This is a genomic window from Streptomyces sp. V3I8 (genome assembly GCF_030817535.1).
GTDB lineage: Bacteria > Actinomycetota > Actinomycetes > Streptomycetales > Streptomycetaceae > Streptomyces.
The window spans coordinates 4,278,159-4,335,829 of the sequence record NZ_JAUSZL010000002.1 but is presented as its reverse complement, the minus strand read 5'-3'; the positions used below and the strand labels follow the sequence as shown (position 1 = coordinate 4,335,829).

Below are 57,671 nucleotides of genomic sequence, written 5' to 3'. Positions count from 1 at the left end.
ACATCGACGTGAAGGAGGCGATCCGCCCCTTCGTGCGGCCGACCGTGGTGAACTCCCAGGCCTGCACCGAACCCCAGTCGTGACCCACCAGGTGCACCGGCCGGTCCGGGCTGACCGCGTCCACGACCGCCAGGAAGTCGTCCGTCAGCTTCTCCAGGGTGAACCCGCCGCGCAGGGGGCGGGGTGCGGTGGACCCGCCGTGGCCGCGCACGTCGTACAGCACGACGTGGAAGCGTTCCGCCAGGCGTCCGGCGACCTCGGACCACACCTCCTTGGAGTCCGGATAGCCGTGCACGAGCACCACCGTGGGCCGCGCGGGATCGCCCAGCTCGGCGACACACAGCTCGACCCCGCCCGTACGCACCCGGCGCTCGCGCGCTCCCTGAAGGGTCACTTCCGAAGTCATGCCACCGTCCGTCCCAAGCCGACCGCCGTACGTGCCCGTAACGTGCCACTGATGAATGTGACAATGACCGGCGGCTGCGTCAAGGGCGGGCCTGCGGCCTGTGGAGAACCGGGCCGCTGTGGACAACCCCGGCCGGTCCGGTCAGCCCGGCCCGCCCGGCCGATGCGGAGCGGCAGCCGCCGGTTGTTCGACCTGAGGGGGACCCCTACGGGCCCGTACGACTGGAGAGTGACGGCGATACAGCTCCCAGGTCTGACGACTGATGTGGCCTGCGCCACTACCTTCGAATCGTGACTGTGATCGCGACCGAAAGCCTGAGCAAGCGGTTCCCGAGGGTGACCGCTCTTGACCGGCTCTCCGTGGACGTCGGACCCGGTGTGACCGGACTCGTCGGAGCCAACGGAGCCGGCAAGTCCACACTGATCAAGATCCTGCTGGGTCTGTCCCCCGCCACCGAGGGCCGCGCCGCCGTGCTCGGACTCGACGTCGCCACCAGGGGCGGCGACATCCGTGAGCGCGTCGGATACATGCCCGAGCACGACTGCCTGCCGCCCGACGTCTCGGCCACCGAGTTCGTCGTCCACATGGCGCGCATGTCCGGCCTGCCCCCGACGGCGGCCCGTGAACGCACCGCGGACACGCTGCGCCACGTCGGCCTCTACGAGGAGCGGTACCGCCCCATCGGCGGTTACTCCACGGGCATGAAGCAGCGCGTCAAGCTGGCCCAGGCGCTGGTCCACGACCCGCAACTGGTCTTCCTCGACGAGCCGACGAACGGCCTCGACCCGGTCGGCCGCGACGAGATGCTCGGCCTGATCCGGCGCATCCACACCGACTTCGGCATCTCCGTCCTGGTCACCTCGCACCTGCTGGGCGAGCTGGAGCGCACCTGCGACCATGTCGTCGTCATCGACGGCGGCAAGCTCCTGAGGTCCAGCTCCACCACGGACTTCACCCAGCGCACCGCGATCCTCGCGGTCGAGGTCACCGACACGGACGAGCACCCGGACGGCACCGGCGCCCTGCGCGACGTGCTGCACGCGCGCGGGATCGACACCCACGACGGCAGCGGACTCCCGGGCGCGGGCCACATCCTGCTGCTCACCGCACAGGGCGAGGAGACGTACGACCTCGTACGGGACGTCGTCGCCGACCTGGGCCTCGGCCTGGTGCGCATGGAACAGCGCAGGCACCACATCGCGGAGGTCTTCACCGACAGCGACGAACAGGCGGCCCGGGAGGCCCAGGCGCAACGGGCCCCGGAGAACGGCGACGAACAGCGGAAGGAGGCGGTCGGCCATGGCGGTTGAGCAGCCCCAGGCACAGACGGCCTCGGCCCAGGCCCAGGTCCCGGCTCGCGCGGGCGAGCAGACCCGGATCCACAACATCGGCTACCGCAACTACGACGGCCAGCGCCTGGGACGCGCGTACGCCCGCCGCTCGCTCTACTCGCAGTCCCTGCGCGGCGCGTACGGCCTCGGCCGCTCGGTGAAGTCGAAGGTGCTGCCGATGCTGCTCTTCGTGGTGATGTGCGTTCCCGCGCTGATCATGGTCGCGGTCGCCGTCGCCACCAAGGCGAAGGACCTGCCCGTCGACTACACGCGCTACGCGATCATCATGCAGGCCGTCATCGGCCTGTACGTCGCCTCCCAGGGACCGCAGTCCGTCTCCCGCGACCTGCGCTTCAAGACCGTTCCCCTGTACTTCTCGCGCCCCATCGAGACCGGCGACTACGTACGTGCCAAGTACGCCGCCCTGGCCTCGGCGCTGTTCATGCTCACCGCCGCGCCGCTCCTCGTGCTGTACGTGGGCGCGCTGCTGGCCAAACTCGACTTCACCGACCAGACCAAGGGCTTCGCGCAAGGGCTCGTCTCCGTGGCACTCCTCTCGCTGCTCTTCGCCGGCATCGGCCTGGTCATCTCGGCGGTCACCCCGCGCCGCGGCTTCGGCATCGCCGCCGTCATCGCCGTGCTGACCATCTCCTACGGGGCGGTGTCCACCGTCCAGGCCATCGCCTACGAGCAGTCCAGCACCGACGCGATCGCCTGGCTCGGGCTCTTCTCGCCCATCACGCTCATCGACGGGGTCCAGACCGCGTTCCTGGGCGCCACGTCCGCCTTTCCCGGCGCCGAAGGCCCCTCCGGAGGGCAGGGCGTCGTCTATCTGCTCGTCGTCCTGGGGCTCGTCGCGGGCTGCTACGGACTCCTGATCCGCCGCTACCGGAAGGCCGGACTGTGACCGCCCGCCCGTCGTCCGCCACCACCCTCCCGAGGAACGGGCCGCGCCCATGAGCACACTCACCATCGACCACGTCTCGCGCTGGTTCGGCAACGTGGTGGCCGTCAACGACATCACCATGACCATCGGCCCCGGTGTCACCGGCCTGCTCGGCCCGAACGGCGCCGGGAAGTCCACCCTCATCAACATGATGGGCGGCTTCCTGGCCCCCTCCACCGGCTCCGTCACCCTCGACTCCAGGCCGACCTGGCGCAACGAGGAGATCTACCGGCAGATCGGCATCGTCCCCGAGCGCGAGGCGATGTACGACTTCCTCACGGGCCGCGAGTTCGTCGTCGCCAACGCCGAACTGCACGGGCTCGGCGACAAGGCCGCCCATCGCGCGCTCGCCACCGTGGAGATGGAGTACGCGCAGGACCGCAAGATCTCGACGTACTCCAAGGGCATGCGCCAGCGCGTGAAGATGGCCTCCGCGCTCGTCCACGACCCGTCGCTGCTCCTGCTCGACGAGCCCTTCAACGGCATGGACCCGCGCCAGCGCATGCAGCTGATGGACCTGCTGCGGCGCATGGGCGACGAGGGCCGCACGGTCCTCTTCTCGTCGCACATCCTCGAGGAGGTCGAGCAGCTCGCCTCGCACATCGAGGTGATCGTCGCCGGACGGCACGCGGCGAGCGGCGACTTCCGCCGCATCCGCCGCCTGATGATCGACCGCCCGCACCGCTACCTGGTCCGCTCCAGCGACGACCGCGTGCTCGCGGCCGCGCTCATCGCCGACCCGTCGACGTCCGGCATCGAAGTGGACCTCCAGGAGGGCGCGCTGCGCATCCAGGCCGTCGACTTCCCCCGTTTCACGGCGCTGCTGCCGCGGGTGGCACGCGACCACGGCATCCGGCTGCTCACGGTCTCACCGTCGGACGAGTCCCTCGAGTCCGTCTTCTCGTATCTCGTCGCGGCGTAGGAGGCCGAAAGATGTACGACCCCACAGTCGCCCGGCTCACCTACCGCGGCCTCCTCGGCCGCCGCCGGGCCCTCATCCTGGGCGCCCTGCCCGTCCTGCTGATCGTCATCTCCGTGGCCGTACGCGGTTTCACGGGCGCCGACGACCAGGTGGCCGCGGACGTCCTCGGCGGATTCGCGCTCGCCACGATGGTGCCGATCATCGGTGTCATCGCCGGCACCGGCGCGATCGGTCCCGAGATCGACGACGGCTCGGTCGTCTACCTGCTCGCCAAGCCGCTCAAGCGCCCCACGATCATCTTCACCAAGCTGATCGTCGCCGTCGCCGTCACCATGGCGTTCTCGGCGGTCCCGACGTTCCTCGCCGGGATGATCCTGAACGGCAACGGCCAGCAGATCGCCGTCGCCTACACCGTGGCGGCGCTGGTCGCCTCCATCGCGTACGCCGCGCTCTTCCTGCTGCTCGGCACGATCACGCGGCACGCGGTGGTCTTCGGGCTCGTCTACGCGCTCGTGTGGGAGGCGCTCTTCGGGACGCTGGTCTCGGGGGCGAGGACGCTCAGTGTCCAGCAGTGGGCGCTCGCCGTGGGCCACAAGGTCTCCGGGGACCTCGTCACCTCGGACGTGAGCCTCGCCACCGGCACGGTGCTGCTGGTCGTGGTGACCGTCGCCGCCACCTGGTTCGCGGGTCAGAAACTGCGGACGCTGACGCTGGCCGGCGAGGAGTAGTCCCCCCCCCCCGAACCGGGAGGCCTCGTGACCTCCGTGGTCGGGGAAGTGTCGCGGCTCCACGCGTGCGTGTGCGGGGAGCCGCGACGACTTGGTCTTGAAGTCCGCCTTACGCGGGCGACGGCACACTTGCCCGAGGGGATGCGACGAGGAGGAACGGGGATGACTGCGCAGGCACCACGCGGTGACGGACGCGGTCCCGGCGACGCCGGGGACCAGGGGGAGGGCGCCGGGGAGACCTGGGACGAGCTCGTCCTCGACGACGACTTCATACGGTCCGCCGATACGGCCGAGCCGTCGGCGCGTGCCCGTATGCTCGCCGCCCGCTGGCGTGACGGCGGGCCCGATCCACAGCCCTGGCGCTCCGACGAGCCGCCCGCGGGCTGGTTCTTCAGCAAGGCCCGGCGACGCAGATGGCGGCGCCGCTGACCTTTGGCGGGGGATGCCGGACCGGGTGCCGTTTTATTCGGTGGCGTCCGGCCCGCCCCACGGGCACAGTGGTCGTGTCCAGACCGCCGCGATTCCTCCGGCGCCGCAGTCCGGGAGAGGAGCGCGACGATGCCTGTCAGTAGCAGTTCGTCGAGTTCCCGGCAGGGCAGCGCACGGGCTCCGGAGTAGTCAGCTCCGTCGAGTCCGGCCCCGTGAGGGAGCTGCCCGGGGCGGCCGCTTCGAGCGCGCACGTTGGCGCGGGCCGCCCACCCGGAGGATTGGCCGAGCGGTAAGGCACCGGCTTGCTAAGCCGTGGTCGGGTTTTCAGCCCGCGCGCGTTCGATCCGCGCATCCTCCGCGTGACGCTGTCGCTTTGACCGGGCGGGCGGGATCGCACGTGCCGCTTCGCGGCGGTGACTTTCCCGCTCGTCCGCCTTTTTGCGCCAGCCGCCAGCCGCCAGCCGCCAGCCGCCAGCCGCCAGCCGCCAGCCGCCAGCCGCCAGCCGCCAGCCGCCAGCCGCCCAGCAGGAGACCGGACCGGCAGCCGTTCCCGGCACGGGGGCGGCTAGCTCAGCAGTCGTTCCAGTACCACCGCGATGCCGTCCTCGTCGTTCGACGTGGTCAGCTCGTCGGCCACGGCCTTGAGTTCGGTGTGGGCGTTGGCCATCGCCACGCCGTGGGACGACCAGGCGAACATCGGGATGTCGTTCGGCATGTCGCCGAAGGCGATCGTGTCGGCGGCCTTCACGCCCAGGCGGCGGGCCGCCAGCGAGAGCCCCGTGGCCTTCGACAGGCCCAGGGGCAGGATCTCCACGATGCCCTCGCCCGCCATCACGACGCTCACCATGGAACCGGCCGCCGCCCGCGCCGCGGAGGCCAGTTCGTCGTCGGTGAGGCGGGGATGCTGGATGTACATCTTGGTCAGGGGTTCGGCCCACAGCTCGGCCACGTCGGTGAACGGAACGGCCTTCAGCAGCCCCTGCACCCGGTAGCCGGGGCCGATCAGGACGTCACCGTCGAGGCCGTCGCGGCTCGCGGCGAGGGCCAGCGGACCGACCTCCGCCTCGATCTTGGCGAGCGCCAGACCCGCCACCTGCCGGTCGAGGGTCACTGACGTGAGCAGCCGGTGCGCCCCGGCGTCGTACAGCTGTGCGCCCTGGCCGCACACCGCGAGCCCCTCGTACCCGAGGTCGTCGAGGATGTGCCGGGTCCAGGGGACCGCCCGGCCGGTGACGACGAGGTGCGCGGCACCCGCCACGGTGGCCGCGGCGAGTGCCGTACGTGTGCGCTCCGAGACCGTGTCGTCGGAGCGCAGCAACGTTCCGTCGAGGTCGGTCGCCACGAGCTTGTAGGGGAACGCCCCGGTGGAACCGCTCACTTGGCGATCGGCTCCAGTACCTCGCGGCCGCCCAGGTACGGACGGAGCACCTCGGGCACCTGCACGGAACCGTCGGCCAGCTGGTGGTTCTCCAGGATCGCCACGATCGTGCGCGGGACCGCGCACAGCGTGCCGTTCAGTGTCGCGAGCGGCTGCACCTTCTTGCCGTCCCGCATGCGCACCGACAGGCGGCGCGCCTGGAAGCCGTCGCAGTTCGAGGCGGAGGTCAGCTCGCGGTACTTGCCCTGGGTCGGGATCCACGCCTCGCAGTCGAACTTGCGCGAGGCGGACGCGCCCAGGTCGCCCGAGGCCACGTCGATGACCTGGAAGGGCAGCCCGAGGCCGGTCAGCCACTGCTTCTCCCACTCCAGGAGCCGCTGGTGCTCGCTCTCCGCGTCCTCGGGGGCGACGTACGAGAACATCTCGACCTTGTCGAACTGGTGCACGCGGAAGATGCCCCGGGTGTCCTTGCCGTACGTGCCGGCCTCGCGGCGGAAGCACGGGGAGAAGCCCGCGTAGCGCAGCGGCAGCTTGTCGGCGTCCAGGATCTCGTCCATGTGGTACGCCGCGAGCGGGACCTCGGAGGTGCCGACCAGGTAGAAGTCGTCCTTCTCCAGGTGGTACACGTTCTCCGCGGCCTGGCCGAGGAAGCCGGTGCCCTCCATGGCGCGCGGGCGGACCAGCGCCGGGGTCAGCATCGGGATGAAGCCGGCCTCCGTGGCCTGCGCGATCGCCGCGTTGACGAGGGCGAGCTCCAGGAGCGCGCCGACCCCCGTCAGGTAGTAGAAGCGCGAGCCGGACACCTTGGCACCGCGCTCGACGTCGATGGCGCCCAAGGCCTCGCCGAGCTCCAGGTGGTCCTTGGGCTCGAAGCCCTCGGCGCCGAAGTCGCGGATCGTGCCGTGCGTCTCCAGGACGACGAAGTCCTCCTCGCCGCCGACCGGGACGTCCGGGTGCACGAGGTTGCCGAGCTGCTGCAGGAGGCGCTTGGTCTCCTCGTCCGCCTCGTGCTGCTCGGCGTCGGCCGCCTTGACGTCGGCTGCGAGCAGTCCGGTCTTCTTGAGCAGCTCGGCCTTCTCGTCGCCCGAGGCCTTGGGAATGAGCTTGCCGAGCGCTTTCTGCTCGGAGCGCAGCTCGTCGAAGCGAACGCCGGACGACCTGCGCCGCTCGTCGGCGGAGAGGAGGGCGTCGACGAGCGCGACGTCCTCTCCACGGGCGCGCTGGGAGGCGCGGACACGGTCGGGGTCCTCACGGAGCAGGCGAAGGTCAATCACCCCACAAGGCTACCGGTGCGGGGTTACACGGCACGACCCGGTATTCCGATCTGCCTCTTCTGTCATGGTTTGGGAGAATTTTCGATGCGACGAATTGCGTCCGCGTCGCGTCCGAATTGCGTCAACACGGAGGGCGTCCGCTCCCCGGACGGGGGTGGGTGGCGTGCGGCGAGTTGACCCGAGTCCCTTGTGGGACGCGGGACTTGGGAGCGGGTTGTCCACAGGAATCCACAGTTCGGGAAAGTTATCCACAGGCTGTGCGAAAGATCTGTGGACACCGGAAGCGATCATCCCGAAAGCCGCATTCGGGGCGAGGGATTCGCAAATCAAACCCTCTCTACACCCACATTCGAGTGGAAATGGCTCGCTCTAAGGGATTGGGCAGGGAAAACGGGTGGACGAAGGGTGATCTGTCGAGCTGTGGACGCAATTGGGGCCTGTAGGCCGATTTGTCGACCGGGCGCCACTTCGTTGTCGACTTGTCCCCAGGTCGAGAAGCGCGCCTGTGGATAACTTTGTGGACGGAGAAAATCTGCAGGTAGGACGGACCCGGCAGGACCGATTCGGCAGGACCGGCGCAGCGCGGTGTGGACGGACCGGCGGAGCGGAGTGGCAGGGCCGACGGAGCGGAGTGGCAGGGCCGGCTAGAAGCGGCCGTCCTGGCAGCGCGCCAGCCAGTCCGAGGCCGCCGCGAACTCGCTGTCCGACGTACCGGCCCGCGGCGGGCGCACGTCCTTGAGATCGACGTCGGCCTGCGGATAGGACCCGAGGAACCGCACCTGCGGACAGATCCGCTTCAGCCCCATCAGCGCCTCCGCCACCCGGCGGTCCGCGACGTGCCCCTCCGCGTCGATCGCGAAGCAGTAGTTGCCGATGCCCTCACCGGTCGGCCGGGACTGCAGCAGCATCAGGTTGATCCCGCGGACGGCGAACTCCTGGAGCAGTTCCAGCAGGGCGCCGGGGTGGTCGTCGCGCTGCCAGATGACCACGGACGTCTTGTCCGCGCCGGTCGGCGCCGCGGGCCGGGCGGGCCTGCCCACCAGGACGAACCGGGTCTGCGCGTTCTCCGCGTCGTGGATATTGGTCTCCAGCGCCTCCAAGCCGTACCGCTCCGCCGCGAACTCGCCCGCGAAGGCCGCGTCGTAGCGTCCCTCCTGCACCAGGCGGGCGCCGTCCGCGTTGGAGGCAGCCGACTCCCAGGTGACGTCCGGGAGGTTGTTCCGCATCCAGTTGCGCACCTGCGGCTGGGCGGCCGGGTGCGCGCTGACCGTCTTGATGTCGGAGAGCTTCGTACCGGGACGGACCAGCAGCGCGAAGGTGATCGACAGGAGCACCTCGCGGTAGATCATCAGCGGTTCGCCGACGGCCAGTGCGTCGACCGTGGTGGTGATGCCGCCCTCCACCGAGTTCTCGATCGGCACGAACGCGGCCTCGACCTCGCGCGTCCGGACGGCGTCGAGCGCCGCGGGGACGGACACCATCGGGACGAGCTGCCGGGTGGCCGACTCCGGGAGGGTCCGCAGGGCTACTTCGGTGAAGGTGCCCTCGGGGCCGAGATACGCGTAGCTGGCTGGCATGGCCTCACCCTAATGGGCCTTGCGGGACCCGGCTCACGCTTCCGCGACACGCCCCGGCGGTCTCCGTGGCCCCGGTGAGCGACCGTCACCCCTCCAGCAGCTCCTGCCCCACGTACTCCCCCTCCGTCGCCCCGCCGGGCACCGCGAACAGTCCGCTCGACTCATGCCGGATGAAGGCGGACAGCGCGTCCCCGCGGTCGAGCTTGCGCTGCACCGGGACGAAGCCGCGCAACGGGTCGGCCTGCCAGCACACGAAGAGCAGGCCCGCGTCCGGCACCCCGTCCGCGTCGATGCCGTCGTGGAAGGAGAAGGGCCGGCGGAGCATCGCCGCGCCGCCGTTCTCGTCGGGCCGGGTGATCCGGGCGTGCGCGTTGACGGGCACCACGAGTCTGCCGTCGCCGCCGGTCTTCTCCAGGTCCATCGCGGTCGCCTCGGTGCCGCCGGACAGTGCCGCGCCGTCGGACTTCCGGCGTCCGATCACGTCCTCCTGATCCTTGACCGAGAGCTTCTCCCAGTCGTCGAGGAGCATCCGGATCCGGCGTACGACGGCGTACGAGCCGCCCGCCATCCAGGACGGGTCGCCCGCGTCGGGCACGAAGATCCGCCGGTCGAAGTCGGGCTCCGACGGCTTGGGGTTGCGCGTGCCGTCGATCTGCCCCATCAGGTTGCGGGTCGTCATCGGACGGGTGGTGGCGCCGGGCGAGCGGTTGAAGCCGTTCATCTGCCAGCGCACCCGGGCCGCGTCGCCCGCGTCCTGCTGGATCGCGCGCAGGGCGTGGAAGGCGACGAGGGAGTCGTTCGCACCGATCTGCACCCACAGGTCGCCGTTGCTGCGGGCCTTGTCGAGGTGGTCCGAGGAGAAGTCGGGCAGCGGGTCGAGCGCGACCGGGCGCCGCTTCTCCAGCCCCGTACGGGCGAAGAAGCTGTGGCCGAAGCCGAAGGTGACCGTGAGGGACGACGGCCCGGCGTCACGCGCCACGCCGGTGTCCCCGCTCGCGGACGCCTCGCCCGCCATCAGCCGCCGCGCCGTCGTGGACCAGCGCCGCAGCAGGGCCGCCGCCTCCCTGCGGCCGGCGCCCGCGCGCAGGTCGAAGGCGACGAGGTGGCCGCGGGCCTGGAGGGCGGTCGTGATGCCCGGCTGATGTTTCCCGTGAAACATCACCTCGTCCGCGCCCACCGAACTGAGGAGCGCGGTCCGGTCGGCGGCGGGCACGGCGGGTGCGGCGGCGTACCCGGCGGCGCCCCCCGCGGCGCCCAGCGCGAGGCCTGTCGCGCCAGCGGTGCCGAGCAGGCGCCGCCGCGAGACGACGCTCTTGGAGGAGGGCTCGGGAGTGGGTTGTTCAGCCTGTTCAGCCATGGTGTCGTTCAGCCGATCTGCGCGTTCTTGTCCACGGTCACCTGGTCGATGTCGGAGGTGCGCACGGTCACCGCGATCTGCCAGCTGCCCGCCATCGGGATCTGCACCCCGCTCGCCGTCCAGTGTCCGGTGGCGATGCGGTCGGGGACCACGGGCAGCGGCCCGATGTCCTTCGCCTTCAGTGTGAAGGCGATCTTGACCTCGGGGACGTCGAAGGCTTTGCCGTTGGCCCGCTCCACGTAGACGTGCATGTCGTTGCCGCCGACGCGGGCCGGGTCCAGTTCGACGCGGGCTATGCCCTTGCCGTCCTGGCCGCCCGTGTCGAACGGGATGTCCAGCGACAGCGCCCCGCCGGTCTGTTCCGAGGCGGCGGCGGTGGCCTTGGCCTCCTCCTCCGTACGCCCGGGCTCGGTGGAGGTCAGCACCGTGGTGACGGCCAGCAGGACGATCGCGACACCCGCCTCGCCGAGTACCGAGCGGCGCAGACCCGAGCGGAGCGGGTCGGCGTCCCGCAGGCGCTTCTCCCGCGTGGTGGCCACCGCGGCCCGCTGCCGCGCCAGCTGGGCGGCCCGCTTGCCGTCCCCACCGTCGGAGACCGCTGCCTTCTTGTCCGGACGCCCCGTGGAGCCGTCGGAGCTCCCGGAGCCCCTGGAGCTCCCGGAGCCGTCGGATCGCTGCGGCCCGCCGGACCCCTTCGACTCGCCGGACTCTTTCGATCCGGTGGATCCCTTCGGACCCTTCGGACCCTTCGGCCCTTTCGGTCCCTTCGAGCCGTTCGACTTCTTCGAGGCCGAGGCACCGACCGGGACCTTCGCTGGCTCCTTGACGGGTGCCTGCGCCAGCAGACCGGTCCAGCGCCGTGAGAACCACGCGATGCCGACGAGGACGACCACCAGGGCGACCTTGATCATCAGCAGCTGTCCGTACCCCGTCCCCGTGAGCGCGGACCACGTACCGACCTGCCGCCACGACTGATAGACGCCGGTGACGACCAGTACGGCCACGCTGCCGAACGCGACGCGGGAGAAGCGGCGTACGGCGGACGCCTCGATCGACGACGGGGTGCGGTAGAGCACCACGAGCAGTGTCGACAGCCCCCCGAGCCAGACCGCGACGGCCAGCAGGTGCAGTACGTCGGCGGGCATCGCGATGCCCGCCTGCAGACCGGTCGAGGCGTGCTCGGCCATCGCCCACGTGGCGGCGAGACCGGCCGCCACGACGGACCCGCCGATGGCGAGCCCGAAGGTCAGGTCGTTCTTCTCCTCGTCGTCCTCGCGCTTCTCGTACGCCCCGAAGAGCACGGCGATGAACAGCGCGGCCGCCGCGAGCAGCAGCAGCCGCGACACCAGGGCGGCGCCCGTCTTGGTCTGCAGCACCTGGCTGAGGAGGTTCAGGTCGAAGATGTCCCCGACCTTCCCCGAACCGGTGTACGAGCCGCGCAGCAGCAGCATGGCGAGCGTGGCCCCGGTCAGGGCGAGCCACCCCGAGACCACGAGCCGCTGCACCGCCCGTACGCCGGAGCCCCCCTGCCAGCAGGCCAGCACGAAGGCCGAGCCGCCGACGAGGAGGATGAAACCGGTGTACGACACATAGCGGGCGAAGCCGTAGAGGCCGCCCACGATCCCGCCGCCGGCCTCCTGGTCGGACACGGCGACGGTGGTCTTCGAGGGCGCCCCGATGGAGAAGGTGAAGGCGCCGGAGACGGGGTGGCTGTCCGCCGACACCACCTGGTAGGTGACGGTGAACGTGCCGTCGGGCAGGCCGGAGTGCAGCTTCACCGCGTAGGTGTTGCCGCCCTGCCCGGACGTCCTGCCGGTGTCGACGCGCTTGCCCTTGGGATCGAGCACGCGCACCGAGCCGTCGGACATCGCGACCTGCTCGGAGAAGGTGAGCGACACCTGGGCGGGCGCCTCGGCGACCACCGCTCCCTGCTGGGGGTCGCTCCCGGTCAGTGCGGCGTGCGCGGAGACGGGCGCGGCCCCGGCGAGAAGCGCGCCGACGACGGCGAGCAGCAGCAACAGCAGCGTCCGCACGCGGGGAGCGGTGGTCTGGCTCAACGGTGGTCCCTCCCTCAGTGGTGCGATGTCGTGGACAGGTACGCGGACAGGTACGCGGACGACCGCGTGGACGACCGCGTGGACGACCGCGCGGACGAATTCGTCGCCGACGACGGCTGGTAGGTGGCGGACTTCACCGGCATCTCGACCTTGATCGGCCCGGACCCCGTGAAGTGCAGCTCCAGGGACACCGTGTCGCCCTCCTTCGGCTTGCGCCGGAGTTTCTCGAACATGAGGTGGTCGCCACCGCTCGCCAGGACGAGCTTGCCGTGGGCGGGGATGCCGAGGTCCTTCACCTGCTCCATCGTCTGCCCGACGGTCGTGTGGATGGTGACCTCGCCGGCGACGTCGCTGGTGACGGAGGTCAGCCTGTCGCCGGAGCCGCCGTCGTTGGCGATGACCAGGAAACCGGCCGCCATGGAGTCCGAGACCGGCTGCGGCATGTAGACGGAGGTCACCGACAGGTCGCTTCCCGAGGTTCCCGAACCCCCCGACCCGTCGGAGTCCGCGTCCCCGCAGCCCGCCAGGGCCAGTGCGCCGGCCAGTACCAGGGCGGCCGCGGCCGCCGTGCGACGTGTCACGGCTTCTCGCCCCTGATCAGCGCGGGGAAATCCTTGGTGTAGTCGTCGACGGTGGCGTCCTCGCCGTACAGCACGTACCCGGCGTCGGTCTTCGGCGAGAAGGCGATGACCTGCGTGCCGTGCATCGACGTGACCTTGCCGTCCTTGTCCTTCGTCGGCGCCTCGATGGAGATGCCGAGCGTGCGGGCACCCGCCTGGATCGTGTCGAACGAACCGGTCAGGCCGACGACGTCGGGATCGATGCCCTTGAGCCACTTGCCGAGCGCGGCGGAGGTGTCGCGTTCCGGGTCGGTCGTGACGAACACGACGCGGAGCGAGTCCTTCTCCTTCTGGGACAGCTGCTTGTCCTGGGCCAGTTGCTTCTTGGCGACGGCGATGTTGTTCATCGTCAGCGGGCAGACGTCGGGGCAGTTGGTGTAGCCGAAGTAGACGAGTGTCGGCTTGCCCTGGGTCGCCTCGCGGAGGTCGTACTTCTCGCCCTGGGTGTCGGTGAGGACGAGGTCGGGCTTTTCGAACGGCTTGTCGAGGACGGTGGCGGCCTTGTCGGAGCCGGCCTCCTCGGACACCTCGGCGACGCTGTTGCCGCTGTCGCTGTCACCGCTGCCGCAGGCGGAAAGAGTCAGAGCGGCCGCGGCGAGCAGAGCCGCCACGACATGGGTCTTCTTGCGCATAGTGCATTCTCCCGGGGACGCCGCACCCGGCCGTGAGGCACGGGCCCGGGCCCCCGGCCGGCAAGGGCCGGCCGGGGGTTCCGGTGGGGCGTCCGACGTTGGGTCGGTCGGTCGGACTGGACTTAGGCGTTGGTACGCCGACGGCCGGCGAGAACACCGAACGCCACGCCCGCCACGCCGACGACGATGCCCACGACGCCCAGCACGCGGGCCGTGGTGTCGCTGCTGTCGGTGTCGGCGGCCTCGGTGGTGTCGGCGGCGGCCTTCGTGTCGTCGCTCTTCTCGGCGTCGGCGTCGGCATCGGCGTCGTCGTCGGAGGCGGCGGCCCCGTGGTGGTCGTCGGTGGCCGCGGACAGCGCGAGCACCGGAGCCGGCGTCTCGGGCTCCTCCTCGCCGTCCTCCTGGGTCTCGATCCAGCGCACGACCTCCTTGTTGGAGTACGTCTGGATCGCCTTGAACACCAGTTCGTCGGTGTCCTCGGGCAGCGCGCCGATGGAGAGCGGGAACTTCTGGAAGTAGCCGGGCTCGATGCCCTTGCCGTCCGCGGTCCAGGTGACCTTGGTGACGGCCTTGTTGATCTTCTCGCCGTGCAGTTCGAGCGGCTTGTCGAGCTTGGACTCGGTGACCTTGACGTCCCAGCCGTCGACGGGCTGCGGCATGACCGAGGCGAGCGGGTGGTCGGCCGGGAAATTGATCTCCAGCTTGGTGGTCGAGGCGTTGTCGCGCTCGTTCGGCACCTTGAAGTTGACCGTCGCGTAGCCGCCCTTGGCGGCCGTGCCCTCGGGCTGCACGCTGACGTGCGCGAACGCGGGTCCGGACAGGACGAGAACGGCGGAGGCGGCGACGGCACCGGTCGCGGCGATACGGGAAACCTTCATTGCGGGACACTCCACTTTCAGCACTGGTTCGTCGGAGAACGGGGATTGCGCGCGTGAAAGAGCGGGCACGCGCGCGTGCCGCACGACGGCACCCCCGGAGTGGTACGTCCGAAGTGGTGCGTCGTGTCAGGCGGCGAGGGCGAGTGCCGTGCCGGCCGGCGGACCGCGCCGGCTGACCGAGTGCTGAAGAGCGGTCGTCCGCGGGACCGGTGGCTCGTACCGCCACGCGCGCGGTGCGCCCGGCATCGCCGGGACCGCGCCGGGAAGGCCCGCCAGAAGAGCGCGTACGAGCGCCAGGGCCCCGCGCAGGGGGACGAGCGTCCCCTCCGCCACGCCGTGTGCCGAGAGCCGCAGGAGGCGCCGCAGGGCGATGTCCCCGCGGCGCAGCAGCCATCCGGTGGCGGCGGCGGCGAGCACGTGGCCCAGGAGCATCGGCAGCGACGGCAGCGCCGACACCGATGTTCCGTCGGCCACCGGCATGGCGCCCATCTGTCCGTGCAGGGCGTGGACGGCGCCCCCGTTCCCGCCCGTACCGCCGCTGCCGCTGCCGCTGCCACCCGCGCCGAGTCGGGCGTCGGCGAGGATGCGCTGTGCCTGGGCGGGGCTGAGGGTCGCGACGGACGCGCCGCACACCAGCCGTGCGGCCTTGGCCACGAGCGAGGCGTCCACGCCGGTGGACGCGGCGGCCGACGTGCCGTGCTGGCCCAGCCCGAAGAGCGTGTGCAGGACCGTCTGGCCGGTCGCGAGGAGCACGGTGATGCCCGGCAGCGAGCGTTCACGTCCGGCGAGCGGGGCCGCGACGGCGAAGACGGCGAGGAATCCCGCGCCGAGCGACCACAGCGGAACCGTCGCGCAGGAGGCGATGGAGTGACCCGCCGCGGCCAGCACGACACAGACCGCGGTGAACACCGAGGCCCTCAGGACCCGGAGATCACCTCCGGTGCGCGCGCGCTGGCGGGGGGCAGTCATGGCGGGCTCATCATCGCACTGGCCCGGCCCGCGCCGTACGGCAGGTCCGCAAGATGACGTACGGTCCGGAAGATCATGTTCTGGTACGAGTCGCCCGCACATACACCGGCAGATGGCGCCGGCACATCCTCCTTATGGGCGGCATCACGTCGGCCGGACGCTTATGTACGGTCCCGCCCGGCAATACGTAACGGTATGTCGAGCCGCGGCCAGGAGGCTGGCGCATGAGCATCTGGTGGTCCCTCCATCTCCGGCGTGAGGCGGCGAGTGTTCCGCTCGCCCGGCGCCTGCTGATCGGCACCATGGAGTCCGCGGGGGTGGACCCGGACATCTCCTACGACATCTCCGTCGCGCTCAGCGAAGCGTGCGCCAACGCCGTCGAACACGGCGGCGACGCGGATCCGGGTGAGCCCGCCGAGGCCTACCGGGTGACGGCCTATCTGGACGGCGACAAGTGCCGGATCGAGGTGACCGACTCGGGTCCGGGTTTTCCCGCGGGACGCAATCGTGCGCCCATCCGGCCCTCCCGCAGCGACGCGGAGCACGGCCGGGGTCTGTGTCTGATCCAGGAGCTCGCCGACCATGTCCACATCGGCAACAGTTCCGTCAGGGGCGGGGCCGTGGTCAGCTTCGACAAGATGCTCAAGTGGCGCGAGGGCACGCCGCTGATGGCCTTCTGACAACGCCCGCCACCGCCTCCTGGCGGGGTGTTTTCCGCCGACCCCGCCGACTCCCGCCGATCCCGGTCTCCGCGGCATTCTCAGGTCGCTCACAGCCTTCCCTCAGGTCCCTGACGGCTCGTCCCCCTACTGTTCCTGTCATGCCGCTCATGACAGGAACACGTAAAAGCGCGGGTTCGGCGCGGTGCCACGCACGCGCGGTCACCGGCGGTACGCCCCCGAGCGGGGCCGCCCCCTCGGCCGCCTCCTCGGCCGCCCTCCCGGGCATCCCCTCGGCCGCCTCCTCGTAACGGGCCGTGGCGATGAGCAGCCGTGAGGACGAGACGCTGGCGCGGGCCGCCGTGGCCGCGCTCGTCGGGCAGCTGGCGCTGACCCCCAAACCAGGTCTGCCCGACCCGCGCGATCTCGGTGCCCGCGCGACGGGCGAGGACCACTGCTCCCTGCGCTGGTCGGCCAGGGCGCTGGAACCGGGACTCGCGGCGATGGCGGCGGCCGCGCGCCGCACCGGCTCCGCGACGCCCGGACTCCGCGCGGAACTCGGGGCGATCGGACGCTCCACCGAGCACTCGGTGGCCCTGGCGGGCGGCGGGCACCGCGGGGCGCTGTGGGTGCTCGGCCTGCTGGTCGCGGCCGCCGCCCTGGAACCCCGGGCCGCCGGACGGGATGTGACCGCGACCGCCAAGCGCATCGCCGCCCACTCCGACCGGCGCGCGCCACGACGGCCCTCGCGCGGTTCGTCGGTCTCCGCGAAGTACGGAGCGGCCGGCGCCCGGGGCGAGGCGAGGGCCGGATTCCCGCACGTGCGCCGGGCCTTGGAGGCGCTGGCCGCGGCCCGCACCGCGGGTGTCCCCGAGCCGTACGCGCGCCTCGACGCCCTGCTGACCGTCATGTCGACCCTCCAGGACACGGAGCTGCTGTACACGGCAGGTCCGCACGGTCTGCGGCACGTCCAGGCGGGCGCCCGCGCGGTCGTCGAGGCGGGCGGCACGTCCACCGGGGCGGGCCGCGCGGCTCTGGACGCCTTCGACGAGGACCTCCACGCGCGCGCGTGGAGCCCTCGCGGAAGCAGCGGGCTGCTCGCGGGGGCCCTGTTCGCGGACTCGCTCCCGGTGCTTCCGGTGCCCCCGGTCAGGGCCGGTTCACCGGTACGGGCGAACCGGCCCTGACCGGGGGCACGGTGGCCCGGCCGGCCGTCGCCCACCGCACCGCGGGACCCATCGCGCACGAGGCCGCCAGTGTCAGCCCGCCCAGGAGCAGCCAGCCGGGTGTCCCCCAGTCCACGAGCAGCGTCGTCAGCACCAGCGGGCCGAGTGTCCGGGCCACCGTCACACCCGTGCCGAAGAAGCCCTGGTACTCGCCCGTGCGGTCGGCGGGCGCGAGGTCGAAGGAGAGCTGCCAGGAGCCCGCCGACTGCTGCATCTCGGCGACAACCTGGAGCACCGCGCCGGCCGTCAGCACGCCGACCGCCGCCCAGGGCGACGGCCCGGCCGACAGGGCGAACACCGCGCACGAGGCCAGCATCACGAACCCCGAACGGCGTACCGCGCGCGTGGCCGACACCGGGTCCGTCACCCCGAGGGCCGTGCGGACCTGGAAGAGCATCACCGCGGCCGTGTTGAGCACGAAGAGGGCGGAGACCGTCCACGTCGGGGCCTCGGTCCGCTCGGCGATCCACAGCGGGATGCCGAGGCTCAGCAGCGGCATCCGCAGGAGCAGCACGGTGTTGAGCAGCGCCACGACGGCGTAGGGACGATCGCGCAGCACACCGGGCACGTCGCCCCGCCCAGACCCTCGACCGCCCCGCCCAGGCCCCCGACCGCCCCGCCCAGACCCTCGACCGGCCCCCACGCGCGCGTGCCCCGGTGCGACGGCGGGCAGCCGCAGCAGCACCGCCGCGCACAGCAGGAAGCTCACCGCGTCCAGCGCGAACACCCCGAGGTAGGCGGCCCGGGACCCGATGTGCAGCGCGAGCCCGCCGAGGCCCGCCCCCACCGCGAGCCCGGCGTTGAGCGTGGACTGCAGGTGCGCGAGCAGGCCCGTGCGCTCCTCGCGGGACACCAGGCCGGCCAGCAGTGCCTGCCGGGCGGCCGCGAGCCCCGACTGGGCGGTCGCGTACGCGCACGCCGCCAGCACGAACGGCACGAAGCCGCGTACGACCAGGAAGGACGCCACGGCGAGACCCGTGGCCAGGGCCAGTAGCACCGCCGTGCCGCGCGGCCCCCGCCGGTCGGCGAGCCGGCCCAGAGGCACGCCCGCCACCGAGCCGACCGCCCACGCCACCGTGAGACCGAGCCCCACGCGCGTGGGCGCGAGTCCGACGACATGCGTGAAGTAGAGGGCGGAGGTGACGAAGAAGGCGCCGTCCCCCACGGAGTTGCTCAATTGGGCCAGGGCCAGGACCCGCCGCGGTCCCGTCGGCGGGACCAGCCGGCTCGTCCGCCCGGGAGTCCGCGCCGCCGCCGCGTCCCCTGCTGTTCGGTTCCTCATGGCCGCGACGCTACGGCCGGGGTGGACCGGTCAGAAGGCCCAATGTCCGCGTGATTCACTGGCCCAATTCCTGACGCGACCCCGGTCTCAGGTCCCTTCGAGCACCTGGCCCAGCACGTCCAGCGCCTGCGGATAGACCCGCTCCCGAGGCGTCCCGTACCCCACCACGAGCCCCTGCGGACGTCCGGCGCCGCCCGGCCCGTGCCAGTGCTCGCCCAGGCGCCCCACCGCGAGCCCCTTCCCGGCGGCCCGCGCCAGCACGGCCTCCTCGTCCGGCACGTCGACCAGGGCGTGCAGCCCCGCCGCGATGCCCCGCACCCCCCGCCGCCCGCCCAGCCCGGCCACCAGCAGGTCCCGGCGCCGCCGGTAACGCAGCCGGCACGCGCGTACGTGCCGGTCGTACGCGTGCCCGGTGATCAGGTCGGCGAGGGCCAGCTGCCCGATGGACTCGGTGTGGTGGTCGCTGTGCAGCTTGGCGTCGGCGACCGCGTCGACGAGGTGCGGCGGCAGCACCATCCAGCCCAGCCGCAGCGCCGGCCCGAGCGTCTTGGAGGCCGTCCCCAGGTACGCCACCCGCCCGGGCGCCATCCCCTGGAGTGCGCCCACGGGCTGCCGGTCGTAGCGGAACTCCCCGTCGTAGTCGTCCTCGACGATCAGTCCGCCACGCGCGCGTGCCCAGTCCGTGAGGGCCCGCCGCCGCTCCGGGTGCAGGGTCACCCCGGTCGGGTACTGGTGCGCCGGCGTGACCACCACGGCCGCCGCGTCGCCCAGCCCTCGTACGCGCACACCCCGCTCGTCGACCTCCGCCGCGACCACCGTCCCGCCGTTGTGGCGCACCACGTCCCGGTGGAAGGGCAGCCCGGGGTCCTCCATGGCGATCGCGCCGCCGTCCAGCACGCGCGTGAGGAGGGCGAGACCCTGGACGTATCCGGTCGTGACGACGATCCGCCCGGGCGGCGCGATCACTCCGCGCGCCCGTCCCAGGTAGTGCGACAGGGCCGTCCGCAGTTCGATCCGGCCGCGCGGATCCCCGTAGTCGTACGCCGGGGAGGGTGCGCTCGCGACCGCCCTGCGCAGCGCCCGCGACCAGGCCGCCACCGGGAACGTACCGACGTCGGGGCTGCCGGGCCGCAGGTCGAAACGCGGCGCACGCGTGCGTGCCGGTGCCTGCGGGACGGCCGCGTCCACGGCGGGCAGCGGGGCGACCCGGGTGCCGGCCCCCTGCCGCGCGGTGAGGTACCCCTCGGCGACGAGCTGGTCGTACGCCGCCTTCGCCGTGCCCCGGGAGACGCCGAGCTCGACGGCGAGCCGCCGTGTCGCGGGCAGCCGCGTCCCGGGGGCCAGCCGCCCGGCCCGGACGGCGTCGCGCAGGGCCCGTTCGAGCCCGGCCCGGCGCCCGCCGGAGGTGTCGGGATCGAGGTGCAGGTCGACACCGACACCGGACCAGAACGAGTCCACCGCTCACATCCCCCCCCGGATCACCCGGTTCACCCGACCGCCTGGACCATCTGGACCACCCGTGGACGAGAACGGCCGGGCACCCTCCGGTGCCCGGCCTCCGGTGTCCGTCCGGATCCCGGATCAGCCCTTCAGAGCGGCCATCCACGCCTCGACCTCGTCCGACCTGCGGGGCAGCCCGGCCGAAAGGTTCCGGTTGCCGTCCTGCGTGACGAGGATGTCGTCCTCGATGCGGACACCGATGCCCCGGTACTCCTGCGGCACGGTCAGGTCGTCCGCCTGGAAGTACAGACCCGGCTCGACGGTCAGGCACATGCCCGGCTCCAGCGTGCCGTCCACGTACGTCTCCGTCCGGGCGGCCGCGCAGTCGTGGACGTCCATGCCGAGCATGTGACCGGTGCCGTGCAGCGTCCAGCGGCGCTGCAGCCCCAGCTCCAGGACCCGCTCGACGGGGCCCTCGACGAGCCCCCACTCGACGAGCTTCTCGGCCAGCACCCGCTGGGAGGCGTCGTGGAAGTCCCGGTACTTGGCGCCCGGCCGCACGGCCGCGATACCGGCCTCCTGGGACTCGTACACGGCGTCGTAGATCTTCTTCTGGATCTCCGAGTACGTACCGTTGATCGGCAGGGTGCGCGTGACGTCGGCCGTGTAGAGCGTGTGGGTCTCCACGCCCGCGTCCAGCAGGAGCAGGTCACCGGAGCGCACCGGGCCGTCGTTGCGCACCCAGTGCAGCGTGCACGCGTGCGGGCCCGCCGCGCAGATCGAGCCGTAGCCGATGTCGTTGCCCTCGACCCGCGCGCGCAGGAAGAACGTGCCCTCGATGTAGCGCTCGCTGGTCGCCTCGGCCCGGTCCAGGACCCGTACGACGTCCTCGAAGCCGCGCACGGTCGAGTCGACGGCCTTCTGCAGCTCGCCGGCCTCGAACTCGTCCTTGACCAGCCGGGCCTCGGAGAGGAAGACGCGCAGTTCGGCGTCGCGCTCGGCGGTGACCTTGTCGGTGAGCGCCGCCTCGATGCCGGCGTCGTACCCGCGCACGACCCGGACCGGGCCGGTCGCCTCGCGCAGCCTGTCGGGAAGCTCACGGACGTCCGAGGCGGGAATGCCGTACAGCTGTTCGGCCTCGGTCAGGGAGTGGCGGCGGCCGACCCACAGCTCGCCCTGGCCGGAGAGCCAGAACTCGCCGTTCTCGCGGTCGGAGCGCGGCAGCAGGTAGATCGTGGCCCGGTGGCCGTCCGCGACCGGCTCCAGCACCAGGACGCCGTCCTCGGTGAGGTTGCCGGTCAGGTACGCGTACTCGACCGAGGCGCGGAAGGGGTACTCCGTGTCGTTCGAGCGGGTCTTCAGGTTGCCCGCCGGGACGACCAGGCGCTCGCCCGGGAAGCGCGCGGAGAGCGCGGCACGGCGGGCGGCGGTGTACGGGGCCTGCGCTATCGGCTCCAGGCCGTGCAGCTCGGTGTCGGCCCAGCCGGACTTCATGCTCTCGGCCAGCTCGTCCGACACACCCGGGTACAGGCCGTTCTTGCGCTGCTTGATGGGCTCTTCTTCGTCCGCCTGGTCGGCGGCATCGTCAAGCACGGCTTCCGGGGTCTCCGGAATGAGCGCCTCCGACACGATCTGCCTCCTCGATACGACTCTGGACGCCCTCCATCGTACGGTCGTACGGAAAGCCGCCCAGGGCCGGAAGGCCCGATGCCGTACGGCTCACGCGCGGGGCGCGCGCCTCACTCGAACGCGCGCCTCACTCGAAGCGGACCGCGAGGAGTGCCACGTCCTCGTCGCTGTCGGCGTCCGCGAGGCCGTCCGGCAGCATGCTCCGCAGGACGTGGTCGGCGACGGTGCCCGGATCCCCGCGCAGTGCCCTCGGCACGCTCGCGGCGGCCGCGTGCAGCCGCGAGAAGGCCCGGTCCATGGGGTCGCCGGTACGGTGCAGCAGCCCGTCCGTGTACAGCAGAACCGTCTCTCCCGCCTCGGCCCGGAACTCCATGCTGGGCGCCTCCCAGCAGGCGAGCATCCCCAGGGGGGCCGACACCGACGTCTCCACGTACTCCGTGCGCCGCTCGCCGATCACCAGCGGCGGGCTGTGCCCGGCCCCGGCCAGCGTGATCCTGCGCGGGGCGGGCTCGCAGTACGCGAACAGGGCGGTGGCGGACCGCGCCGGTTCGGTGAGCCGCAGCAGCAGTTCCAGGTCGGACAGGACGGCGACCGGGTCCTCGCCCTCCATCACCGCGTACGCCCGCAGGGAGGCCCGCAGCCGGCCCATGGCCGCGACGGCGCCGGGGCCCGACCCGGTGACGGAACCGACCGCGAGACCGAGGGCCGCGTCGGGCAGCGGCAGCGCGTCGTACCAGTCACCGCCGCCGCGCGGCCCCGTGCGGTGCCGGGCGGCGAGCTGGACGCCTGGGACGCGGGGCAGCCGGGAGGGGAGCAGCTCCTGCGAGATCGTCGTCATGCACGCGCGCGTGCGCTCCAGTTCCACCAGGCGGGCCAGGTGCTCGGCCGCGTACGCCGTGTAGAGGCCGGCCAGGTGGCGCTGCCGCTCGACCGGCTCGGCCGGTTCGTCGTAGAGCCACACGGCGGCGCCCAGACGGCCCGCTCCCTCGGTGGTCAACGGCAGCGCGTAGCTCGCCGCGTAGCCGAGCCGGGCGGCCACCTCGCGGTGCCGCGGGTCCAGTCCGTCCTCGGAGAGGAGGTCGGGCTGGGCGATCCCGCCCTCACCGCAGGGCAGCCCGTCGAGGATCCTGCCGTACGACATGGAGCTGCGCGGGACGGTCTCGATGTGCCCGAGGTCCGCCCGGGCGAGTCCCAGCCCGATCGTCGTGTCCGGGCCGAGCCCGTCGCCCGGTTCCAGCACCACGAGAGCGCGCCGGGCGCCCACGAGGGCGGCTCCGGCGCGCAGCAGTTCCTGGAGTGCGTCCGCCAGCGATCCGGTGCGCGCGAGCCGCTCGGTGAGCTCGTGCAGCGTGGTGAGGTCGGAGACCCAGCCTGCGAGTCTGTCCTGGAGAACGGCCCCGGGAGCGTGTGGAACAGGGGCGGGTGGGGAACCCGGGGTGGCACGTGCCGGCGCGACAGTGTGTGCGGGTGCCGGAACCGTTGAATCGATTCCGGCCACTTTCGGGAGGTGAGGGGCGTTCATGGCGTCCGGCTTTCCGACCGGTGCGTATCGCTCGATAGCATCGCAAACCCCCATGTCATTCTGCGCCGCCGGCAGTGTCTCCACATGTACACGCACTCGTAAGGGGATGTCCAGCATTGTCCTGCCGGGATCACTGGTGTCCGTGAGGCCACCGCGGAAAAGTAAAGTTGGCTTGAAACCGACTCGAGCCGGAATGGATTGCGGTCGACTGGCCCTGCTCGACAGAGCGTCACAGCGGTCGTGATGGGTACGTACTCGGAGAAGGCCAGGTGCGGTTGGGATCCATCCGGAACCTGACGACGGACCCGGGCGTCTTAACCACCGACGACCGTGCCCCATCCTCCCGTGGCGGAGGCGGCGAGAAATACGCGGGACAGCAAACGCCAGGCGCCGCCACCCCCCGCCATGCTCATGCTCCAGACAGACGCAGTGTGGAAGCGGACGCAGCCAACGCTCGGCTCACAGGGGTTCCCCTTGTCTGGGACAAGGGTGTGATGCGCCATCAGGTACGCACAGTGAAGTGATCGCCACATGGTGTGATGTGGTTCCTCGGCGTTCAACGGAAAGGAACGAGCGCACATGCGCGAGATCCTCGGAAGGCGACGCAGGCTCCTGTCCAGGCGAAACGGCGGGAAGCCTGAGATGCTCGGCGCGGCCCTGACCTTCGCGACCGCCTGGCAGTGGCCCGTACTCCCGGGCGTGGCACCGGATCCGCAGGGACGGGCCCGGTGCGCGTGTCCCGACCCGGAGTGCACGGTGCCGGGTGCCCACCCCTTCGACCCGGGCCTGCTCGCGGCCACCACCGACGAGCGCATGGCGCGCTGGTGGTGGACGAACCGGCCGACGGCGCCGATCATCCTCGCGACCGGAGGAGCGGCCCCGTGCGCGGTGAGCCTGCCGGCGCCGGCCGCCGCCCGTGCGCTCACCGCGCTCGACCACATGGGGATGCGTCTGGGACCGGTGATCGCGTCCCCCACGCGCTGGGCGCTGCTCGTGAAGCCGTACTCCCTCGAGCAGCTGGGTGAACTGCTCTACGCCAAGGACTTCGTGCCGGGCTCGCTGCGGTTCCACGGCGAGGGCGGTTACGTGGCACTGCCGCCGTCCGAGACCGGCCAGGGCGGAATCCGCTGGGAACGCGCTCCGCTGCCCGGCTCGGCCGCCCCCTGGGTGCCCGACGTCGAGGCCGTGGTGGACGCGGTGGTGGAGGCCCTCACCCGTACGGGTGTGAGCGCCCCCGAGTTGTAGGGGACCCGGGCGCGCGGTGAACCGCGCGCCCGCCCTCGCTCGTTATCGTCCCTTGCATGCTGCGTCACTCCGGGGGACGGCCCCCGGACCCCCGAAGAATCCGCCTGATGATGCTGACGGGCATCGTCGTGCTCACGGTCGCGGTGCCGCTGGCGGTGGCCTCCGCGGGGCCGACGGACCGCCGGGCGCCCGCATCCACGTCCGCGCCCTCCCCTGCCGAGGGCCGTTCGCACGACGCCGCCGTACGGGTCTTCGGCCGCGGCGCTTCCTCCGATGGGGCGTCGGTCCCCGGTGAGACGCCGGCCTCCGCCGAGTATCCCGGCGAGAGTTCCGGTTCCGGCGAAGGTTCCGGTTCCGGTGAGGCGCCCGGCTCCGGTCACGCCGACGACAGGGCACCCGGACCGGCCCCCGAGAGCTCCGCGAGCCCCCTGACGCTCGGTGTGGGGCTCGCCACCGCCGCCCGCTGCGGACCCGAACTCACCTCCCCCGACGGCATCGAGGCGCAGACGTGCGTACTGACGCAGGGGCGGGAGACCTGGGCGCGTACCTACTACCGCAACGCGACCGGTGACGGTCTCACGTCCGCGCTGACCCTCATGGGGCCCCGCGGCGGCACCGTGCGGACGCATTGCGCGGTGGACGCCGACGACGAGCCGGGCACCTGCGAGACACCGCGGGAACGCACGTCCGCAGAAGCGTCGGAATATATCGCGGTCGCCGAGTTCGCGACGGGTGCCGACGGACCGCTCCTGCTGCGCTCGGGAAGCAACTCGCCTGTGCGGAACGGGCGTTGAGGACCTCGCCGGTGACGGCTCCGGATCCGGGCATGAAAAGACCCGGTTGCTGGCGACGGGGGATGCACCAGCAACCGGGCTATTGGAACGGTAACAAGAGATCGGCGGTTCGCAAATTCCATCTCGGCTATTCGGACACCGATTGGCTTGTCCCGACCGGGAGTTGTGACAGGAGTCACCCGGCCTGCGCACCTGTCGCACACCCGTCTCCCGGCTGACCGGCCGGCCGACCGGGAGGGGCGCACGCAGGACGTCAGCTGAGGGTGACCTGGCGGTTGGTGAGGCCGCCGCGCGCCCGGCGCTCGTCGGCGGTGAGCGGTGCGTCCGTGGCCAGCGCGGCGGAGAGCCGCTCGGCGAACTCGGACGCGGGCTTCTCGACGTCCTCCGCCGTGACGCCCGTCGGCAGGTCCCAGACCGGGACCGTGAGGCCGTGGGCGCGGAAGGAACCCACCAGCCGGGTGCCCTCGCCGAGGCTCGACGTGCCCGCCGCGTGCAGCCGCGCGAGCGCGTCCAGAAGCTGCTCCTCGGGGTGCGGCATGACCCAGCGCAGGTGGTTCTTGTCCGGCGTCTCGCACCAGTACGCCGCGTCGACACCGGCGAGCTTCACCGTCGGGATGGCGGCGGCGTTGGCGCGCTCCAGGGAAGCGGTTACCTCCGTGGAGGCGTTCTGCGCGTCCGGAACCCAGAATTCGAAGCCCGCGTGCACAACTGGCTCGAACGCGCCTTCGGGGTCGAGGAGCTCCTGCAGACGCGGCCCGTCGCCCGGGGCGCGGCGGCCCTGCACCGGAGTGCCGGGCTCGGCGGTGAGCGCGCGCTGGAGCGTGTCGGCCAGGTCGCGGCTGATGTCGCCGGACGCCGTGTCGTTCTGCAGGCCGATCAGGACCGAACCGTCCTCGCGGCGCAGCGCAGGCCACGCCATCGGCAGGACCGTCGCGAGCGTGACCGACGGGACGCCCTCCGGGAGGGGCTCCTTCAGGCGCAGTTCGACGGTGGCCGCGGGCACCAGCTCGCGCAGCGCGATCCAGTCGCCCTCGCTCGGCAGGCCCTCGAAGGGGCGCTGCACCAGCTCGGTCACGGCGTGCGCGGCGGCGCGGCCGTGGCAGGCCTTGTAGCGACGGCCGCTGCCGCAGGGACAGGGCTCGCGGGCGCCGACGACCGGCACGTGTCCGTCGGCGCCGGCGGCGCGGGCCCCATCCTGTGGCTGCGGCCGCTTGGCCTTCGTCTGGGGGCGCTTCTTGGCCATCGTGGATGTCTCCCGGTTACGGCTCGACTCGTACGGGCGCGAGCCTAGCCGTTCGTACGTGGCCCCACGGGACCCTGTGGACAACGTGCCGGGCCGTACCCGGGGCGGCGCTCCGGTTTGTCCCGGAACCAGTGCTTCCCTCTGCTTCGGACGCCGGATCCGGTCTCCACCCTGTTCCGGTCCGGGCTGATCCGGGCTCCGGTCCGGGCTGATCCGGGCTCCGGTCCGGGCCGGTCCGGTCGGTCGGTCCAGGCCGGTCCGGGTCGGTCAGTCCAGGCCGTCGAACGCGTCCCCGAAGTCCAGGTCGGGCATCGCGGACGCGGTGGGGGCCGTGACCCGCGCGGCGAAGTCGTCGCGGCGGCGGGCGGCGTGTGCGTCCTTGTGCACGATCGCCCACACCGTGAGCTCGCCCCGGGTGTCGTCCCGGACGCCCCAGTCGTCGGCCAGCGCCGTGATGATGTTCAGCCCGCGGCCGCCATGAGCGGTGACCGAGGGTGTGGACGGAACCGGGCGGGTCGGACCGCCGCCGTCCGTCACCTCGACGACGAGCCTGCCGGTCGGTTCGACACGCCAGGCGGCCCGGACGTCACCGTCCCCCGCCAGCGCGTCACCCAGTGGCCTGCCGTGACGGCACGCATTGCTCAGTAGTTCGGAAAGGATCAGTACGGCATCGTCGATGACCGTTTCCGCGACACCGCCCCTGCGCAGTTGATCCCGCATGCGGTGTCTTGCCTCGCCCACGCCCGCAGGGCCATGGGCAACGGCCATGCTCGACGACGTGGGCACTTCCTGTGCCACCACCAACGCCACCCCCGAGACCTCCTTTGCCCCACGCCACGGTGTGGATGCCCTCCTGGACTGAGCCGGAAACCGGCCAATGCACGTGCGGTGACGCACTCGCAACGATCGAATACGCACCGAACGCGCCGGAGCACTCCCTGTAGTCGAGTGGCCTGAAATGCAGGTCGTGTCCGGAACCGGACGTCCGTGGGCGGAACGTGAGAGGCCTGTGAGACGGGTGCGAACGGTGGTTTCAGCGGCCCAACTGCCGCAGTACCGCCCTCGGCCGGTTGGTGATGATGGCGTCGACACCCAGTCCGACGCAGAGGTCGACGTCCTGGGACTCGTTCACCGTCCACACGTGGACCTGGTGTCCGGCCCCCTTCAGGCGCTCGATGTACGCCGGGTGGTTGCGTACGATCCGCAGGGAGGGCCCGGCGATCCGGACGCCCGGGGGCAGCCGCCCGTCGCGCAGCCGGGGCGAGACGAACTGCAGCAGGTAGACCGTCGGCAGCGTCGGGGACGCGGCCCGGACGCGCTGCAGGGAACGCGCCGAGAAACTCATGACGCGTACGGGCGACTCGTCGGCCGAGGACGGTGCGTCGAGGCCGAAGCGCTTCAGGAGGATCAGCAGGCGCTCCTCGACCTGGCCGGCCCAGCGTGTGGGGTGCTTGGTCTCGATGGCGAGCCGTACGGGGCGGCCGGCGTCGGCCACGAGTTCGAGCAGGCGCTCCAGCGTCAGGACGGACTGCTGCTCCCAGGAGGGAGGCCGCTGCTGTTCCCAGTCGGGTGCCTCGTCGCGGTTCTTCCAGGAGCCGAAGTCCAGGGCGGCGAGGTCCGCGAGCTCCAGGGCCGAGACGGCGCCGCGGCCGTTCGAGGTGCGGTTGACGCGGCGGTCGTGGACGCAGACGAGGTGCCCGTCCGCGGTCAGCCGTACATCGCACTCGAGGGCGTCGGCCCCGTCCTCGATCGCCTTCTCGTACGCGGCCAGGGTGTGCTCGGGGGCCTCGTCGGAAGCCCCGCGGTGAGCGATGACCTGGGGCGGGTGCTGTCGTGCGTGAGTCACCGCGTCATGGTGTCACCGTCAGGGGGTACGCGTGCGGTCGACAGTGCGGAACATACAGTGGTTTTGTCAGACCTGTCCTATATAAATGAAGATCTCGGAGTCACAGGTGCCGCTTATGGCGCCCTGACGTCCCGTGGGAAAAGCTGACGGCATACAAAAGCACATGCACAGCTGAATCGTGCCGGTTCCCGAACACGCGTGAGTGAGTCCTAAAACGCACGCGACCGAACGCGACCGGATGTGAATGACTGACCGCCGTGGATCGAGAGGAAGAGCTGTGAGCACCGAGAACGAGGGCACTGCAGTCCCCCCGGCCCCGTCTGCACCTCCCGTGCCGGTGGACACTCCCGCTGCTTCCGCGTATCCGGAGCAGGCCGCTTCGCCCGCGGCGGGTCCTGTGGACCCCCACCAGGGCGCGGCTCACCCCCAGGGGCCGGGCTCCCGTCCGGGAGACGCGCCGACGACTTCGATGCCCCCCGTGCCCTCCGGGGCTCCGCAGGGCGCGGCTCCCGCTCCGGAGGCGGGCTCCTGGCCGCCCCCGCCGCCGGCGACGCCTTCGTACGCAAGCGGTGGCGAAGGTGCTTCCGGCCCGTACGGGAACGGTGGCACGGGTGGCGGTGGCCCGTACGGAAGCGATGGCACAGGCGGCCCGTACGGGAACGGAAGCGGGAGCGGGGGCGAAGGTGGCTCCGGGGACGCGTGGGGTTCCTCGTACCAGCAGCCCGCTCCCAAGGCGAAGTCCGGAGGGCGCGGCGGCCTGGTCGCCGGCGTCCTCGTGGCCGCGCTGATCGCGGGCGGCGTGGGCGGTGGCATCGGCTACTGGGCGGCGGACCGCAACGACGACTCCTCGGGTTCGACGACGGTCTCCGCGTCCGACAGCGGCGGCGACCTCAAGCGCGACGCGGGCACGGTCGCGAACGTGGCCGCCACGGCGCTGCCGAGCACGGTCACCATCGAGGCCGAGGGCAGCAACGGCGAGGGCGGCACGGGCACCGGCTTCGTCTTCGACACGCAGGGCCACATCCTCACCAACAACCATGTGGTGGCCGAGGCGGTCGACAGCGGCAAGCTGTCGGCCACGTTCTCGAACGGCAAGAAGTACGACGCCGAGGTGGTCGGCCACGCCCAGGGGTACGACGTCGCGGTCATCAAGCTCAAGAGCGCGCCGGACGACCTCAAGCCGCTGCCGCTCGGCAACTCGGACAAGATCGCCGTCGGTGACTCGACCATCGCGATCGGTGCCCCCTTCGGGCTGTCGAACACGGTGACGACGGGCATCATCAGCGCCAAGAACCGCCCGGTGGCCTCCAGCGACGGCGGTTCCGGCAGCAAGGCCTCGTACATGAGCGCCCTGCAGACCGACGCCTCGATCAACCCGGGCAACTCCGGTGGCCCGCTGCTGGACGCCAAGGGCGCGGTGATCGGCATCAACTCCGCGATCCAGTCCACGAGCGGCGGCCTCGGCGGGACGAGCCAGTCCGGCTCCATCGGCCTGGGCTTCGCGATCCCGATCAACCAGGCGAAGAACGTCGCCCAGCAGCTCATCAAGACCGGCAAGCCCGTCTATCCGGTCATCGGTGCCTCCGTCGCGCTGGAGGAGGGCACGGGCGCGAAGATCACCGAACAGGGCGCGGGCAACTCCGACGCGGTCACGCCGAACGGCCCCGCCGACAAGGCCGGCCTCAAGCCCGGCGACGTCATCACCAAGCTCGACGACCGGGTGATCGACAGCGGTCCCACCCTCATCGGCGAGATCTGGACGCACCGGCCCGGCGACACCGTCAAGCTCACCTACACCCGCGACGGCAAGCAGCGGACGGCCGAGGTGACCCTGGGCCAGCGCGAAGGCGACAGCTGACCCGTTGGTCTGTTGCCCCGTTGCCCCGTTGACCTGTTGACCTGTTGACCTGTTGACCCGTCGACCTGTTGCTTTCGTCCCGCGCAGGTCCACAGGTCTACAGGCCCACAGGTCTACAGGCCCACAGAGTCGCAGGTCCGCGGGCGGCGCGGGGTGCCGTGACGGCCTGCGGCGGCCGTCACGGTCTCAGGAGCGTTCGCGGGCGGCCGGATTGTTCAGGCAGAGAGCGATGTTGCGGACCGCAGCGGTGAGTTCCTCGATCACCCGGGCCGCCTGCTCCGCGTTGTGGAAGGCCGGGCGCTCCGCCAGGACCAGACCGAGTTCCTCCGCGGACCGCAGAACCGGGCCGACGCTCTCGGCATAGGGGGAGACATGGGGCGCGGGGGCCTCGACGGCGGTGGGCGCGGCTGTGGTGGGCGCGGCCGCGCCGGGAGCGGCGGCCGGAGCGGGAGCGCTGGTCGGAGCCGTCGGAGCCGTCGGAGCGGTCGAGGCGGTCGAGGTGGGAGGTCCCGGTACCTCCGGTGCCATCGGCTGCGCCACAGGTGCGCCGGAGGCCACGGGCGCCGGCCAGGGTGCCGGTTCGGGTACGACCGGTACCGACGGACCGGGTGCCGGCGTCGCCGCCCCCGGCTCCCCCCGGCGCTCGTCGAACGAGGTCCTGAAGACAGTGAAGTCACCGGTGGTGGAGGCGCATTCCTCCTGCCCGGTCCGCGACGGCACGGCCGGTCCGGACTGTGCGGGACGGGGATCGTCCCGCTGGACCCGACGGACCTGTGTGAGCGCGTTCGACGCGTGCCGTGTCCGGGGGATGACGAAGTGCTCGAAGCCCGGGAACTCGGGGGCGGCGGGGGGCGCGGAGGGACGCGGGCTGTACTCGGTCTGCCACTGCATGCGGTAGCAGTCGACCTGGTCGCTGCAGGAGGTCCGGGCGTGGAAGACGGCCGTGTCCTCCCCCAGGTCCGGGTACCAGAGGTTCGGGCCCGGGAAGCGCACGGTCCGCACCCGCGGCTTGATCGGCTCGGCGCACCCCATGCAGCAGTCCTCCGGGACCATGAGGGGGATCCCGCCGTTCTGCTCCGGCCAACGGGGGCCGCCCTCCCAGCGGTACTCCCCGTGACGGCAGGGCGGCAGCTCGCCGCAGGCGTGGCAGACGGCATAGTGCTCGGGGAGGACCCGCCAGTCGTGGCTGGCGGGAGCGCACCAGTGCTTCGGTGTGGAGCGGGGCAGATTCTCGTTCCGCAGCACCAGCACTACCGGACGCTTGTAGAACTCGGCCCGCTCGGGGGCCGGTTTGGCCGTCTGGTTGTTGGCCCGCCGCAGTTCGTTGGCGTGCCACCACAGCTCCACGTGGTCGCGCCACGCCTTCTCGTAGGAGTCCGGCCACCGGTCGCTCGGGTAGCCGTCGATCTCCAGGATTCGCCACGCCTGCCGGTCGAGTACCACAACGGAGCCGGCCTGCATCCGCATGTGCGTCCCGTTGTCCCTCTCGTCCGGCCAGTCGTGACGGCCGATACGGGTGGGTTGGTCTGGGAGCCAGCTGCGCATCTGCATGTCATGCTCCTCGGCAACGAAACCTCATAGTTTCAACTGGGGCAGTGGGCAACATTCTGGGCAATCGGGGCGTTTAGGCAGGTGTAGACACGCGCACGCTGTTGATCGAAGGTGATCGGAAACGCCTTCCGCGTCACCGCTTCCTTTCGCACGAGCCCCTGTCAGCAGGCTTTTTCCGCCCCCTGAGCCGTCATCGACCTCGGTCCTCGACAACCATGAGGAAGCGTCTCGGTACCCCGGCCGCTGAATCCAACACTCACCCGTACGTGTGGTGACACTCGGGTTGTTGTCACCCCGTACGTGCGCATCGCCCGTGCATTCACCGCCGTTTCGCCCTGCGACGGCATGCGGGTGGGCCCGGAGAGTGGTATCAGGACGGGTGCTGACGGCCCACCTGCGGACCGTCATCCCGGGACGGGGCCCGGGGCCGGTAGTCTGTAACCGCTTCGTCCCAGGCGGGACGGGCCGAGGTGGGTTGCCCGAGCGGCCTAAGGGAACGGTCTTGAAAACCGTCGTCGCAGCGATGTGACCGTGGGTTCAAATCCCACACCCACCGCACGTGAACGGCCCCCGACCGGTTGAACCGGTCGGGGGCCGTCGTGGGTGTGCCGACTCACGGCGTGGGCCGCGGTCGCGGCGTCCTTGTCGCTCAGCGGGGCGAAGGTCCTGAAAAGGACCGGTCTCCGCCCTTCGTTCCGCCTCCGCCTTCGCCGGCGCTTCGGACGGGTCCCACCCCTGGTCCCGCTCGGCCGTGGCGCCGGTGGGGTCAGGGGCGGTGGGGTGTCATGCGGGAGGCCGACGTGATCGTTGAGCGGGCCTCGCGTTCGGTGAGGCCCGTGCGGACCGCGGCGTCCACCAGGGCCTCGGTCAGTTGCGGACCGAGGCCGTTCTCGTACGCGCGGCAGGCCGCCCAGAACAGGCGGGTGTTGCGCTGACCCTCGTGGGCCGCGAGGACGAACTGGACCAGGCCCTGGCCCTGTGCGCCGGCCGGGCCGGCCGCGGGGGTGTGGGACCGCGGTGGTGGCAGCAGGAGGCGCAGCAGCGAGGCCGGGCAGGGGGCGGGGGCCAGCCGGGCGGTCCCCGGGGCCGTGCCGTAGACGCCGTGTTCGGTGCGGGAGCCGGGGCCGACGAGGTAGCCGCCGGCGCCGCGGATGTCGATGCCGGGGGCCAGGCGGCTCGCCGAGTTGGGGACGACGACGTCGGGCGGGCCGCTCAGCCAGAGGTGGCGGCCGCCGCTGGGGGTCAGCACGACGACCGTCTCAGGGATCGTGAACAGGTGGCGCAGCGCCAGTTCCCGGAGGGCGGCCGACGAGTCCGTGCCCGACTTGGTGTCGAGGTCGATGCCGATGAGGTGGTGCGGGTCCAGACCGCAGGCGATGCCGTAGCCGGTGGCCCAGGGGGCGGCGGCGAACAGTTCGCGTATGCGGTGGGGGTCGGTCGAGGCGTCGTACACGCCGTGTCCGAAGCGGCCGCAGCCGCCGTGGCAGGGCGGTGCCGTCGGGTCGTCGCGGTGGGGCGAGCGCAGCGCCGGGAGCTTGGTGCGGGACAGCGGGATGACGGCCAGGCCGCGTTCCGCGGCTGACAGGGCGTGTGCGAGGGCCAGCGTCGTGGCCTGCCGGTCGATGGTGGCCATGGTTCTATGTTCGTACGGGTGTTCGAAAAAGGGAAGAGGGCGGGGCTTCGAGGGTCTGCTCCCGGGTGTCGGTGGGGGCTTCGGCCCGGTCGGGGAGGGGTGCGAAAACCCGCCGGAGAGATTGGCCGAAAACGTGACGGAACGCTTCATCCCTTGCGGCGTACGGGATCGGGGCGTCCTTGCCGTCCTGAACTGCGGCTTTGGTGGCGTGAAGGGGGTTTATCGACATGTCCTCACGCTTGCGAGCGAATAGCGGCTTCCGGGGTGGTTCACCGGGGATTCGGTGGGCAACTCTGATCCCGCGACGTCGTGAACGAACACCGGGGCGGTCGGCCGACCGCCCCTAGAGCAGCCGTATCAGCGCTGGCCGTACCAACCGTGCCGGCCGTACCGACCGGTCCCGACCGGCACGTACTTCGTGCTCCTGGAGGAACAGAAATGGCAAGTATCCGTACCGCCCGCGTTCTCGCCGCTGCGGCGGCCCTGCCGCTCGTCGCCGCCCTCTTCTCGGGTGTGGCCGTGGCCGGCAGCAGCTCTTTCGCGGACAACGGATCGAACGCGGCTGCGGCGGCCGTCGACGGCAGCGGTGTCGGCGGCGACAACTTCGGCACCTCGTCCACGACACAGCAACAGGCCGCCGGCTCCGGGGCCTCGAACCAGAGCAATACGGCCCAGGTGAACGGTTCCGCGTTCACGGCCATCGATCAGTCGAACGAGAACATCGCCGTCAACTTCACCAACCTCTGGTGAGCTGTCGGCCGCCGGGGACCGGAGACCCCCGGCGGTCGGCAGCCTCCCTGGTGGGGTGCTTCAAGGGGTGATGACACGTTTGCGCGGCGGTGCTTCGGCGCCGTCGCGCAGACGTCTGTCCGTCCGTGCGTCGCGCGGCCTCGGCCTCGGCCTCGACCTTGGTTTCGGCCTTGACAGTGCGGGGTATCTGACGGACAGTCAGAAAACCTTGTTCGTGCGAGGTCACTCCCGGGAGGGCCGTCGTCGTGCACCTCGCCCCCACCCAGCGTCAGCGACGACTGCGTGCCGAACTCCGTACGTACTTCAGGAGCCTGATGCCGGGCGGGCCACCCCCCGCCGGTCACGACGGGCGGCGGGCGCTCCTGCGGCGGATCGGCGCCGACGGATGGCTGGGGATCGGCTGGCCGGAGGCCTACGGAGGACAGGGACGCGGCGCCGACGAGCAGTTCGTCTTCTTCGACGAGGCCTGTCGGGCGGGGGCCCCGGTCTCCATGGTCACGCTGAACACGGTCGGGCCGACGCTCATGAAATACGGGACCGAGGAGCAGAAGGACTTCTTCCTGCCACGGATCCTGCGTGGCGAACTCGTGTTCGCGATCGGGTACAGCGAGCCCTCGGCGGGCACGGACCTGGCCTCGCTGCGGACACGGGCCGTGCGGGTCGGTGCGCAGGGAAACAGCGTCCAGGGAAACAGCGTCCAGGGAAACAGCGTCCAGGGAAACAGCGTCCAGGGAAACAGCGTCCAGGGAAACAGCGTCCAGGGAAACAGCGTCCAGGGAAACAGCGTCCAGGGAAACAGCGTCCAGGGAAACAGCGTCCAGGGAAACAGCGTCCAGGGAAACAGCGTCCAGGGAAACAGCGCCCGGGGAAACAGCACCCAGGAGGACGGTGCCCAGGAGGACGGTGCCCGGGGAGACGCCGAGTGGCTCGTCGACGGGCAGAAGGTGTTCACCTCCAACGCCCAGCACGCCGACTGGATCTGGCTCGCCTGCCGTACGGACCCGGATGCGCCGAAACACGAGGGCATCTCGATCCTGCTGGTCCCCACGGACGCTCCCGGGTTCTCGTGGACGCCCGTCGAAACCGTGGGCGGACTGACCACGACCGCCACGTACTACGACGGGATCCGGGTCCCGGCCTCCCGTCTCGTCGGCGCGGAGAACGGCGGCTGGGAACTCATCACCAGCCAGCTCAACCACGAGCGGGTCGCGCTGGCGGCCCTCGGCATGCAGGCCGAGGACTTCTACGCGGCCGCGCTGGCCGCCGCCCGCACACCCGATCCGGTGACCGGGCGGCGCAGGACCGACGAGCCGTGGGTGCGTTCGAGGCTGGCCGAGGCACATGCCCGGCTGGCGGCGACGCGCCTGCTCAACTGGCGTCTGGTGGGCGACGTGGGAGCCGGCGGACCGGCGCCCGGAGATGCCGCCGGGGTGAAATTCACGGGCACCGAATCGGCGGTCGCGGTGTACCGGATGTGCCAGGAGATCGTCGGACCGGACGCGCTGGTCCGTGCCGGTTCGCCGGGTGTCTTCGGTGACGGCGAGCTGGAGCGGATGAACAGGGCGGCGCAGATCAACACCTTCGGGGGCGGGGTGAGCGAGGTGCAGCGGGAGATCGTGGCGACGATGCGGCTCGGGATGACCAGGGGACGGCGGTGAGCGGGCGGACCGTGCCGGGCGGTGAAGGAGCGCCGCCCGCCCCCAGCTCCGCCTCCGGCCCCGTGCCCAGCTCCGCCCCCGTGCCCAGCCCCGTACCCGGGACCGAGGCCGTACCCGGGACCGAGGCCGGACGCGACGACGTGTACGCGCGGCTGAAGGCGTACGAGGGACGGGTGGCCGGCGCCGGGGGGGTGGGCAAGGACCTGGTCAACGAACCCATGATCCGGCACTGGTGCGAGGCGATGGGGGACACGAATCCGGCGTACACCGGCGCGGACGCCATCGCTCCGCCCACCATGCTCCAGGCCTGGACGATGGGGGGACTGTCCGGGCACGGGGGCCGCTCGGCGGCGTACCTCGAACTGCTCGGGCTGCTCGACGACGCCGGGTACACCTCGGTGGTCGCCACCGACTGCGAGCAGGAGTACCTGCGACCGCTGCGGCCCGGGGACCGGATCACCTTCGACGCGATGATCGAGTCGGTCTCGGAGCGCAAGACGACCGGACTGGGCACGGGGTACTTCGTCACGACGCGGATGGAGGTACGGGCAGGAGGCGAGCCGGCGGGGACGCACCGGTTCCGGATCCTCAAGTACGCGCCTGCGGTCCGGGAGCGTGCCGTGGTTCCGCCGCCCCGACGGCCCCGCCCCGTGGTCAACCGGGACAACACCGGCTTCTGGGAGGGCGTGTCCCGGCACCATCTGCTCATCCAGCGGTGCGAGGGGTGCCGGACCCTGCGTTTTCCCTGGCTGCCGGGGTGCAACGCCTGCGGCTGCCTGGAGTGGGACACGGTCGAGGCGGCCGGCGGGGGGACCGTCTACTCGTACGTGGTGATGCACCACCCGCCCTTCCCGGCCTTCGACCCGCCGTACGCCGTGGTGCTGGTCGAGCTCGCCGAGGGCGTACGGATGATCAGCAACGTGGTGGGCGTGCCGCACGACCGGGTGCGGATCGGGATGCCGGTGCGACTGGAGTTCGAGTGGGTGGACGAGGAACTGGAACTGCCGGTCTTCCGCGCCATCGAGGGGAGCGGCGGCTGACATGGACTTCACACCGGCGCAGGAGCAGGTGGCGGCCCGCGATCTGGCCGCGCGGATCTTCGGCGACCTGGCCACGCACGAGCGGCTGACGGCGGCCGGGACGGGCAGCGACGGCGAGCTGTGGAAAGCCCTGTGCGAGGCGGGGCTGCCGGGCGCGGTCGAGGACATCGGGCTCCTCGGACTGGTGCTCCTGCTGGAGGAACAGGGGCGTACGACGGCGCAGGTGCCGTTCGCCGCGAGCTGTGTCTACGGGCTGCTGGCGCTGTCGGCGCACGGTTCGGCCGGCCAGCGGGAACGGCTGCTGCCCGGCATCGCGGCCGGGACGGTCGTGGTGACCGGCGCGCTTTCCGCGCCCGCCGTACGGGAGGGTGCGCGCGGGGAGCTGACCGGCGTGGTCCCCGCGGTGCCGTGGCTCCGCGACGCCACGCACGTGCTCGTCGCCGACGACGCGCACCGGCTGTGGCTCGTACGGACCGCCGACGCGGGATGCGAGCCGGTCGAGCTGACGGCCCCGTGGTCGGCCGGACGCCTGACCCTCGCCGCCACCCCGGCCGAACGGCTCGGCGCCCCCGGCGGAGGGAACGGCCGGAGCGGCGCGGACAACGGCAACGCCGGTAATTTCGGTAACGGTGTCGGCAGCGACGTCGCGGCGTACGACGACGTGCTCGCCACCGCGCGTACGGCCTTCGCGGGGCTGCAGGCCGGAGTGTGCGCCGGCTCGGTGGCCAGGGCGGTGGCGCACACCAACACCCGCGAGCAGTTCGGACGGCCCCTCGCCACAAGGCAGGCGGTCCAGCTCCGCGCGGCCGACGCCCACCTGGACACCGAGGCGATACGGGTCACGGCGTACGAGGCGGCATGGCGCAGGGACGAAGGGCTGGAGTACGCCACGCACGCACTGACCGCCGCCTGGTGGGCCTCGGAGGCGGGACAGCGCGTCGTCCACGCGGGGCAGCATCTGCACGGCGGCACGGGCGCCGACCTCGAACATCCCGTGCACCGGCACTTCCTGTGGGGACGGCAACTGGACGCGTACCTGGGATGCGGGAGCGAACTGCTGCAGGAGCTGGGTGCGGCGATCGTGCACGCCGAGGAGGACGCGTGACCATCGGGGCCGGGCCGCCGCGGGCCGGTGACACGCTGCCGCCGCTGGAGATCGCGATCACCCGCACGCTCGTCGTCGCCGGGGCGATCGCGTCGCGGGACTACCAGGACGTGCACCACGACACCGAGTCGGCGCGGCGGAAGGGTTCGCCGGACATCTTCATGAACATCCTGACGACCAACGGGCTGGTCGGGCGGTACATCACCGACCACTTCGGGCCCGCGGCCGTACTGCGCAAGGTGGCGATCAGGCTGGGCGCGCCCAACCACCCGGGCGACACGATGGTGCTGACCGGCGTGGTGGAGGACGTCCGGGGTGACACGGCGACGGTACGGGTCGTCGGCGCCAACGGCCTCGGCGACCACGTCACCGGGACGGTCACGGTCACGGTGCCGCAGCCGCAGCCGCAGCCGCAGCCGGGGACGGGCACGGTGCCGCGGCCATGAGCGTACGGGCGAAGGACAGCCTCGGCGGGCGGGCGGCCGTCGTCGGGATCGGCGCCACCGAGTTCTCCAAGGACTCGGGACGCAGTGAACTGCGGCTCGCGGTCGAGGCGGTGCGGGCCGCGCTGGACGACGCGGGGCTCACGCCGGGCGACGTGGACGGCATGGTGACGTTCACGATGGACACGAGCCCCGAGATCACCGTCGCCCAGGCGGCCGGTATCGGCGAGCTGTCCTTCTTCTCCCGCGTCCACTACGGCGGCGGAGCGGCCTGCGCGACCGTCCAACAGGCCGCGCTCGCGGTGGCCGCGGGGGTCGCGGACGTGGTGGTCTGCTACCGGGCGTTCAACGAGCGGTCGGGGCGCAGATTCGGTTCCGGGGTCCAGCGCCGGCAGCCGTCCGCCGAGGGCGCCGCGCTCGGCTGGGCCCTGCCCTTCGGACTGCTGACGCCCGCGTCCTGGGTGGCGATGGCGGCCCGGCGCTACCTGCACACGTACGGGCTGACTCCCGAGGCGTTCGGGCAGGTCGCGGTCGTCGACCGGACGCACGCGGCGACCAATCCGGCGGCGTACTTCCACGGCAGACCGATCACGCTCGCGGATCACGCGGCCTCGCGGTGGATCGCCGAGCCGCTGCGGCTGCTCGACTGCTGTCAGGAGACCGACGGCGGTCAGGCCCTGGTCGTCACCTCGGTGGAGCGGGCCCGCGACCTGCCGCATCCACCGGCCGTGATCGTGGCGGCGGCCCAGGGCGCGGGGCGGGCCCAGGAGCAGATGACCAGCTTCTACCGGGACGACCTGACGGGGTTGCCGGAGATGGGCGTGGTGGCGCGGCAGCTGTGGCGTACCTCGGGGCTGAGGCCGGCCGGGATCGACGTCGGGATCCTCTACGACCACTTCACGCCGTTCGTGCTGACGCAGTTGGAGGAGTTCGGGTTCTGCGGGCCGGGGGAGGCCGCGGATTTCGTGGCGGAGGGGCGGCTGCCGCTGAACACCCACGGCGGACAGCTGGGTGAGGCGTATCTGCACGGGATGAACGGTGTGGCGGAAGGGGTACGGCAACTCCGCGGTTCGTCCGTCAACCAGGTGCGCGGAGCCGGCCGGGTCCTGGTGACCTCGGGGACGGGCGTTCCGACATCGGGACTGATCCTCGGTTCGGACGACCGGAGCTGACCGGAACCGTCCGATCGGCTAACCGTCCGATCGGCTAACTGTCCGATCCGCTAACCGACCGATCGGCTGATTGCGGGGCGGACGGATGAACGTGGCGCGTGTCCGGGCCCGATCCGGCCCCGTCGGCGCCGTCGGGGCCGTTGACTCGGCCCATGCGTTGGCTGCGATGTCACAAGATGATCGTCGGACTCGGGTTCGTGCTGCTCCTGCTGGGGCTCGCGGCGGCACCACCGGCGGAGGCGGGCCCCTGGCCACGGCGCGACGCCGCTCCGGTGGGCTCCGCGGCCCCGGACGCGGGTGGGGCTCCGGATGTGGGTGGGGTCCCGGACACGGGTGGAGCCCCGGACGCAGGCCCTCGTGTCCCTGAGTCCGGCGCGAGAGCCGGGGCGCGCACGTTCAAGGGCCGGGCCTTCGACACCTGCCGCACGCCGTCCACGGACACCATGCGGAGATGGCGGGCCTCCCCGTACCGGGCCGTCGGGGTCTACTTCGGCGGTCGCGGGCGGGCCTGCAAGGCACAGCCCCATCTGACGCGCGCCTGGATGCGGACGGTGCACGGCCAGGGCTGGCGGGTGCTGCCGCTGTACGTGGGCTCGCAGTCGACCTGCGTGTTCGCGCGGCACAAGAGGAACGTACGGATCGGACGGCACCCCTGGAAGCAGGGGACCTCGGAGGCCCGCGACGCGGTGCGCAGGGCGTCGGCGCTCGGTATGCGCCAGGGGAGCCCGCTCTTCCTGGACATGGAGGCCTACGCGTACGGGAAGAAGAAGTGCGCCCGTTCCACGCTGCTGTTCGTGCGGGGCTGGAACCGAGAGGTGTCGCGCCAAGGCTATCTGCCGGGGTTCTACAGCAGTGCCGGGTCGGGCATCCGCCACATGGAGCGTTCGCGGCGGGCCGGCGTGCAGGACCTGCCGGCGGTCGTGTGGTTCGCGCGCTGGGGTGTCCGCGACGGACTGCACCGTGAGCCCGTACTGCGCAGGACCGCGTGGACGCCCGCGCGGCGCATCCACCAGTACGCGGGGAACGTACGGGAACGGCACGGCGGCCGTACGCTGCTGATCGACCGCAACGTCATGCACGCACCGGTCGCACGCATCGACTGAGCGTCCCGCCAGGTGCGTTGCCCGGGCACATCGACCGAGTGCATCGACCGAGTGCGTCGGCCGGACGCATCAGCCGGACGCATCAGCCGGGTGTATCGGCCAGGCGTGTGGCCGGACGCATCGGCCGGGCGGTCGGGTCGCCGTAGTCCTCCGGCATCACACCGGGGTCCGGGCTACTGCGCACGGAGTGCGGCGGGAGCCGTCTCCCAGGGGCGAACCCTCAGGGGTCCGGAGCCTCGTGTCCACCTTCAGGAGGTGGGGCCTGCCCCCCTCCTACAACCTGAGGCGGACAAGGCTTCGGGACCTGCGGCCGATCCGCCGGAGCAGGGGCGATCCTAGCGTGGAGCCATGACCACATCCGTCTGCACCAGCGCTTCGAACGCAGCGACGCGGACCCATGCGTACCCGTCGTTCTCCTCGTACGTAAGGGCTCGCCAACCCGTGTTGCTGCGTACCGCGCGCTCGCTGACCGCGAACCCGTGCGACGCGGAGGACCTGCTGCAGACAGCCCTCACCAAGACCTATGTCGCCTGGGAGCGGATCGAGGACCACCGGGCCCTCGACGGCTACGTACGGCGGGCGCTGCTGAACACGCGGACGTCGCAGTGGCGCAAGCGGAAGGTCGACGAGTTCGCGTGCGACGAGCTGCCGGAGCCCCAGGCCCCGCCGGCCGGGGACCCGGCCGAGCAGCAGGTGCTGCACGACGCGATGTGGCGCGCGATCATGAAGCTGCCCGCGCGGCAGCGGGCGATGGTCGTACTGCGGTACTACGAGGACCTCAGCGAGGCGCAGACGGCGGAGGTGCTGGGCGTATCGGTCGGTACGGTCAAGTCCGCCGTGTCGCGTGCGCTGGGCAAACTCCGTGAGGACCCCGAACTGGGCCCGGTGCGCTGACGCCGGGCCGGCGGTGCGCGCTTTCGGCGCCCACCGTACGCCGACGTGCGACGACCGCCGCGGCGCGGGCACACAGGGCGCGGCCGGACAAGCGATCTCCACCGTGATGTGATCGATCGTCCGGAAGTAGTGACATACCACGCGGTACGTGAGCAGAATCAAGCCAACCTTTACTACCGCGTAGGCAATGTCGCCCACGGGAGGACGCAGTGCTGAGCACGATGCAGGACGTACCGCTGCTGATCTCGAGGATCCTGACCCACGGGTCGACGATCCACGGTTCATCTCAGGTGATCACCTGGACCGGCGAGGGTGAGCCGCACCGGCGCTCGTTCGCCGAGATCGGAGCACGGGCGGGCCGCCTGGCGCACGCGCTGCGCGACGATCTCGGAGTCCGGGACGACGACCGGGTCGCAACCCTGATGTGGAACAACGCGGAACACGTCGAGGCGTACTACGCGATACCGGCCATGGGCGCGATCCTCCACACGCTCAACCTCCGGCTGCCTCCCGAACAGCTTGTCTGGATCGTCAACCACGCCGCCGACCGCGTGATCGTGGCCAACGGTTCGCTGCTGCCGCTCCTCGCGCCCCTGCTCCCGCACCTCACGTCGGTCGAGCACGTGGTCGTCTCCGGCCCCGGTGACCGCTCGCTGCTCGACGGGGCGACCGTACGGGTGCACGAGTACGAGGACCTGATAGCGGACAAGCCGGACAGCTACGACTGGCCCGCGCTGGACGAACGCCAGGCCGCGGCCATGTGCTACACCTCCGGCACGACCGGTGACCCCAAGGGGGTCATCTACTCGCACCGGTCCGTCTACCTGCACTCGATGCAGGTCAACATGACGCAGTCCATGGGCCTCACCGACAGGGACACGTCCCTCGTCGTGGTTCCGCAGTTCCACGTGAACGCCTGGGGCCTGCCGCACGCGATGTTCATGACCGGCGTGAACGTGCTGATGCCGGACCGTTTCCTGCAGCCCGCGCCGCTCGCCGAGATGATCGAGAGCGAGCGTCCGACGCACGCGGCCGCCGTCCCCACCATCTGGCAGGGCCTGCTCGCGGAGCTGAAGGCCAAGCCGCGCGACGTGGGTTCGCTGACCCAGGTCACCATCGGCGGATCCGCCTGTCCGCCCGCTCTCATGAAGGCGTTCGACGAGCTGGGCATGCGCGTCTACCACGCCTGGGGCATGACGGAGACCTCGCCGCTCGGCACGGTCGCGCGGCCGCCGGCCCGGGTGGAGGTGGACTCGGACGAGGAGTTCGCTTACCGGGTCACCCAGGGCCGCTTCCCGGCCGGTGTCGAACCCCGGCTGATCGGCCCGAACGGCGAGCGGCTGCCGTGGGACGGCGAGTCCGCGGGCGAGCTGGAGGTGCGGGGCCCCTGGATCGCGGGCGCGTACTACGGCGGTCAGGACGCCGAAGTCCTCCGCCCGGACGACAAGTTCAGCGAGGACGGCTGGCTCAAGACCGGTGACGTCGGCACGATCAGCCCCGACGGCTTCCTGACCCTCACCGACCGTGCCAAGGACGTCATCAAGTCCGGCGGTGAGTGGATCTCCTCGGTCGACCTCGAGAACGCCCTCATGGCCCACCCCGATGTCGCCGAGGCGGCGGTCGTCGCCGTCCCGGACGACAAGTGGGGCGAGCGCCCGCTCGCCACGGTGGTGCTGAAGGAGGGATCCGACGTCGACTTCGACTCCCTGCGGTCCTTCCTCGCGAGCGAGGGCAATATCGCCAAATGGCAGCTCCCCGAGCGCTGGACGGTCATCGGGACGGTGCCGAAGACGAGCGTCGGCAAGTTCGACAAGAAGGTGCTGCGCAGGCAGTACGCGGCGGGCGAGCTGGACGTCACACAGCTCTGACGGCACGGATACCGCCGAAGCGCAGGTGCTTCCGCGGCAGACAAGCCCCTTCCGGGATGTCTGAAGCGGCACACGGCTTGGGGCACTGTTTCACGTGAAACAGTGCCCCGAGCCGTCTGTGCGAACGCTCAGTTCGTGCCGATCCGGGCCAACAGGTCCACGATCCGCTCCTGTACCTCGACGCTCGTCGACCGCTCGGCCAGGAACAGCACCGTCTCCCCCGCCGCCAGGCGCGGCAGCTCGCTCTGGTCGACGGCCGCCGTGTAGACGACGAGCGGGGTGCGGTTGAGCTGGCCGTTCGCGCGCAGCCAGTCGACGATTCCGGCACGTCGGCGGCGTACCTGCATCAGGTCCATCACCACCAGGTTCGGCCGCATCTGCCCGGCCAGCGTGACCGCGTCCTCGTCGGACGAGGCCCGCGCGACCTGCATCCCGCGCCGCTCCAGCGTCGACGTCAGTGCGAGCGCGATCTCGGCGTGCTCCTCGATGAGCAGGACGCGCGGCGGATGCTGCTCACTGTCGCGCGGTGCCAGCGCCTTGAGGAGTACGGCGGGGTCGGCGCCGTACGCCGCCTCGCGTGTCGCCTGCCCGAGACCGGCCGTCACCAGGACCGGCACCTCCGCGGCGACGGCGGCCTGCCGCAGCGACTGGAGCGCCGTGCGCGTGATCGGACCGGTGAGCGGGTCGACGAACAGTGCGGCCGGGAAGGCGGCGATCTGTGCGTCGACCTCCTCGCGTGAGTGCACGATGACAGGCCGATAGCCGCGGTCGCTCAATGCCTGCTGCGTGGTGATGTCCGGCGCGGGCCAGACCAGCAGCCGGCGCGGGTTGTCCAGCGGCTCCGGGGGCAGCTCGTCGTCCATCGGCCGCGGATGGGGCTGGTTCGCGACCTCCACCGCGCCGCCGGGGCCGTCCAGGGGCTCGGGACCTTCGTCGGCGTTCTCGTCGGGGGCCCCTATGGCGTACGACCGGCCGGTGCCCTCGGTGGCGTGGGCGAGCCGGGTCTGCTGACCGGCGGCCCCCGGGTGCGGGCGTGCCGCGCCCGTGTCCGCCTGCTCGGCGACGGGCTCGGGGCGGGTACCGAGCTTGCGGCGCCGTCCGGAACCGTTGGTCGCGTGCGGGGGAGGCGTGGGTGCCTGCGGCTGCGGGGCAGTGGCCCCGGCCCCCGTCTGGGCCGAGGCCTGAGCCGCGGCCTGCGCGTGTGTCTGTCCTTGTGCCTGCGCCTGTGCTTGTGCCTGTGCTTGCGCCTGTGCTGCGGACGCGGGAGGTGCCGTCCGGCCGGGCCCGGCCTGCTGGGCGTCGATCATGCGGCGGTTGAACGCGACGCCCTGCCCGAGGGTACGGACGCTGATTGCCCGGCCCTGGGTCGAGTTGGGGTCGACGGCCGCCGCCGTTGCCTCGGCGGGAAGGGGCTGTGCGGCGCGCGCCTGCTCCGGGGCCGGTACGGACTCCGCGGCAGCCGATGTGCCGGCGCTGCCGGGCCATGGTCCGGCCGTCGCCGCGGTCTGCGGCTGTACGGGGGCTCCGGCGCCGGAGGTGTCGCCCGAGCCGGGCCACGGCTGGGCGGGGGCGGCCGGGTGGTCCTCGGCCACCGCCTGCATGTGCGGCTGCGGCTGAAGTTGTGGTTGGGGTTGTGGTTGGGGTTGTGGTTGGGGCTGGGCGTGCCCAGCGCCGGTGGGGGCGGCGGGAGTGCCCTGGGCGGGCGTGCCGTGGGCCGGTACTCCGCCCTGGCTCGCGGGGTCCCCGGGTACCGCCGGCGCCGCAGGCCCGGTGAGACCGACGGGGGCGGGCTGACCGGGAGCGACCTGACCGGGCACGGCCTGCGGGGGAAGCGCCCCGGGGGGCGGAGCCGCCTGCGGCGGGAGGGCCTGGCCGACGGCGCCCGGCTGGGGGATGCCCTGCGGCGGGACGGCCTGCGGAGAGACGGTCTGGCCTGCGGCGGCGGGGATGGGGGCGGGAGCGGGGGTGCCGTGCCCTGGGATTCCCTGGGCAGGCACCGGTGCCTGCTGTCCGGGGACGGGCTGTCCCGGGACAGGCTGCTGCCCCGGCACGGGCCGGCCGGTCGCGCCCCCTGCGGGTACGGCTTGCGCGGGAGGCAGCTGGCCCGGCATGGGCTGCCCGGCGGGGACCATCTGATCCGGAGCGCTCTGTGCGGGGAGAGCCTGCCCTGGAAGCGGCTGTGCGGGCAGCGGCTGTCCGGGGAAGGGCTGTCCGGGAAGGGGCGCGGCCGATCCGGGCGCAGCAGCAGCGGCGGGAAGAGCACCGGCCGCCGTATCGGCCGGGCTCTGCCGGGCCCGCCGGCGTCCGCTGGGAGCCTGCACGGGATGCGGCTGGGGCGGAGTGTGATCCTCGGCGAGGTCGTGCAGAGCCACGTCATGGCGGCCGTCGGCGGACCGGGCCTGAGCCTGGGTTCGAGGCTGTGCCTGAGCCTGCGCCTGGCCGTGGCCCACGGCGTACTGGGCGGCGTACTCGGGAGAGCGGTCCGCCTCGGCGGGCGGCAGGGCGAACACCGCGCGCGGCCCCGCCTCCTGGGCCGCCGCACGTTCCGCCGCGGCGGCCAGCGCACGCCGACGCCGTCCGGTCGGCTGGGCGCCACCACCGGCGTCGGCGCCACCACCGGAGGCGGCACCGCCCGGACCCTCGCCCGCACTCGCGTCCGTGAGGGGAGAGGGACCCGCGGGCAGCGCGGCCGGAAGGGCCTGCCGACCGTCGTCCTGCAGTGCGCGCCGTCCGCCGGCGGGCGCGGGCACGCCCTGCGGAGGCACGGTCTGCCCGAGTCCCGTGGCAGCGGTACCGGCCGCGTGCTCGGCGGCGGTCACGACCGCGCCCTCGGAGACCCCCGCTCCCGCGGGGACCGCACCGTCCTCGACGGGACTCGGCCGCCCGCGCCGCCGTCCGGTGCCGCCGTTGCCCTCGGAACCGCCCTCGTCGGTCGGAGCCTGGGCCGGCGCCGCCGGCAGTGCCGGTTGTGCACCGTCGCCCGTGCCGCGCCTGCGCCGCCCGGTGGGCACGGTCGCGCCCGTCTGCGCCGGGGGTACGACCTCGCTCTCCAGGAACGCGTCGACGGACGCGCGCCTGGCCCGTCGCCGCCCGCCCTGCGGGGAGGCCTGCTCGGGCAGCGCGAGGGCGGAACCGGCCGCACCGGAGCCCGCTCCGGCAGCGGAACCGCCGTCCGCACCCACGCCCCCGCCCGGGCCCGTACCCATACCCGTACCGGAACCTGAGTCCGTACCTGTACTCGTACCCGTGTCCGCCCCCGGAACGGGAGCCGGGACCGATCCGGCCCCGCCCCCGATGGGCACTTCCAGGACGAACGCGCTGCCGCTCATCCCAGGAACCTCGTGCGTCTGCAACACTCCGCCGTGCGCACGCACGATGCCGCGCACGATCGGCTCGTGCACCGGGTCTCCCCCGGTGTACGGCCCGCGCACCTCGATCCGTACGCCCTCACCGCGCTGCGCGGCCGCCACGACGACCGTGTTGTCCATGTAGCCGCCGGCCGAGACCGGCGAGTTGCCCGTGGAGTCGACGCCCGCGACGTCCGCGATGAGGTGCGCGAGCGCGGTCGCGAGCTGCTTCGGGTCGACCTCGGCCTCGATGGGCGGCGCGTGCACGGCGAACTGCACCCGTCCGGGCCCGATCAGCTCGACCGCCCCGTCGACACCGGCGGCGACGACCGCGTCCAGCATCACCTTCGTACGGGTGACGCCCTCGGTGCCGGAGTCGAGGCGCTGGTACGCCAGCACGTTGTCGACGAGGGTGGTGATACGCGAGTAGCCGGCCGAGAGGTGGTGCAGGACCTGGTTGGCCTCGGGCCACAACTGCCCGGCGTCGTCGGCGGCGAGGGTCGCGAGTTCGCCGCGCAGCTGGTCGAGCGGTCCGCGCAGGGAGCGTCCCAGGACGGCCAGGAGCTGCTCATGCCGTGCGGACAGCGCCTCGTAGCTGTCCTTCTCGCGCTCGGCGAGGGCCGCGTACCGGTCGTCCCCGGCGGCGAGCTCCTCCTCGTGCTGCTCGCGCAGCTCGGCGAGCGTCCTGGCGTGCTCCTCCCGGAGGGCGGCCAGCTCCTCGGCGTGTGCCTCGGCGGCCTGCGTCAGTTCCCGCTGGTGCCGCTCGGCCTCGGCGTCCTTCTCCTCGGCGAGGGCGTCGTACGGCCGGCGGTCCGTGAAGGTCATCACGGCGCCGACGAGCTGGTCGCCGTCCCGCACCGGCGCGGTGGTCAGATCGACCGGCACCTTGGCGCCGCTCTTGGACCACAGCACCTGTCCGCGTACCCGGTGCTTGCGCCCGGAGCGCAGGGTGTCGGCGAGCGGGGACTCCTCGTACGGGAAGGGCTCGCCGTCCGCGCGCGAGTGCAGCATCAGCGGGTGCAGCTCCTGCCCGCCGAGGTCGCTGGCCCGGAAGCCGAGGATCTGCGCGGCGGCCGGATTGACGAGGACGACCCGGCCCTCGGTGTCCGTGCCCACCACGCCCTCGGCGGCGGCACGCAGGATCATCTCGGTCTGCCGCTGCGAACGCGCGAGCTCGGCCTCCGTGTCGACGGTGCCGGACAGGTCGCGCACGACGATCATCAGCAGTTCGTCGCCGGTGTAGCCGTAACCGTCGTACGCCTGCTGCGCGTTCTCCAGGTTCGCGCTGGTGACCTCGACCGGGAACTCGCTGCCGTCGGTGCGGCGGGCGATCATCCGGGTCGGCCGGGTGCGTCCGCTCTCGTCGACGGTCTCGGGGCGCCGCATGGTGCCGGGGATGAGCCGGGAGTCGAACTGCGGCAGCAGATCGAGCAGGCCGCGCCCCACGAGGGCCGTGCCCGGGGTCTCGAAGGTCTCCAGGGCGATGGTGTTGGCGTTGACGACCGTGCCATTGGCGTTGACCAGTACCAACGCGTCGGGAAGCGCGTCGAGTATGGCTGCGAGGCGAGCAGCGCCTCGGGATGGCCTGCTGCTCACGAGACGCTTCCTCCCTGTCACCGCACCTTGCCGACCGCGGTAGCCATCTTGCCAACGGGTCCGCGACGTGTCACGCGAGGGAGTCTACGGGCAGTGGTTGCGCTCGCGGCGCCGGATGAGAGGGAGGTCGCACGCGGAGTGGACGCAGAACGTACGCGGAGGACGCGGAGAACCTGTGACCACGCGCCGCGTCCCCGGCCGCCGTCCCTCTACGCGCCGAGACCCGGTAGGACGGGTACCAGGGCGTCCCACCTCGCGATCTCGCATCCGTTGCCGCGCTTGTACGTCGCGTCGACGGGGCGGCCGGCCCAGGTGCCGGTGACGTGTGCGGTGGCCGGGCCGCCGTACTGCATCGTGCACAGCTCACCCTCCCGGCCCGGTGCGAACGGGCTCTTCCCCCAGGAGGTCTTCCGGTCCAGCTTCTCGCACGCGGCCCGGGCGTCGGGATGGCTGCCGCCCGCCGGGTGGCAGTCGAGCTCGAACGTGCCGTCCCGGCCGCCGCCCGCCTCGCTCACCGTCACCGTGAGGTGGTCGGCCTCCGAACCGGTCACGGGCGGCGGCATGAAGGGGAACGAGTCGGTGTACGCGACCGCCGGCGCCGCGGACAGCGCGGCGAAGGACACGGCGGCGAAGGACACGGCGGCGGAGGTGGCGACGGCGAAGACGGTGCGACGCGGCATGGGGGGCTCCACGGGGTGCGGTCGGTTGAGTGAGGACCTCGGGGACCGGACCGCGGTGAGCTGGAAGAACGGCTCCGCGGCTGCTCCCCGGTGGCTCTCCGGGCTCTGTGCCGGGGCGCGTGCCCCACTGCTCTAACGCCGTCGGCGCCGTGACGTTGCGCCGCAGGCGGGGGCTTTGCCCTCGGGCCGTGCCGCCTAGTACCGTAGGAGCCGATTGGTGGCAGCCCGCTGGGCTGTGTCATCATCTGCACGCACCATTCGCGCTCGCGCGGACGGTTGTGCTGGAGGCGTCGCCTAGTCCGGTCTATGGCGCCGCACTGCTAATGCGGTTTGGGACGCAAATCCCATCGAGGGTTCAAATCCCTCCGCCTCCGCCGAAGATCACGAAGCCCCGGTCACCCATGACCGGGGCTTCGTCCGTTCCTTGATCGTTACCGGCGCTCCACGGGCCCGCGCCCGAGGTCGTCCTCAAGCCCTCTTCGGGCTGTTTCCGCAGTTCAGGCCGGGTCTGACAAACGGATTTCGCCTCACGGCGCCAGTCATGTAATGTTGTTCCCGCAACGCCGACCAGGCAGAAAAGCCCGGAAGGAAAAGCGAACACAACAGAACACACAAGCACTCGTAGCTTAACGGATAGAGCATCTGACTACGGATCAGAAGGTTGCAGGTTCGAATCCTGCCGAGTGCACAGCAGCTCAAAGGCCCCGGAGTCATCCGGGGCCTTTGGCGTTTCAGGGGCGTACAGCAGCGAAGTACAGCAACCGCGTCAGCCGGTACCGCCCATCGCGTCGGACAACTGGCCGATCGCGGCACGCACCTGCTCTTCGCTCGCTTCGGCGTAGACCTCCATCGTCATGGCGATCTGCGAGTGCCGCAGGATGCGCTGAGCCACCTTCGGATGCACCTTCAACGCCACCAGGAGCGAGCTGCACGTGTGTCGGGCGTTCCGCAGCGGGATGACCCGGAGCCCGGCACGACGAGCGCGCAGCGCGAACATGCGGGTCATGTTGCCCGGCTCGATCGGCGTGCCGTACTTCGTGGTGAAGATCAGACCGTGACTGTCCTGCCAGACCTCCCCAGCGGCTTTCCGGTCGCCGGTCTGCTGAGCACGGCGCATCCGCAACGCCTTGAGGCAGAGCGCCGGCAGCGGCAGGAAGTCGTCGGAGTCCTCGGTCTTGGTCTCACGGTGCAGGATCTGCCGCCCCGCACGCTGGATCTGGTGATCGACGTACAGCTCTCCCCGCTCGAAGTCGACGGACTTCCACGTCAGGCCGAGCACTTCCCCGCGGCGGAGTCCGAGGCACAGCGCGAGGACCCAGGCCGCGAAAAGGCGATCGTCCCGAGCGGCGGCATCAGCGAGGAACCGGCCGGCCTCAGCAACGGACCACGGCTTGATCCGGCGACGACGAGGCTTGGGCACCTTCACGAACGATGCCACGTTCTTGCCGATCTCCTCTTCGGTGACCGCATGGGTGAGCGCAGCCCGCAGAGCGTCGCGGGAGCCTTGGACCACGCGCCGGGACGGGTACGACTCGCAGCAGTCACCGATCGCGCAGCACTTCCGGCGAGAGGCGTCCCGCTTGGCGTCCTTCCCCTGCGCGCAGCACTGGCAGACGGTATCCGGTTGCGCTGGCCTACTCGGCTCTAGCCGTCGCTGCGCAGATCACACCCCGCCGGCCCGCACTGCGGGCCGGCGCCGGGCTCGGGGGCTCGGGGCTTCGCTCCTGCCTTCGGCCCGCGCGCCCCGGCCCCCGGCCCCGCGCCACCCAAGGATGCCCCGGGGTGATCACGCTTCACGCTCTGGCCCGCCAAGGGCCGATACACCGGACCGATCCTGATTCCCCGCCCATCCACGAGCACCAAGCCCCGCCTTGGGCAGGCACTGCCTCATGACCGGCACGCATGATCCGCAACAGGCCCAACCGACGCTTTGGGATCAAAAAAGCAGGTACGCCACGGCTGAGGCCTGCCGGATGCTGCGAGCAGTGGAAGCGGGATCAACCAGGGATGGCGGTCGAGAGAACCGAGGTCAGGACATGCCTCCGGCGGGGGATCGGCCGGCACCGGGGCAGAGGGGCGCCATTGCCGACCGCGGGCACGTTGTGGCGTGCGCAGGGTGCTTCCGTCCCGACCACCATCGACCCAGGCAGAGCCGAGCAGTCGCGGCCCAGGGCGTCAAGGTCGTTCGTACAGTGGCGCGCTCCACCTTGACGCCCTGAACCACGCCCGCTCCACGGTGTGTGGGTCGACGGTGGACGGGATGGAAGCTGGGGAAGGTGGTGGGTTGGGGTGAGCTGTCAGCAACGCCAAGCTGGCAGGATGCGGCTGTGGCGGAGTACACGATCAGCACCCAGAGTGGCAGCGACTGGCCCGACATGCCCACTGGCGACCTCTCCAGCTACCTCCTGCCGAAATCTCTACAGTGCAAGATCGTGGATGACAGCGATGTGCTGGTCTTTCGCGCTGGTAGGGCCACCGTCAGTGTCTCTTGGGAGCTTGCCGGTACGTGGTACGTCGACATCGAAGGCTCCGAGTCGTCCGCGTCGGCGGAGCTGATCGCCGCTGAGATCGCACAGCAACTTGGCGATGCGACCGGAGAGCAGGCCGTTCACTACAAGATCACTGACTGATGGACTTCGCCATCATCTTGGCAAGGCCGCACTCGACTGCTGACACCAGCACCTGACACCAACAAGGTCGAACAAGGACGGTCGCCACCGAACCTCAGCGGACGGTCGTTCTAGGGCCGGAGCGGGTTGGCCAACGTCCACAGCCCTCCATGATCGACCTGATAAAGATGAGGGCAGAGGTTCAAGTACGCGATGGCCGGGGGACGCGCGCATGACGGAGTACACGTGGCCGACGGGTGTAGATGATCCGACCCCAGAGGACATACGACGCGCATGGCCAGCAACTGTGGCCGCGCTGCCAGCGGGTACTGCCGTGACTGGCAAGGTCATCGGCCGCCAGCCCTTCGGCGTGTTCGTGCAGATCGACGGAGTACCGGACGGGATGGGACTGGCAGAGATCTCTGCTGCCCCGCATGGAACTGTCCCGCCCCCAGTAGGGTTCGCGATCAGCGGAAACGTGGTCTCACACGCTGATCACAACTACCAGGTCAGACTCCGGCTTGAAGACTGGGGAGACGAGCGAGTGCCAGTACCACTGTGGCCCACCGAGCGCCTTGCTGACCGCGAGGCCCTGAGTAGCTTCCTGAAACGTCTGCGACAGGACTTTGAAGCGAGCGGCGACCAGTGGGAAAATCGGACGCTAGACGGCTTCCTGGAGGCTCTGGAAGCGTGGGTGGCCGACGCCCCGGGGTCGTACACGAACCACGGTCAAGAGCTACCGGCCGACGGCGACTGGACGTTCATGGCTCGGGCCCTGAGCGCAGCGCGGTTCTACGAGTGACGCCGTGCCCCCTGCGTGCCCGATGAGGGAGCGGCCGACGGTGAACAGCGGGGAGTCCCGGCGAACGGTCCGAGAACCCACAGGCCACCGTCTTACCAGGTCAGCCCGCATCCACATACGCGATCTTCCAAACTGGTGCCTCAGGACCCGGCAGTAGCTTTGGCTTGGTCGTTGAGGCTCCGTTGGCCACGCGGGTGCGCTAAGGTCCGGCACGGAGCTGTGCTGAGCTCGGCATTGCCGAGTCTCGCTCTGTCCCTCTTCGCAGCCGTTGTCTGCAAGGTCCTGGCATCAAAGTTGAGTAACAACGACCAGGGCATGGAGACGAACGACGAGGAGAACCGTATGGCTGATGTATCGAAGTTGAGCAGGATGAAGCAGGTGGCTAGCGCTGTTTGTGACGTACTGGGAGACCTTGCAGTCGGCTTCGCGGGTGGGGCAGTGTCGAGCTGAGCACAGCTCCGTTGTCGTACAGCAGAGAAGTGCAGCAACCGCAGCAACTGACTATGGCCATCAGTCAGCGTGAGAGACCGAAGAGGGGTCTTTATGGCCCACGTTGACCGATCTGTCTAGAGCTACGGATCAGAAGGTTGCAGGTTCGAATCCTGCCGAGTGCACAGCAGACCAGAGGCCCCGTGGAGGAATCCACGGGGCCTCTGGCTTATGCGTTGACGGCAGTGGTTGACGGCAACCGCATCGGTCGACGGACGCGGAGCGACCCGGACGGCTGCCGGTGGACCGGTCGTGTCGTGATCGTCCTCCAGGTCGTCGCCGTCACCCCGCCCGCGGGTGCCCCGTGCCACTAGGACAGAACTTGGCCTAGATGATCTCTAGCTTGGTCCTGGCGATGAAACGGGAACACCGGAAGGCGGGGATCATGACTGACGACGAGCAGAACACCCGGGACGCGGGCGAGCGCCCGACGATCACCGGTGAGCGCGCCGACTGGATCGGGACACTGGCCAAGCACCGGCACTTTCTGCGCTTCACGACCCGCGATCTCACCGACGAGCAGGCCCGCCGGCCAACCACTGCCAGCGAGTTGTGCCTGGGCGGTCTGATCAAGCACGTCACGGAGGTCGAACGGGCCTGGGGGAACTTCATCCTGAACGGCCCGTCGTCCATGCCGGACTTCACGGCGATGACCGACGCCGACTGGGCGCGTCGGGCAGACGGGTTCCGGCTGCTGCCCGAGGAGACGTTGACCGGTGTGCTGGCCGACTACGCGGAAGTGGCTCGCCGGACCGATGAACTGGTGGTCACTCTGCCCGACCTGGATGTCTCCTGGCCCCTGCCGAAGGCTCCGTGGTCCGAACCCGGTGCGCAGTGGTCGGCCCGACAAGTACTGATGCACATCGTTTCCGAGACTGCCCAGCACGCCGGCCACGCCGACATCATCCGCGAGTCCCTCGACGGCGCCAAGAGCATGGGGTAGTCCTCACCGGTACCGCTCGCCGGCCTTGGTCCGGCAGGCGATCAAGGCGGCCTGCCTGCACCGGTCCACGCGCTGAGCGGCCGAGACGGGCAACCGGACGCCGAACGGCTCCTGAGGACGGCTTCGGTGTCGGCCTGGGTAAACGGCCACAGCGTGGCTTCGGTGGACCCGGCTCTCCGTGCCGTGGTTCCCCACTGCTCCCCGCTCGACCTGGTGCGCTTGTGGTGCGGGGTGGGCGGAGCGTGGCCGAGGAGCGCCACGTTCGCAGGTCTGGTCGGCAGTGCCTCGGAGACCGGTCAAGAAACGTTTCGAAGCGAAGGGAAGTCTTTCGAAAAAGGGACTTCTTTTATGGGGATGAGCGTGTAGTGCTCAAATATTATCATTATGGATTCAGGTCTCTCCGTATCTATATATGCGTTCTACGATCTGATTCGCATCAGCGCGACAGCTGAGTATGAGTGAGGGCGGTGTGCCGGACGACGGCTTCCGTGCTTGATCTCCAGGGGGGTACATGGCTGACTTCAAGATCAAAAAACAGAGCGCGGAGAACATTTATCAGGGGGAGACGCTCTACATCGGTCCCGAGCAGGCGAGCGTGACGGCCGCACGTCTGGACGCCCTGCTCGCACGCATCGACGAGGAGCCGTCCGAAGCCGCCGAGTGGGGGGACCTGCGCGCCGAGGTCGAGAGTGCCCGGTACGCGCTGCCCGAACGCACCGCGGCCGTCGGGGCGCTGGAGCGGGCGCAGACCATCGCCACGAGTCTCCGGGCCACTTCCGTCGTCGCCGCCATCGCAACCGTCATCAGCTCTTTCGTGCAGTGATCCGGCGAAGCCCGGACGGTGCGTTCTCGGCCGATGCCGAAACCGATGCCGAAACCGAGGCCGAGGCCGAGTCAGCCCAAGGAAAGAGGACCGATGGGCGGAAGCAGAGACCGGAAGAACTCCACCACCCATTACATCGGCCGGCAGGAAGCCCACACGATCAACAACGCGGATACGGTCAACCATATCCGTGAGCTTCACCTGGCTCCCCCGGAGCCGACCCCGCGTGAACGCGCGGAGGAACACCTGCGCCTCGGTGACGCGTCATTGCGCCAAGGACTCCACCATTCCGCGGTCACCCATCTGACGGAGTGCATCAGCCTCGGGGCGCTGGCCCCGTCGGCCGCCGCACACGCGCGTTTCCTTCTCGCGCTGGCCCGGCTCGGAGGGAGGCGTCCGAGCCTGTGCACCACCGCCGAAGCCGCCGCCGCACTGGATCTGCTGGGCCCGCTGCACGAACCGCACGCGCGCTTTCTCGCGGCCCTGGTGCAGGAGGACCGCACCAACGCGTGGATGGGGTCCGCGGCTGTCCCGGACAGCCTGCGCACGAAGGCGAGGCAGATCGATCGGTCGTACGCAGATCTCATCCGGCGGCATGTACCCGCGCCGCAGAGCCGTGTCTGGCAAGCGCTTGACGAGCGTGCAGGAGGAACCACCCCATGACCATGACCATGGCTGAGACCCGGGCGACCGAGCGGAAGAAGAAGGTCGAGAAGTACTTCCATCCCACCCCCGAGCAGAGCCTCGACCGGATTGCCACGGGACTGCTCGTGGGCGGCGGCATCGCGGTGCTGGTGGGGCTGATCGCCTTGAGCGGCAGCGCGTTCCTCGGAGTGCTGCTGATGGCCGGTGGTGTCTGGGCCGCCGTGAAGGGCGGCCAGAAGAAGAAGGAGTACAAGGAGGCGTACGAGAAGGCGGAACCCAAACCGTCCGATCGCGAGATGGACCGGCTCCTCGCACAGGATCTGAAGGTCATCGAGGACCGTGCGATGAGCCGCCTGGGCATCACCTCGGACCATCTGGAGATCGGTGCCGAGGCATGGGATCCGGTGGCGGCCCTGCTCGGCGGGAGCCCGGCCGAACGTCCCGAGAAGAGGCCGCTGGTTCTCTACGGACCGAAGCTCAGCGGGTTCGGAATCGGCGACGACGGGGTGTGGCGGTTCAGGGAGTACGAGGTTCTCGTCGTCTGTCCCACCCTGCATCACCTCGCGCTCTTCCACTGCACGCTGGACTTCCTGTCGGGCGGCCTGTCGAAGGAGGACACGGAGGAGTACCAGTACAACCACGTGGTCTCCGTGTCGACCCGGACCACACCTGCTCCCGACCATGTCTCCCTGGACGAGTTGAACACCCGTACCCCCGATGCCGACACCGTCCGGTTCAGCAAGGTCCAGCGGCGTCGGCTGGAGGTGAGCGTGTCGAACGGCCAGTCCATGGGCGTCACGGTCGGTATCACGGACGAAGAGGACAGCTCGAAGAAGGCCCGGCTGCAGTCCAGCGGCATCGACGAGGTCATCGGGTCCATCCGGCGTGTCCTGCGGGATCATTCGTAGCGAGCGTGGACCGGCGTGAGCCGGCGTGAACCGTGGCATTCGGAATCTTGGAATCCGTATCCTGTCGAATGCCCGTTGATCACATGGATCACATGGATGAGGGGCCCCGGACGACGAGTCCGGGGCCTCTGCGCCGGGGCGGCTCGTCCGGTGCCGGTCGTACCTCCCGTTGTCAGTGCCGGCCTCTACGCTCGTGGGTGATGGCACAGGTGTGGAGATGCGCGGGGCTGCGGTGGGTCGGGTCGGAGCCCGTGCTGGTGTGGGGCGGGGGGCGTCGTAGTGCGTTGCCGTGGGGGAAGCAGGTCGCGTTCGCCGTCGTGGGCGGGGGCGTCCGGCGGTGTGTGGGGGCACGCGGGAACAGCTGTCCGCCGGGCACCGCGGTGTCCGGGCGGAGCGTCGGGGCCCGGTGCGAGGAGTGTGCGCGGCTGGACCGGGCGCACTCCGTCGCCGCGGACACCATCGCCGACGACCCCCGGCCCTACTCCGTCTATCTGGCGTGGTTCGGACCCGGGATGGTCAAGGTCGGCATCACCGCCGTCGAGCGCGGATCGGCCCGGTTGCTGGAGCAGGGAGCCGTCGTCTTCACCTGGCTGGGGCGGGGGCCCCTGATGGCCGCCCGGCGCAGTGAGGAGTTGCTGCGTACCGCGCTGGGGGTGCCGGACCGGATCGCGTACGACGCCAAGCGGGCCGTACGCAGTGCGCTCCCGGGGACCGGGATACGGGAGGCCGAGGTCCGGGAGCTGCATGCGCGGGCCGTGGGACTTCAGCGGTGGCCGGAGGCCCTGGAGCGGATGCCGTTCGAAGCCGTCGACCACGCGGGGGCGTTCGGGCTGGACGGGCTCGCGCCGGCCGTCGCCGTCGTCGCCGAGCTCGTGCCGGGCGGGGTCGTACGGGGGGAGCTGGTGGCCGCCGCCGGGCCCGATCTGCATCTGCGGACCCGGCGCGGGGTGGTCGTGCTCGACACCCGGCTCATGACCGGGTGGGAACTGACCGGAGCGGGTGAGGGGGAGGCGGATGAGGGGGAGGCGGGTGAGCGAAGTGGATCCGGCCACATCACCGTGCCGGTGCGGGAGTTCGGGGGTGTTCAGGGCGGACTCTTCTGAGGCGGACGGGCACTTGGTCAAGAGATCGATCCCGAGCGGGTCCCCTTCGGTAAAGGCCCTGGACGTGGTACGGCGGCCGGACCGAGAGTGGGCGTCATGAGTCATCAGTCGTCAGCACCTGTCCCCCGTCCCTCCTCCGCCGTCGTGCCCGTCGTGCCCGTCAGGGCGTATGAACCGCCCTACTACGCCGTCGTGTTCACCTCGGTGAAGACGGAGTCGGCCGACGGGGGGAGCGATGCGTACGGTGAGACCGCCGAGCGG

47 protein-coding genes, 4 tRNA genes and 2 pseudogenes (2 of these 53 cut by a window edge) are annotated in these 57,671 nt (G+C 71.2%); 31 read left to right on the top strand and 22 right to left on the bottom strand.

Annotated features, from left to right (window positions below; genetic code table 11):
• Positions 1-406, bottom strand: partial view of an SDR family oxidoreductase gene (locus tag QFZ75_RS19250; RefSeq protein WP_307538550.1) — the start only. It extends 1,361 nt beyond the left edge of the window; the window shows 406 of its 1,767 coding nt (coding positions 1-406); the start codon lies at positions 404-406; the stop codon falls past the left edge of the window.
• Between the two features lie 296 nt (positions 407-702).
• On the opposite strand from QFZ75_RS19250, the gene QFZ75_RS19245 reads away from it, so the two are divergent.
• The 6 genes from QFZ75_RS19245 (at position 703) to QFZ75_RS19220 (ending at position 5,120) form a co-directional block, all read left to right on the top strand.
• Positions 703-1,716 carry an ABC transporter ATP-binding protein gene (locus tag QFZ75_RS19245; protein WP_307544597.1) on the top strand — a complete coding sequence of 338 codons (1,014 nt, stop codon included), beginning with the start codon at positions 703-705 and terminating at the stop codon, positions 1,714-1,716.
• Positions 1,706-2,644, top strand: a complete 939-nt coding sequence (locus QFZ75_RS19240; protein ID WP_307538547.1) for an ABC transporter permease — start codon at positions 1,706-1,708, stop codon at positions 2,642-2,644. The genes QFZ75_RS19245 and QFZ75_RS19240 overlap by 11 nt, the downstream gene beginning before the upstream one ends.
• A 49-nt stretch (positions 2,645-2,693) precedes the next feature.
• Complete coding sequence (locus QFZ75_RS19235; protein WP_307538545.1) at positions 2,694-3,605, top strand: ABC transporter ATP-binding protein; 912 nt, start codon at positions 2,694-2,696, stop codon at positions 3,603-3,605.
• Positions 3,606-3,616: 11 nt separating this feature from the next.
• On the top strand, positions 3,617-4,333 hold the full coding sequence (locus tag QFZ75_RS19230) for an ABC transporter permease (RefSeq protein ID WP_307538543.1): 717 nt from the start codon (positions 3,617-3,619) through the stop codon (positions 4,331-4,333).
• Positions 4,334-4,495: 162 nt separating this feature from the next.
• Entirely contained in the window at positions 4,496-4,762 is a 267-nt protein-coding gene (locus QFZ75_RS19225) for a hypothetical protein (protein WP_307538541.1), read from the top strand.
• Positions 4,763-5,034: 272 nt separating this feature from the next.
• Positions 5,035-5,120: transfer RNA gene (locus QFZ75_RS19220), tRNA-Ser, on the top strand.
• Positions 5,121-5,327: 207 nt separating this feature from the next.
• Here the strand turns inward: QFZ75_RS19220 and QFZ75_RS19215 are convergent.
• The 9 genes and pseudogenes from QFZ75_RS19215 to QFZ75_RS19175 all read right to left on the bottom strand — a co-directional run bounded on the left by QFZ75_RS19215 (position 5,328) and on the right by QFZ75_RS19175 (position 15,504).
• Positions 5,328-6,140: an HAD family hydrolase gene (locus tag QFZ75_RS19215; RefSeq protein ID WP_307538539.1), complete on the bottom strand. Its 813-nt coding sequence runs from the start codon at positions 6,138-6,140 to the stop codon at positions 5,328-5,330.
• Positions 6,137-7,414 carry a serine--tRNA ligase gene (serS, locus tag QFZ75_RS19210; RefSeq protein ID WP_307538537.1) on the bottom strand — a complete coding sequence of 426 codons (1,278 nt, stop codon included), beginning with the start codon at positions 7,412-7,414 and terminating at the stop codon, positions 6,137-6,139. The genes QFZ75_RS19215 and serS overlap by 4 nt, the downstream gene beginning before the upstream one ends.
• 644 nt (positions 7,415-8,058) lie before the next feature.
• Positions 8,059-8,991, bottom strand: coding sequence for a prephenate dehydratase (pheA, locus tag QFZ75_RS19205; RefSeq protein WP_307538536.1), 933 nt, complete (start codon positions 8,989-8,991; stop codon positions 8,059-8,061).
• An 85-nt stretch (positions 8,992-9,076) separates the two neighbouring features.
• Positions 9,077-10,348 (bottom strand): iron uptake transporter deferrochelatase/peroxidase subunit, encoded by a 1,272-nt coding sequence (gene efeB / locus QFZ75_RS19200; RefSeq protein WP_307538534.1) that lies wholly within the window; start codon positions 10,346-10,348, stop codon positions 9,077-9,079.
• An 8-nt stretch (positions 10,349-10,356) separates the two neighbouring features.
• The gene (locus QFZ75_RS19195; protein ID WP_307538532.1) at positions 10,357-12,405 is read right to left on the bottom strand and encodes a copper resistance CopC/CopD family protein; all 2,049 of its coding nucleotides are present in this window, start codon (positions 12,403-12,405) and stop codon (positions 10,357-10,359) included.
• A 107-nt stretch (positions 12,406-12,512) separates the two neighbouring features.
• Positions 12,513-12,986, bottom strand: a pseudogene (locus tag QFZ75_RS19190) (copper chaperone PCu(A)C); the annotation flags it as partial.
• Positions 12,983-13,657, bottom strand: a complete 675-nt coding sequence (locus QFZ75_RS19185) for an SCO family protein (RefSeq protein WP_307538530.1) — start codon at positions 13,655-13,657, stop codon at positions 12,983-12,985. The pseudogene QFZ75_RS19190 and the gene QFZ75_RS19185, both read right to left, overlap by 4 nt.
• Positions 13,658-13,779: 122 nt before the next feature.
• Positions 13,780-14,535, bottom strand: a complete 756-nt coding sequence (locus QFZ75_RS19180) for a YcnI family protein (RefSeq protein WP_307538529.1) — start codon at positions 14,533-14,535, stop codon at positions 13,780-13,782.
• A 126-nt stretch (positions 14,536-14,661) separates the two neighbouring features.
• A complete protein-coding gene (locus QFZ75_RS19175) occupies positions 14,662-15,504 on the bottom strand; it encodes a hypothetical protein (RefSeq protein ID WP_307538527.1) in 843 nt (280 codons plus the stop codon).
• Positions 15,505-15,728: 224 nt separating this feature from the next.
• Here QFZ75_RS19175 and QFZ75_RS19170 point away from each other — a divergent pair, with 224 nt between their 5' ends.
• On the top strand, positions 15,729-16,184 hold the full coding sequence (locus QFZ75_RS19170) for an ATP-binding protein (protein WP_307538525.1): 456 nt from the start codon (positions 15,729-15,731) through the stop codon (positions 16,182-16,184).
• A 302-nt stretch (positions 16,185-16,486) separates the two neighbouring features.
• On the top strand, positions 16,487-17,350 hold the full coding sequence (locus QFZ75_RS19165) for a triphosphoribosyl-dephospho-CoA synthase (RefSeq protein ID WP_307538523.1): 864 nt from the start codon (positions 16,487-16,489) through the stop codon (positions 17,348-17,350).
• Here QFZ75_RS19165 and QFZ75_RS19160 read toward each other — a convergent pair.
• From QFZ75_RS19160 to QFZ75_RS19145, 4 genes are all read right to left on the bottom strand, one after another.
• On the bottom strand, positions 17,313-18,671 hold the full coding sequence (locus tag QFZ75_RS19160) for an MFS transporter (protein ID WP_307538521.1): 1,359 nt from the start codon (positions 18,669-18,671) through the stop codon (positions 17,313-17,315). The two genes, QFZ75_RS19165 and QFZ75_RS19160, sit on opposite strands and share 38 nt — an antisense overlap.
• 87 nt (positions 18,672-18,758) lie before the next feature.
• Complete coding sequence (locus QFZ75_RS19155; RefSeq protein ID WP_307538519.1) at positions 18,759-20,129, bottom strand: PLP-dependent aminotransferase family protein; 1,371 nt, start codon at positions 20,127-20,129, stop codon at positions 18,759-18,761.
• Positions 20,130-20,252: 123 nt separating this feature from the next.
• Positions 20,253-21,740, bottom strand: coding sequence for an aminopeptidase P family protein (locus QFZ75_RS19150; RefSeq protein WP_373465899.1), 1,488 nt, complete (start codon positions 21,738-21,740; stop codon positions 20,253-20,255).
• A gap of 127 nt (positions 21,741-21,867) precedes the next feature.
• The gene (locus QFZ75_RS19145) at positions 21,868-23,379 is read right to left on the bottom strand and encodes a PP2C family protein-serine/threonine phosphatase (protein ID WP_307538517.1); all 1,512 of its coding nucleotides are present in this window, start codon (positions 23,377-23,379) and stop codon (positions 21,868-21,870) included.
• A 462-nt stretch (positions 23,380-23,841) separates the two neighbouring features.
• Here QFZ75_RS19145 and QFZ75_RS19140 point away from each other — a divergent pair, with 462 nt between their 5' ends.
• Together QFZ75_RS19140 and QFZ75_RS19135 are read left to right on the top strand one after the other, a co-directional pair.
• Positions 23,842-24,507, top strand: coding sequence for a bifunctional DNA primase/polymerase (locus tag QFZ75_RS19140; RefSeq protein WP_307538515.1), 666 nt, complete (start codon positions 23,842-23,844; stop codon positions 24,505-24,507).
• A 56-nt stretch (positions 24,508-24,563) separates the two neighbouring features.
• Positions 24,564-25,301, top strand: a complete 738-nt coding sequence (locus QFZ75_RS19135) for a hypothetical protein (protein WP_307538513.1) — start codon at positions 24,564-24,566, stop codon at positions 25,299-25,301.
• A 253-nt stretch (positions 25,302-25,554) separates the two neighbouring features.
• Here the strand turns inward: QFZ75_RS19135 and QFZ75_RS19130 are convergent, their stop codons facing one another.
• From QFZ75_RS19130 to QFZ75_RS19120, 3 genes are all read right to left on the bottom strand, one after another.
• Entirely contained in the window at positions 25,555-26,544 is a 990-nt protein-coding gene (locus QFZ75_RS19130; protein ID WP_307538511.1) for a DUF5926 family protein, read from the bottom strand.
• 267 nt (positions 26,545-26,811) lie between these two features.
• Positions 26,812-27,441, bottom strand: coding sequence for an ATP-binding protein (locus tag QFZ75_RS19125; RefSeq protein WP_307538509.1), 630 nt, complete (start codon positions 27,439-27,441; stop codon positions 26,812-26,814).
• 136 nt (positions 27,442-27,577) lie between these two features.
• Complete coding sequence (locus tag QFZ75_RS19120; protein ID WP_307538507.1) at positions 27,578-28,390, bottom strand: glycerophosphodiester phosphodiesterase; 813 nt, start codon at positions 28,388-28,390, stop codon at positions 27,578-27,580.
• Positions 28,391-28,667: 277 nt separating this feature from the next.
• Here QFZ75_RS19120 and QFZ75_RS19115 point away from each other — a divergent pair, with 277 nt between their 5' ends.
• On the top strand, positions 28,668-30,248 hold the full coding sequence (locus QFZ75_RS19115; protein WP_307538505.1) for a S1C family serine protease: 1,581 nt from the start codon (positions 28,668-28,670) through the stop codon (positions 30,246-30,248).
• 186 nt (positions 30,249-30,434) lie between these two features.
• On the opposite strand, the gene QFZ75_RS19110 is transcribed toward QFZ75_RS19115, so the two are convergent.
• A complete protein-coding gene (locus QFZ75_RS19110) occupies positions 30,435-31,799 on the bottom strand; it encodes a hypothetical protein (RefSeq protein ID WP_307538503.1) in 1,365 nt (454 codons plus the stop codon).
• Between the two features lie 469 nt (positions 31,800-32,268).
• On the opposite strand from QFZ75_RS19110, the gene QFZ75_RS19105 reads away from it, so the two are divergent.
• Positions 32,269-32,355 (top strand) — tRNA-Ser (locus QFZ75_RS19105).
• A gap of 210 nt (positions 32,356-32,565) precedes the next feature.
• Here QFZ75_RS19105 and QFZ75_RS19100 read toward each other — a convergent pair.
• Complete coding sequence (locus QFZ75_RS19100; RefSeq protein ID WP_307538501.1) at positions 32,566-33,432, bottom strand: bifunctional DNA primase/polymerase; 867 nt, start codon at positions 33,430-33,432, stop codon at positions 32,566-32,568.
• 438 nt (positions 33,433-33,870) lie between these two features.
• Here QFZ75_RS19100 and QFZ75_RS19095 point away from each other — a divergent pair, with 438 nt between their 5' ends.
• The 9 genes from QFZ75_RS19095 to QFZ75_RS19055 all read left to right on the top strand — a co-directional run bounded on the left by QFZ75_RS19095 (position 33,871) and on the right by QFZ75_RS19055 (position 43,465).
• A complete protein-coding gene (locus tag QFZ75_RS19095) occupies positions 33,871-34,182 on the top strand; it encodes a hypothetical protein (protein ID WP_307538499.1) in 312 nt (103 codons plus the stop codon).
• Between the two features lie 245 nt (positions 34,183-34,427).
• On the top strand, positions 34,428-35,840 hold the full coding sequence (locus QFZ75_RS19090; protein ID WP_307538497.1) for an acyl-CoA dehydrogenase family protein: 1,413 nt from the start codon (positions 34,428-34,430) through the stop codon (positions 35,838-35,840).
• 80 nt (positions 35,841-35,920) lie between these two features.
• Positions 35,921-36,880: a bifunctional MaoC family dehydratase N-terminal/OB-fold nucleic acid binding domain-containing protein gene (locus QFZ75_RS19085; protein WP_373466051.1), complete on the top strand. Its 960-nt coding sequence runs from the start codon at positions 35,921-35,923 to the stop codon at positions 36,878-36,880.
• Position 36,881: 1 nt separating this feature from the next.
• Entirely contained in the window at positions 36,882-37,985 is a 1,104-nt protein-coding gene (locus tag QFZ75_RS19080) for an acyl-CoA dehydrogenase family protein (RefSeq protein WP_307538495.1), read from the top strand.
• Complete coding sequence (locus QFZ75_RS19075; RefSeq protein WP_307538493.1) at positions 37,982-38,431, top strand: acyl dehydratase; 450 nt, start codon at positions 37,982-37,984, stop codon at positions 38,429-38,431. The genes QFZ75_RS19080 and QFZ75_RS19075 overlap by 4 nt, the downstream gene beginning before the upstream one ends.
• Complete coding sequence (locus QFZ75_RS19070; RefSeq protein ID WP_307538492.1) at positions 38,428-39,600, top strand: lipid-transfer protein; 1,173 nt, start codon at positions 38,428-38,430, stop codon at positions 39,598-39,600. Before QFZ75_RS19075 ends, QFZ75_RS19070 begins: the two co-directional genes overlap by 4 nt.
• Before the next feature lie 176 nt (positions 39,601-39,776).
• Complete coding sequence (locus QFZ75_RS19065) at positions 39,777-40,703, top strand: DUF1906 domain-containing protein (protein ID WP_307538490.1); 927 nt, start codon at positions 39,777-39,779, stop codon at positions 40,701-40,703.
• A gap of 348 nt (positions 40,704-41,051) precedes the next feature.
• Positions 41,052-41,597 carry a SigE family RNA polymerase sigma factor gene (locus QFZ75_RS19060; protein ID WP_307538488.1) on the top strand — a complete coding sequence of 182 codons (546 nt, stop codon included), beginning with the start codon at positions 41,052-41,054 and terminating at the stop codon, positions 41,595-41,597.
• 209 nt (positions 41,598-41,806) lie between these two features.
• Complete coding sequence (locus QFZ75_RS19055; RefSeq protein ID WP_307538486.1) at positions 41,807-43,465, top strand: long-chain fatty acid--CoA ligase; 1,659 nt, start codon at positions 41,807-41,809, stop codon at positions 43,463-43,465.
• 128 nt (positions 43,466-43,593) lie between these two features.
• Here QFZ75_RS19055 and QFZ75_RS19050 read toward each other — a convergent pair whose 3' ends face one another.
• Complete coding sequence (locus QFZ75_RS19050) at positions 43,594-48,408, bottom strand: PAS domain-containing protein (protein WP_307538484.1); 4,815 nt, start codon at positions 48,406-48,408, stop codon at positions 43,594-43,596.
• A 209-nt stretch (positions 48,409-48,617) separates the two neighbouring features.
• Complete coding sequence (locus tag QFZ75_RS19045; RefSeq protein ID WP_307538482.1) at positions 48,618-49,088, bottom strand: SSI family serine proteinase inhibitor; 471 nt, start codon at positions 49,086-49,088, stop codon at positions 48,618-48,620.
• Positions 49,089-49,371: 283 nt separating this feature from the next.
• On the opposite strand from QFZ75_RS19045, the gene QFZ75_RS19040 reads away from it, so the two are divergent.
• Positions 49,372-49,462, top strand: a tRNA-Ser gene (locus QFZ75_RS19040).
• Between the two features lie 241 nt (positions 49,463-49,703).
• A tRNA-Arg gene (locus QFZ75_RS19035) sits at positions 49,704-49,776 on the top strand.
• Positions 49,777-49,854: 78 nt separating this feature from the next.
• On the opposite strand, the pseudogene QFZ75_RS19030 reads toward QFZ75_RS19035, so the two are convergent.
• Positions 49,855-50,706 (bottom strand): annotated as a pseudogene (locus QFZ75_RS19030) (tyrosine-type recombinase/integrase); the annotation flags it as partial.
• A 709-nt stretch (positions 50,707-51,415) separates the two neighbouring features.
• Here QFZ75_RS19030 and QFZ75_RS19025 point away from each other — a divergent pair.
• The 8 genes from QFZ75_RS19025 to QFZ75_RS18990 all read left to right on the top strand — a co-directional run.
• Positions 51,416-51,718 (top strand): hypothetical protein, encoded by a 303-nt coding sequence (locus QFZ75_RS19025; protein WP_307538480.1) that lies wholly within the window; start codon positions 51,416-51,418, stop codon positions 51,716-51,718.
• A gap of 211 nt (positions 51,719-51,929) precedes the next feature.
• On the top strand, positions 51,930-52,499 hold the full coding sequence (locus tag QFZ75_RS19020; protein WP_307538479.1) for a hypothetical protein: 570 nt from the start codon (positions 51,930-51,932) through the stop codon (positions 52,497-52,499).
• Between the two features lie 874 nt (positions 52,500-53,373).
• On the top strand, positions 53,374-53,931 hold the full coding sequence (locus tag QFZ75_RS19015) for a DinB family protein (protein WP_307538477.1): 558 nt from the start codon (positions 53,374-53,376) through the stop codon (positions 53,929-53,931).
• A 511-nt stretch (positions 53,932-54,442) separates the two neighbouring features.
• Positions 54,443-54,754, top strand: a complete 312-nt coding sequence (locus QFZ75_RS19010; RefSeq protein WP_307538475.1) for a hypothetical protein — start codon at positions 54,443-54,445, stop codon at positions 54,752-54,754.
• A gap of 93 nt (positions 54,755-54,847) precedes the next feature.
• Positions 54,848-55,417, top strand: coding sequence for a hypothetical protein (locus QFZ75_RS19005; protein ID WP_307538474.1), 570 nt, complete (start codon positions 54,848-54,850; stop codon positions 55,415-55,417).
• On the top strand, positions 55,414-56,307 hold the full coding sequence (locus QFZ75_RS19000) for a hypothetical protein (RefSeq protein WP_307538472.1): 894 nt from the start codon (positions 55,414-55,416) through the stop codon (positions 56,305-56,307). Before QFZ75_RS19005 ends, QFZ75_RS19000 begins: the two co-directional genes overlap by 4 nt.
• A 200-nt stretch (positions 56,308-56,507) precedes the next feature.
• Complete coding sequence (locus tag QFZ75_RS18995) at positions 56,508-57,410, top strand: DUF2797 domain-containing protein (RefSeq protein WP_307538471.1); 903 nt, start codon at positions 56,508-56,510, stop codon at positions 57,408-57,410.
• Positions 57,411-57,506: 96 nt separating this feature from the next.
• Positions 57,507-57,671 carry the 5' end (the start) of an antibiotic biosynthesis monooxygenase gene (locus tag QFZ75_RS18990; RefSeq protein WP_307538469.1) on the top strand. It continues 300 nt past the right edge of the window, so only the first 165 of its 465 coding nucleotides appear in the window; its start codon is at positions 57,507-57,509; its stop codon lies off the right edge, out of view.

What these genes read in the sequence shown, in the direction of transcription:
- QFZ75_RS19240 (WP_307538547.1), top strand. Translation starts at nt 1,706, where the DNA reads ATGGCGGTTGAGCAGCCCCAGGCACAGACGGCCTCGGCCCAGGCCCAG.
- QFZ75_RS19235 (WP_307538545.1), top strand. Translation starts at nt 2,694, where the DNA reads ATGAGCACACTCACCATCGACCACGTCTCGCGCTGGTTCGGCAACGTG.
- QFZ75_RS19230 (WP_307538543.1), top strand. Translation starts at nt 3,617, where the DNA reads ATGTACGACCCCACAGTCGCCCGGCTCACCTACCGCGGCCTCCTCGGC.
- QFZ75_RS19225 (WP_307538541.1), top strand. Translation starts at nt 4,496, where the DNA reads ATGACTGCGCAGGCACCACGCGGTGACGGACGCGGTCCCGGCGACGCC.
- pheA (WP_307538536.1), bottom strand. Translation starts at nt 8,991, where the DNA reads ATGCCAGCCAGCTACGCGTATCTCGGCCCCGAGGGCACCTTCACCGAA.
- efeB (WP_307538534.1), bottom strand. Translation starts at nt 10,348, where the DNA reads ATGGCTGAACAGGCTGAACAACCCACTCCCGAGCCCTCCTCCAAGAGC.
- QFZ75_RS19185 (WP_307538530.1), bottom strand. Translation starts at nt 13,657, where the DNA reads ATGCGCAAGAAGACCCATGTCGTGGCGGCTCTGCTCGCCGCGGCCGCT.
- QFZ75_RS19180 (WP_307538529.1), bottom strand. Translation starts at nt 14,535, where the DNA reads ATGAAGGTTTCCCGTATCGCCGCGACCGGTGCCGTCGCCGCCTCCGCC.
- QFZ75_RS19175 (WP_307538527.1), bottom strand. Translation starts at nt 15,504, where the DNA reads ATGACTGCCCCCCGCCAGCGCGCGCGCACCGGAGGTGATCTCCGGGTC.
- QFZ75_RS19170 (WP_307538525.1), top strand. Translation starts at nt 15,729, where the DNA reads ATGAGCATCTGGTGGTCCCTCCATCTCCGGCGTGAGGCGGCGAGTGTT.
- QFZ75_RS19165 (WP_307538523.1), top strand. Translation starts at nt 16,487, where the DNA reads ATGAGCAGCCGTGAGGACGAGACGCTGGCGCGGGCCGCCGTGGCCGCG.
- QFZ75_RS19160 (WP_307538521.1), bottom strand. Translation starts at nt 18,671, where the DNA reads ATGAGGAACCGAACAGCAGGGGACGCGGCGGCGGCGCGGACTCCCGGG.
- QFZ75_RS19145 (WP_307538517.1), bottom strand. Translation starts at nt 23,379, where the DNA reads ATGCTGGACATCCCCTTACGAGTGCGTGTACATGTGGAGACACTGCCG.
- QFZ75_RS19140 (WP_307538515.1), top strand. Translation starts at nt 23,842, where the DNA reads ATGCGCGAGATCCTCGGAAGGCGACGCAGGCTCCTGTCCAGGCGAAAC.
- QFZ75_RS19135 (WP_307538513.1), top strand. Translation starts at nt 24,564, where the DNA reads ATGCTGCGTCACTCCGGGGGACGGCCCCCGGACCCCCGAAGAATCCGC.
- QFZ75_RS19130 (WP_307538511.1), bottom strand. Translation starts at nt 26,544, where the DNA reads ATGGCCAAGAAGCGCCCCCAGACGAAGGCCAAGCGGCCGCAGCCACAG.
- QFZ75_RS19110 (WP_307538503.1), bottom strand. Translation starts at nt 31,799, where the DNA reads ATGCAGATGCGCAGCTGGCTCCCAGACCAACCCACCCGTATCGGCCGT.
- QFZ75_RS19100 (WP_307538501.1), bottom strand. Translation starts at nt 33,432, where the DNA reads ATGGCCACCATCGACCGGCAGGCCACGACGCTGGCCCTCGCACACGCC.
- QFZ75_RS19095 (WP_307538499.1), top strand. Translation starts at nt 33,871, where the DNA reads ATGGCAAGTATCCGTACCGCCCGCGTTCTCGCCGCTGCGGCGGCCCTG.
- QFZ75_RS19080 (WP_307538495.1), top strand. Translation starts at nt 36,882, where the DNA reads ATGGACTTCACACCGGCGCAGGAGCAGGTGGCGGCCCGCGATCTGGCC.
- QFZ75_RS19070 (WP_307538492.1), top strand. Translation starts at nt 38,428, where the DNA reads ATGAGCGTACGGGCGAAGGACAGCCTCGGCGGGCGGGCGGCCGTCGTC.
- QFZ75_RS19065 (WP_307538490.1), top strand. Translation starts at nt 39,777, where the DNA reads ATGATCGTCGGACTCGGGTTCGTGCTGCTCCTGCTGGGGCTCGCGGCG.
- QFZ75_RS19060 (WP_307538488.1), top strand. Translation starts at nt 41,052, where the DNA reads ATGACCACATCCGTCTGCACCAGCGCTTCGAACGCAGCGACGCGGACC.
- QFZ75_RS19045 (WP_307538482.1), bottom strand. Translation starts at nt 49,088, where the DNA reads ATGCCGCGTCGCACCGTCTTCGCCGTCGCCACCTCCGCCGCCGTGTCC.
- QFZ75_RS19020 (WP_307538479.1), top strand. Translation starts at nt 51,930, where the DNA reads ATGACGGAGTACACGTGGCCGACGGGTGTAGATGATCCGACCCCAGAG.
- QFZ75_RS19015 (WP_307538477.1), top strand. Translation starts at nt 53,374, where the DNA reads ATGACTGACGACGAGCAGAACACCCGGGACGCGGGCGAGCGCCCGACG.
- QFZ75_RS19010 (WP_307538475.1), top strand. Translation starts at nt 54,443, where the DNA reads ATGGCTGACTTCAAGATCAAAAAACAGAGCGCGGAGAACATTTATCAG.
- QFZ75_RS19005 (WP_307538474.1), top strand. Translation starts at nt 54,848, where the DNA reads ATGGGCGGAAGCAGAGACCGGAAGAACTCCACCACCCATTACATCGGC.
- QFZ75_RS19000 (WP_307538472.1), top strand. Translation starts at nt 55,414, where the DNA reads ATGACCATGACCATGGCTGAGACCCGGGCGACCGAGCGGAAGAAGAAG.
- QFZ75_RS18995 (WP_307538471.1), top strand. Translation starts at nt 56,508, where the DNA reads ATGGCACAGGTGTGGAGATGCGCGGGGCTGCGGTGGGTCGGGTCGGAG.